General features: G+C 58.9%; 52 protein-coding genes and 2 tRNA genes (2 of these 54 cut by a window edge). 32 read left to right on the forward strand and 22 right to left on the reverse strand.

Features of this window, described 5'->3' with window-relative positions:
* On the reverse strand, positions 1-745 hold the start of the coding sequence (gene nifJ, locus HHJ06_RS00185) for a pyruvate:ferredoxin (flavodoxin) oxidoreductase (protein WP_215426794.1). Its footprint begins 2,834 nt before the window's first position; only the first 745 of its 3,579 coding nucleotides appear in the window; it begins with the start codon at positions 743-745; its stop codon lies off the left edge, out of view.
* A gap of 345 nt (positions 746-1,090) precedes the next feature.
* On the opposite strand from nifJ, the gene lysS reads away from it, so the two are divergent.
* The 10 genes from lysS to HHJ06_RS00235 all read left to right on the forward strand — a co-directional run bounded on the left by lysS (position 1,091) and on the right by HHJ06_RS00235 (position 11,546).
* The gene (gene lysS, locus HHJ06_RS00190; protein ID WP_215426795.1) at positions 1,091-2,572 is read left to right on the forward strand and encodes a lysine--tRNA ligase; all 1,482 of its coding nucleotides are present in this window, start codon (positions 1,091-1,093) and stop codon (positions 2,570-2,572) included.
* A gap of 16 nt (positions 2,573-2,588) precedes the next feature.
* Complete coding sequence (locus tag HHJ06_RS00195) at positions 2,589-3,374, forward strand: PP2C family protein-serine/threonine phosphatase (RefSeq protein ID WP_215426796.1); 786 nt, start codon at positions 2,589-2,591, stop codon at positions 3,372-3,374.
* Positions 3,375-3,528: 154 nt separating this feature from the next.
* Positions 3,529-4,185, forward strand: a complete 657-nt coding sequence (gene plsY / locus HHJ06_RS00200; RefSeq protein WP_215426797.1) for a glycerol-3-phosphate 1-O-acyltransferase PlsY — start codon at positions 3,529-3,531, stop codon at positions 4,183-4,185.
* Between the two features lies 1 nt (position 4,186).
* Positions 4,187-5,197: an NAD(P)H-dependent glycerol-3-phosphate dehydrogenase gene (locus tag HHJ06_RS00205; protein ID WP_215426798.1), complete on the forward strand. Its 1,011-nt coding sequence runs from the start codon at positions 4,187-4,189 to the stop codon at positions 5,195-5,197.
* A gap of 57 nt (positions 5,198-5,254) precedes the next feature.
* A complete protein-coding gene (locus HHJ06_RS00210) occupies positions 5,255-5,689 on the forward strand; it encodes an exosortase system-associated protein, TIGR04073 family (RefSeq protein WP_102712942.1) in 435 nt (144 codons plus the stop codon).
* 150 nt (positions 5,690-5,839) lie between these two features.
* The gene (locus tag HHJ06_RS00215; protein WP_215426799.1) at positions 5,840-6,658 is read left to right on the forward strand and encodes a hypothetical protein; all 819 of its coding nucleotides are present in this window, start codon (positions 5,840-5,842) and stop codon (positions 6,656-6,658) included.
* Positions 6,659-6,729: 71 nt separating this feature from the next.
* Positions 6,730-7,791 carry a radical SAM protein gene (locus HHJ06_RS00220; RefSeq protein ID WP_215426800.1) on the forward strand — a complete coding sequence of 354 codons (1,062 nt, stop codon included), beginning with the start codon at positions 6,730-6,732 and terminating at the stop codon, positions 7,789-7,791.
* Positions 7,784-9,031, forward strand: a complete 1,248-nt coding sequence (locus HHJ06_RS00225; RefSeq protein ID WP_215426801.1) for a radical SAM protein — start codon at positions 7,784-7,786, stop codon at positions 9,029-9,031. The genes HHJ06_RS00220 and HHJ06_RS00225 overlap by 8 nt, the downstream gene beginning before the upstream one ends.
* Positions 9,032-9,151: 120 nt before the next feature.
* Complete coding sequence (locus HHJ06_RS00230; RefSeq protein ID WP_215426802.1) at positions 9,152-10,441, forward strand: O-acetylhomoserine aminocarboxypropyltransferase/cysteine synthase family protein; 1,290 nt, start codon at positions 9,152-9,154, stop codon at positions 10,439-10,441.
* 406 nt (positions 10,442-10,847) lie between these two features.
* Positions 10,848-11,546 carry a PEP-CTERM sorting domain-containing protein gene (locus HHJ06_RS00235; RefSeq protein WP_215426803.1) on the forward strand — a complete coding sequence of 233 codons (699 nt, stop codon included), beginning with the start codon at positions 10,848-10,850 and terminating at the stop codon, positions 11,544-11,546.
* A gap of 123 nt (positions 11,547-11,669) precedes the next feature.
* Here the strand turns inward: HHJ06_RS00235 and HHJ06_RS00240 are convergent, their stop codons facing one another.
* The 4 genes from HHJ06_RS00240 to leuB form a co-directional block, all read right to left on the reverse strand.
* Positions 11,670-13,205, reverse strand: coding sequence for a YifB family Mg chelatase-like AAA ATPase (locus tag HHJ06_RS00240; protein WP_215426804.1), 1,536 nt, complete (start codon positions 13,203-13,205; stop codon positions 11,670-11,672).
* A gap of 73 nt (positions 13,206-13,278) precedes the next feature.
* Positions 13,279-14,157: a rhomboid family intramembrane serine protease gene (locus tag HHJ06_RS00245; protein WP_215426805.1), complete on the reverse strand. Its 879-nt coding sequence runs from the start codon at positions 14,155-14,157 to the stop codon at positions 13,279-13,281.
* Positions 14,158-14,242: 85 nt separating this feature from the next.
* Positions 14,243-15,283 carry an NAD(P)/FAD-dependent oxidoreductase gene (locus tag HHJ06_RS00250; protein WP_215426806.1) on the reverse strand — a complete coding sequence of 347 codons (1,041 nt, stop codon included), beginning with the start codon at positions 15,281-15,283 and terminating at the stop codon, positions 14,243-14,245.
* Between the two features lie 125 nt (positions 15,284-15,408).
* Positions 15,409-16,518, reverse strand: a complete 1,110-nt coding sequence (gene leuB, locus HHJ06_RS00255) for a 3-isopropylmalate dehydrogenase (RefSeq protein WP_215426807.1) — start codon at positions 16,516-16,518, stop codon at positions 15,409-15,411.
* A gap of 164 nt (positions 16,519-16,682) precedes the next feature.
* On the opposite strand from leuB, the gene HHJ06_RS00260 reads away from it, so the two are divergent.
* From HHJ06_RS00260 to feoB, 7 genes are all read left to right on the forward strand, one after another.
* Positions 16,683-16,757, forward strand: a tRNA-Asn gene (locus tag HHJ06_RS00260).
* A gap of 868 nt (positions 16,758-17,625) precedes the next feature.
* The gene (locus tag HHJ06_RS00265; RefSeq protein WP_215426808.1) at positions 17,626-18,921 is read left to right on the forward strand and encodes a phosphoadenosine phosphosulfate reductase; all 1,296 of its coding nucleotides are present in this window, start codon (positions 17,626-17,628) and stop codon (positions 18,919-18,921) included.
* A complete protein-coding gene (locus HHJ06_RS00270; RefSeq protein ID WP_215426809.1) occupies positions 18,918-19,433 on the forward strand; it encodes an IbrB-like domain-containing protein in 516 nt (171 codons plus the stop codon). The genes HHJ06_RS00265 and HHJ06_RS00270 overlap by 4 nt, the downstream gene beginning before the upstream one ends.
* A gap of 9 nt (positions 19,434-19,442) precedes the next feature.
* On the forward strand, positions 19,443-19,637 hold the full coding sequence (locus tag HHJ06_RS00275; protein WP_215426810.1) for a hypothetical protein: 195 nt from the start codon (positions 19,443-19,445) through the stop codon (positions 19,635-19,637).
* Between the two features lie 308 nt (positions 19,638-19,945).
* Positions 19,946-20,602, forward strand: coding sequence for a metal-dependent transcriptional regulator (locus tag HHJ06_RS00280; RefSeq protein WP_215426811.1), 657 nt, complete (start codon positions 19,946-19,948; stop codon positions 20,600-20,602).
* Between the two features lie 27 nt (positions 20,603-20,629).
* Positions 20,630-20,854, forward strand: coding sequence for a FeoA family protein (locus HHJ06_RS00285; protein WP_215426812.1), 225 nt, complete (start codon positions 20,630-20,632; stop codon positions 20,852-20,854).
* A gap of 23 nt (positions 20,855-20,877) precedes the next feature.
* On the forward strand, positions 20,878-23,001 hold the full coding sequence (feoB, locus tag HHJ06_RS00290) for a ferrous iron transport protein B (RefSeq protein ID WP_215426813.1): 2,124 nt from the start codon (positions 20,878-20,880) through the stop codon (positions 22,999-23,001).
* A gap of 167 nt (positions 23,002-23,168) precedes the next feature.
* Here the strand turns inward: feoB and HHJ06_RS00295 are convergent, their stop codons facing one another.
* The 4 genes from HHJ06_RS00295 to HHJ06_RS00310 form a co-directional block, all read right to left on the reverse strand.
* Positions 23,169-24,068, reverse strand: coding sequence for an SDR family oxidoreductase (locus HHJ06_RS00295; protein WP_251841344.1), 900 nt, complete (start codon positions 24,066-24,068; stop codon positions 23,169-23,171).
* Positions 24,069-24,382: 314 nt separating this feature from the next.
* A complete protein-coding gene (locus tag HHJ06_RS00300; RefSeq protein WP_343206584.1) occupies positions 24,383-24,946 on the reverse strand; it encodes a chromate transporter in 564 nt (187 codons plus the stop codon).
* Entirely contained in the window at positions 24,946-25,515 is a 570-nt protein-coding gene (locus HHJ06_RS00305) for a chromate transporter (protein ID WP_215426815.1), read from the reverse strand. The genes HHJ06_RS00300 and HHJ06_RS00305 overlap by 1 nt, the downstream gene beginning before the upstream one ends.
* 369 nt (positions 25,516-25,884) lie before the next feature.
* Positions 25,885-26,145 carry a hypothetical protein gene (locus HHJ06_RS00310; protein ID WP_215426816.1) on the reverse strand — a complete coding sequence of 87 codons (261 nt, stop codon included), beginning with the start codon at positions 26,143-26,145 and terminating at the stop codon, positions 25,885-25,887.
* A 272-nt stretch (positions 26,146-26,417) separates the two neighbouring features.
* On the opposite strand from HHJ06_RS00310, the gene HHJ06_RS00315 reads away from it, so the two are divergent.
* Positions 26,418-26,885 (forward strand): acyl-CoA thioesterase, encoded by a 468-nt coding sequence (locus HHJ06_RS00315; protein WP_215426817.1) that lies wholly within the window; start codon positions 26,418-26,420, stop codon positions 26,883-26,885.
* Between the two features lie 20 nt (positions 26,886-26,905).
* Here the strand turns inward: HHJ06_RS00315 and HHJ06_RS00320 are convergent, their stop codons facing one another.
* The 3 genes from HHJ06_RS00320 to HHJ06_RS00330 form a co-directional block, all read right to left on the reverse strand.
* Positions 26,906-28,315, reverse strand: a complete 1,410-nt coding sequence (locus HHJ06_RS00320; RefSeq protein WP_215426818.1) for a DHA2 family efflux MFS transporter permease subunit — start codon at positions 28,313-28,315, stop codon at positions 26,906-26,908.
* A 102-nt stretch (positions 28,316-28,417) separates the two neighbouring features.
* Positions 28,418-29,575 (reverse strand): acyltransferase family protein, encoded by a 1,158-nt coding sequence (locus HHJ06_RS00325; RefSeq protein WP_215426819.1) that lies wholly within the window; start codon positions 29,573-29,575, stop codon positions 28,418-28,420.
* Between the two features lie 271 nt (positions 29,576-29,846).
* Positions 29,847-30,737: a hypothetical protein gene (locus HHJ06_RS00330; protein WP_215426820.1), complete on the reverse strand. Its 891-nt coding sequence runs from the start codon at positions 30,735-30,737 to the stop codon at positions 29,847-29,849.
* A gap of 135 nt (positions 30,738-30,872) precedes the next feature.
* On the opposite strand from HHJ06_RS00330, the gene HHJ06_RS00335 reads away from it, so the two are divergent.
* Entirely contained in the window at positions 30,873-31,043 is a 171-nt protein-coding gene (locus HHJ06_RS00335) for a hypothetical protein (protein WP_215426821.1), read from the forward strand.
* The gene (locus HHJ06_RS00340; RefSeq protein WP_215426822.1) at positions 31,040-32,119 is read left to right on the forward strand and encodes a hypothetical protein; all 1,080 of its coding nucleotides are present in this window, start codon (positions 31,040-31,042) and stop codon (positions 32,117-32,119) included. Before HHJ06_RS00335 ends, HHJ06_RS00340 begins: the two co-directional genes overlap by 4 nt.
* Positions 32,120-32,151: 32 nt before the next feature.
* Here HHJ06_RS00340 and HHJ06_RS00345 read toward each other — a convergent pair whose 3' ends face one another.
* The gene (locus HHJ06_RS00345; protein WP_215426823.1) at positions 32,152-33,180 is read right to left on the reverse strand and encodes a 2-hydroxyacid dehydrogenase; all 1,029 of its coding nucleotides are present in this window, start codon (positions 33,178-33,180) and stop codon (positions 32,152-32,154) included.
* A gap of 25 nt (positions 33,181-33,205) precedes the next feature.
* Entirely contained in the window at positions 33,206-33,961 is a 756-nt protein-coding gene (gene gpmA, locus HHJ06_RS00350; RefSeq protein WP_215426824.1) for a 2,3-diphosphoglycerate-dependent phosphoglycerate mutase, read from the reverse strand.
* A 178-nt stretch (positions 33,962-34,139) separates the two neighbouring features.
* Here gpmA and HHJ06_RS00355 point away from each other — a divergent pair, with 178 nt between their 5' ends.
* A complete protein-coding gene (locus HHJ06_RS00355) occupies positions 34,140-36,071 on the forward strand; it encodes a beta-galactosidase (RefSeq protein ID WP_215426825.1) in 1,932 nt (643 codons plus the stop codon).
* Between the two features lie 81 nt (positions 36,072-36,152).
* Here HHJ06_RS00355 and HHJ06_RS00360 read toward each other — a convergent pair whose 3' ends face one another.
* Both HHJ06_RS00360 and HHJ06_RS00365 read right to left on the reverse strand, forming a co-directional pair.
* A complete protein-coding gene (locus HHJ06_RS00360; protein ID WP_215426826.1) occupies positions 36,153-36,725 on the reverse strand; it encodes a tyrosine-protein phosphatase in 573 nt (190 codons plus the stop codon).
* 8 nt (positions 36,726-36,733) lie between these two features.
* Positions 36,734-37,387, reverse strand: coding sequence for a nitroreductase family protein (locus HHJ06_RS00365; RefSeq protein ID WP_215426827.1), 654 nt, complete (start codon positions 37,385-37,387; stop codon positions 36,734-36,736).
* 357 nt (positions 37,388-37,744) lie between these two features.
* Between HHJ06_RS00365 and HHJ06_RS00370 the strand changes: the two genes are divergently transcribed.
* From HHJ06_RS00370 to HHJ06_RS00400, 7 genes are all read left to right on the forward strand, one after another.
* Entirely contained in the window at positions 37,745-39,904 is a 2,160-nt protein-coding gene (locus HHJ06_RS00370) for a transglutaminase-like domain-containing protein (RefSeq protein ID WP_215426828.1), read from the forward strand.
* Between the two features lie 123 nt (positions 39,905-40,027).
* Positions 40,028-40,564 (forward strand): gamma carbonic anhydrase family protein, encoded by a 537-nt coding sequence (locus HHJ06_RS00375; RefSeq protein ID WP_215426829.1) that lies wholly within the window; start codon positions 40,028-40,030, stop codon positions 40,562-40,564.
* 19 nt (positions 40,565-40,583) lie between these two features.
* Positions 40,584-41,069 (forward strand): bifunctional nuclease family protein, encoded by a 486-nt coding sequence (locus HHJ06_RS00380; protein WP_215426830.1) that lies wholly within the window; start codon positions 40,584-40,586, stop codon positions 41,067-41,069.
* Between the two features lie 154 nt (positions 41,070-41,223).
* Positions 41,224-41,309: transfer RNA gene (locus HHJ06_RS00385), tRNA-Tyr, on the forward strand.
* 230 nt (positions 41,310-41,539) lie between these two features.
* Positions 41,540-43,405: an SLC13 family permease gene (locus HHJ06_RS00390; protein WP_215426831.1), complete on the forward strand. Its 1,866-nt coding sequence runs from the start codon at positions 41,540-41,542 to the stop codon at positions 43,403-43,405.
* 126 nt (positions 43,406-43,531) lie between these two features.
* Positions 43,532-43,765, forward strand: coding sequence for a hypothetical protein (locus HHJ06_RS00395; RefSeq protein ID WP_215426832.1), 234 nt, complete (start codon positions 43,532-43,534; stop codon positions 43,763-43,765).
* A gap of 82 nt (positions 43,766-43,847) precedes the next feature.
* Positions 43,848-44,363, forward strand: coding sequence for a hypothetical protein (locus HHJ06_RS00400; RefSeq protein WP_215426833.1), 516 nt, complete (start codon positions 43,848-43,850; stop codon positions 44,361-44,363).
* 37 nt (positions 44,364-44,400) lie between these two features.
* On the opposite strand, the gene HHJ06_RS00405 is transcribed toward HHJ06_RS00400, so the two are convergent.
* The 6 genes from HHJ06_RS00405 to HHJ06_RS00430 form a co-directional block, all read right to left on the reverse strand.
* Positions 44,401-45,426: a glycosyltransferase family 10 domain-containing protein gene (locus HHJ06_RS00405; RefSeq protein ID WP_215426834.1), complete on the reverse strand. Its 1,026-nt coding sequence runs from the start codon at positions 45,424-45,426 to the stop codon at positions 44,401-44,403.
* 156 nt (positions 45,427-45,582) lie between these two features.
* Positions 45,583-47,664, reverse strand: coding sequence for an acyltransferase family protein (locus HHJ06_RS00410; protein WP_215426835.1), 2,082 nt, complete (start codon positions 47,662-47,664; stop codon positions 45,583-45,585).
* A 96-nt stretch (positions 47,665-47,760) separates the two neighbouring features.
* Positions 47,761-48,759: a glycosyltransferase family 10 domain-containing protein gene (locus HHJ06_RS00415; protein ID WP_215426836.1), complete on the reverse strand. Its 999-nt coding sequence runs from the start codon at positions 48,757-48,759 to the stop codon at positions 47,761-47,763.
* Positions 48,760-48,881: 122 nt separating this feature from the next.
* Positions 48,882-50,051 (reverse strand): glycosyltransferase, encoded by a 1,170-nt coding sequence (locus HHJ06_RS00420; protein WP_215426837.1) that lies wholly within the window; start codon positions 50,049-50,051, stop codon positions 48,882-48,884.
* A 280-nt stretch (positions 50,052-50,331) separates the two neighbouring features.
* Entirely contained in the window at positions 50,332-51,108 is a 777-nt protein-coding gene (locus HHJ06_RS00425; RefSeq protein WP_215426838.1) for a hypothetical protein, read from the reverse strand.
* Positions 51,109-51,168: 60 nt separating this feature from the next.
* Positions 51,169-52,323 carry a glycosyltransferase family 2 protein gene (locus HHJ06_RS00430; RefSeq protein WP_215426839.1) on the reverse strand — a complete coding sequence of 385 codons (1,155 nt, stop codon included), beginning with the start codon at positions 52,321-52,323 and terminating at the stop codon, positions 51,169-51,171.
* Between the two features lie 303 nt (positions 52,324-52,626).
* Between HHJ06_RS00430 and rfaD the strand changes: the two genes are divergently transcribed.
* The 4 genes in view from rfaD to HHJ06_RS00450 are tightly spaced (at most 21 nt apart) and all read left to right on the forward strand, a layout consistent with a single transcriptional unit that may run on beyond the window.
* On the forward strand, positions 52,627-53,613 hold the full coding sequence (gene rfaD, locus HHJ06_RS00435) for an ADP-glyceromanno-heptose 6-epimerase (protein WP_215426840.1): 987 nt from the start codon (positions 52,627-52,629) through the stop codon (positions 53,611-53,613).
* A 21-nt stretch (positions 53,614-53,634) separates the two neighbouring features.
* Complete coding sequence (locus tag HHJ06_RS00440) at positions 53,635-54,606, forward strand: glycosyltransferase family 9 protein (protein ID WP_215426841.1); 972 nt, start codon at positions 53,635-53,637, stop codon at positions 54,604-54,606.
* Positions 54,606-55,631 (forward strand): glycosyltransferase family 2 protein, encoded by a 1,026-nt coding sequence (locus HHJ06_RS00445; RefSeq protein ID WP_251841357.1) that lies wholly within the window; start codon positions 54,606-54,608, stop codon positions 55,629-55,631. The genes HHJ06_RS00440 and HHJ06_RS00445 overlap by 1 nt, the downstream gene beginning before the upstream one ends.
* 21 nt (positions 55,632-55,652) lie before the next feature.
* Positions 55,653-56,276, forward strand: the 5' portion of a protein-coding gene (locus HHJ06_RS00450) for a glycosyltransferase family 8 protein (RefSeq protein ID WP_215426843.1). The gene runs 360 nt beyond the window's last position; the window shows 624 of its 984 coding nt (coding positions 1-624); it begins with the start codon at positions 55,653-55,655; its stop codon lies beyond the right edge, outside the window.

Genomic DNA, 56,276 nt, shown 5'->3' on the forward strand with positions numbered 1-56,276 from the left:
TCTGCACGATGGCGGGGGTGGCTTCATAGAACTGGTTGACCGTTTCACGGCCCTGGAAGTAAACGTCCGGGTTCTGGGCGGTGCCGCGCAGCACGGGAGCGTCAGGCGTCAGGGCGCGCTCGCGGAAGGAGTCCACCCATTCCTGCTTGATCATGCCGTTCAGCGTGTCGTCCGTGATGTCTGCAATCTTGCCGATTTCATGGGACGTGCGGAAGCCGTCAAAGAAGTTCATGAACGGAACGCGGGATTCCAGCGTGGCGGCGTGGGAAATGGCGGCAAAGTCCGCAGCTTCCTGCGTGGAGGAGCCGCACAGCATGGCCCAGCCGCAGGAGCGGGCGCTCATCACGTCGCTGTGGTCGCCGAAGATGGAGAGGCCCTGGTAGGCCAGGGAACGGGCGGCCACATGGAACACGGCCGGAGTCAGTTCCCCTGCGATCTTGAACATGTTCGGGATCATCAGCAGAAGGCCCTGGGATGCGGTGAAGGTGGTTGCCATGGCTCCGGTCTGGAGAGCGCCGTGGACTGCGCCGGCGGCGCCGCCTTCACTCTGCATTTCCACAACGGAAGGAACGGTGCCCCACAGGTTCTTCCGGTTCACAGCGGACCAGCTTTCAGCTGATTCACCCATGGGAGAGGACGGTGTAATGGGGTAAATGGCAATGACTTCAGAAAAACGATAGGCTACGGAGGCTACGGCTTCGTTAGCGTCAATCGTGCTGTAAGTTACGGTTGTCTGATCACTCATAAGTCTGCACGGATAGTATATAATTGATAAATAAGGTGCGCCTTAACGGAGACAGTTATAACATGTCTGACGCCAAAGGTAAAAGCAATTATGCGTAAACGGGGTTTTGTTGGCTGTTTTTTAATAATAAGACCAGTTTCCCTTCAAATCCTTTGAATATTGGCTCTTGCGTGGTTCTCCGGGGCCGTCCGGAAGCGCCGCTGGCGGTCCTCCGCTCCTGCGGAAGCGTGGCGCCCCGGAAAGGAGGGGTGAACGCATCCCTCTTCAAGGCTCCCGCCCAAAAATGTTCCCCTGCCTGACAATGCACTAGCCAAAACGGAGGCAAGCCTTTAAAATCCCCGCACTATGTCCGAACAACAGCAGGCACATCCGAATACGACGGAATCCGAACTCATTGCCGTGCGCCGCGACAAGCTCGCCAAGATCCGCGAGCTGGGAATAGACCCCTACGGCGCAAGATTTGACGTGACCAACACCCCCGCCGGATTGAAAGCCGATTTCAAGGAAGACAAACAGGAGGCTGTGGCCGGCCGCCTGCTGGCCATTCGCGACATGGGGAAATCCCAGTTTTTCGTCATCGGGGACGTGCGCGGCAAAATCCAGGGGTTCCTGCACAAGAATGAAGTGGATGAAACTACCTGGAAGCTGTGGAAGCTCCTGGACCGCGGGGACTGGATCGGCATCAAGGGCACCACGTTCCTGACCCGCACCGGGGAACCCACCGTGAAGGTTTCCGGCCTGACCATTCTTTCCAAGAGCCTGCGCCCGCTGCCGGACAAGTGGCATGGCCTGGCTGACAAGGAAGTCACGTACCGCAAGCGCCATCTGGACCTCATTGCCAATGAGGAAAGTGCGGCCCTGTTCGTCACGCGCTCCCTCATGATTGCGGAGATGCGCCGCTTTCTCCAGGACCGCGGCTATTTGGAAGTGGAAACCCCCATGCTTCAGGACGTGGCTGGGGGCGCCGCCGCCAAGCCGTTTGAAACCTACCATAACGCGCTGGACATGCCGCTGACGCTCCGCATTGCTCCGGAACTCTTCCTCAAGCGCCTGATGGTGGGCGGCTTCACCAAGATTTTTGAACTCAACCGCAGCTTCCGCAATGAAGGCATCGACCGCCGCCACAACCCGGAATTCACCATGCTGGAAGCCTACTGCGCCTGCGGGGATTTTGAAACCATGGCCAACATGGTGGAAGAGCTCATCTGCCACCTGGCGGAAAAATTCTGCGGAGGCCTCCAGATTGACCACAAGGATGCGGAAGGCAACGTGCTTTACACGATTGACCTCTCCCGCCCCTGGAAGCGTGCCGACTATCAGGACCTGATCCGTGGTGTGGCCGGACAGGACTGGTTTGACATTTCTCCGGAGGAACGCCGGGCCCGCTGTGAAAAGCTGGACGTGGAAATCAGCCCGGATATGAAGGATGTGGACGTCTCCCAGCAGGTATATGAAAAGCTGGTGGAGGAAAAAACCATGAACCCCTGCTTTGTCACCCATGTGGCGAAGGACCTGGTACCCCTGGCCAAGCTGAACCGGGAAAACCCGGACGTGGTGGACGTGTATGAACTGGTAATCAACGGGCAGGAAATTTCCCCCGGTTACTCGGAACTGAACGATCCGGACGTGCAGAAGGAGCGCCTGGAACACCAGGCCGCCGGAGAAACCCAGCGCGTGGATTACGACTTCATTGAAACGCTGGAATACGGCATGCCTTCCGCAGGCGGCATCGGCATCGGCATTGACCGCGTCGTCATGATGCTGACGGGCGCTTCCTCCATCCGTGACGTCCTGCTGTTCCCGCAGCTGAAGCGCAAAGACAGTTAATTTACCCCCTGGCCGCATGGCTCCCCGCACCCCGGATACCCTGGACTGCGCTTCCGCCCAATGGATCGGCAAACGCCGTGAGCAGGAAGACGTGGTTAAAAGCCTTCCCGCCGCCGGCGGGATGCTGGGGATTGTGTGCGACGGCATGGGGGGCCATCTCCGCGGGGACTGCGCCTCCTGCGTGGTGGCGGAGGAATTTGCCGGAGCTTTTGCAGAAAGCGCGGTGGAGGATATTCCGGAACGGCTGACGGAAGCCCTGCATGCCGCCAACCGTGCGCTGGCCTCCATCCAGAAGGAACCGGAGGAATCCGGAACCACGCTGCTGGCCGTCTTCATCCGTGACCGCTCCCTGTGGTGGATCAGCGTGGGGGATTCCCCCCTCTACCTGTGGAGCGGAGCGGACAGCTTCCGCATGGACCGCCTAAATGAAGACCACTCCATGAGGCCGATTGCGGATTGTCTTTACCGGAAGGGGGAAATGTCCCTCCAGGGCGCCCTGCGCCAGCGCTGCGTGCTCCGTTCCGCCGTCATGGGCGGCCCCATGGAGCTGGTGGACATCAGCGCCGTTCCCCTGCTCCTGTACCCCGGGGATGCGGTGCTGGCCTGTTCGGACGGCCTGCAGGTCTGGTGCGAGCTGCTTAGGGAGCCTTCCTTCCTGGCCCTTCAGAAAGCCCGTGACTGTTCCAGCCGGAAGCTGGCGGAAACCATCATGGAGCAGGTCAAGGACATGCTGGAACCCCAGCAGGATAATGCCTCCGTCTGGGCCGCCGTGATGCGGAAGCCGGGGACTGAAGGCAAATAAAACGGTACCGCCGGAGCGTGCCGGGACCGGAAATTGGCGGGGGCCCTGAATATTCCGCGTTTCCGCTGGAACGGGGCGCCGGAAAGAACTGGAGGGGAGATGATTTCCCCATTGTCATTTGACTGGCGGGGGGGTAGAATACCCTCCGCACGACATGATTGCCTGGATAGTTCTCTATATTGCAGCCTCCTACCTGGTTGGAGCGATTCCGTTCGGCTACCTTGCCGGCAGGGTCAGGGGCCTTGACCTGAGGCAGCAGGGGTCCCGCAACATAGGGGCTACCAATGCATGGCGCGTGCTGGGCTGGAAGTGGGGCCTCTCCGTTTTCATCCTGGACTTTTTAAAGGGATTCGTGCCCGTGTTCGGCGCCTTGAACTGGCTGCCGTTTTTGACGGGGGATGCGGGCGGCTGGGATTTCAACGCTGTGGTGGTTCTCGTCTGTTTTGCCGTGGTGCTCGGCCATACCTATACCTGTTTCCTTGGGTTCAGGGGCGGAAAAGGCGTGGCGACAACCGCGGGCGTCTTATTTGCCCTCAATCCGGTGGTGGCCTGTGTGGCCCTGGGCGTGTGGCTGGTGCTCATGGTAATCTCCGGCATCGTGTCGCTGGCCAGCCTGGTCGCTGCCGCGGCGATGATCGCCGCGGGGTGGTGGTCCTACCCGCTTTGCCGGGATGGGGCCGTTTCTCCCCAGATACTTTACGTTGCCTTTTTCACCGTGGTGGGGGCGCTGGTCATTCTCAAGCACCGTTCCAATATCGTGAGGCTTCTCAACGGAACGGAGCACTCCTTCTATTCCAAAAAGTCCAAGTAAGATGATGAATCGGTTACATAAAATAGCAGTCATCGGCGCCGGTTCCTGGGGTACGGCCCTGTCCATGGTTCTGGCCACCCGCGAATGTGAAGTCGTCCTGTGGACGCCGGAAGAAGCGCAGGCCCGCCAGCTTGCGGAAACGAGGCGCAGCCCGGTCCTGTCCGAGACGGCCGCTCCCCTGGCTCCCAACATCCACCCCACATGTGACCTGGAGCAGGTGAGGGATGCGGAACTCATCGTAGTAGTGGTGCCTTCCGTAGCCATGCGTTCCGTGGCGCAGCGGCTGCGCGGCCTCCCGGTACGGCCGGACGCTGTAATCGTCTCCTGCACCAAGGGCATTGAACAGGGCACCCATAAAAGAATGACGGAGATCCTTCAGGAATATCTGCCCTCCAATCCCATAGGCGTGCTTTCCGGCCCCAACCATGCGGAAGACATCTGCCTGGGCCTTCCGTCCGCCTCCCTGATCGGTTTTGAAAACCCCAAGTATGCGGACTGGGTGCAGCAAATCTTCGTTTCCAAAACTTTCCGCGTTTACTCCGCCACGGACATCATCGGGATGCAGCTGGGAGGAACCATTAAGAACGTCTTCGCCATCGGCGCCGGACTGTGCGAGGGGCTGAAGCTGGGGGATAACGCCCAGGCCGCCCTGCTGACCCGCGGCCTGGCGGAAATGACGCGCATCGGCGTAGCCAGCGGAGGCCGCAGGGAAACCTTCATGGGCCTTTCCGGCGTGGGTGATCTCATTGTCACCTGCTATTCCCGCCACTCCCGCAACCAGACGGTGGGCCGGAGGCTGGCGGAAGGGAAAAGCCTCCAGGAAATCCTGGACACCCTGGGCATGGTGGCGGAAGGGGTGCCCAACACGCTCTCCGTCTATGAAATTGCGCGGAAGCTGGGAGTCAGGACGCCCCTGATTGACGCCGTGTATTCCGTTCTTTATGAATCCAAGCCGCCGATGGAAGCGCTTGTGGAGCTCATGACGCGTGACCCGCGGCCGGAATTAGATTGATTTTTTGTTTTTTTGAGTTGCTTTTCCTCGACAAATTGTACTATATAAACAATCAGTATGAAACGTGCCATCATCTCAGCTCTTTTTGCCGCCGGCGCCATCGGTGTCGCCAGTGCGGACATTCAGGCTCCTCCCGCTTCCGAATACACCCCCACCCGCAAGCTGGGCCGCGCCATTGCCAACCTCATTTATTCCGTTGAGGAAATTCCGCTTGGAGTGATCAACTGGACCAGCCGTGAAGGCGACTATGCCGGTTTTTCCGTGGGCATCGTTGATGGCACCGCTACCATGCTTGAACGCATGGGCTACGGCATCTATGAGCTGGTCACGTTCTGGGCCCCCACTTACAAGTGCACGTACAAGCCCCCCTATCAGGGACGTTGCGGCATGAGCGGCCTTAAGGAATACAACCCCAACGGCGGCTTGAGCGAATTCCCGGCGGAACTCAGCTTCCAGAGCTACTACAAGTACTCCCGCCAGCAGCGCGACTAAGGTCCGGCTGTCAAGAATTTCAAAAGGGCTGTCTGCAAGCAAGCGGACGGCCCTTTTTTATATGGTGGATTTGCGTGGCCTTGACAATAGCCGCCATTGACGGAAAAAGGGGGAAAACGTATTCTTCCGTACCGGAAAGGCTTCCATATCATGAATAAAACAGTTGTTTTCATCAGCCTGGGCGCTGCCGTCTGCATGACAGCCCCCGCATTTGCCCAGGACACCCATCTTTCCCTGACCAAACAGAGCGTTGCCAGCATGCATGAAATTACGGCGGCGCTGGACAAGGTGACGGATGAGCCCGGAGCGGCGGACGCCGTGAAAACGGTTAAAAAGGTGCGTGAAAAGCTGGTGGACCTGGGGAAAAGGCAGTTGGAGCTTCCCGGCGCCACGCCGCAGGAACAGGCGCAGATTGCCGCCCAGATGACGGAAGTGCAGAAGATTTCCGGTGAGTTGGTGAAATCCCTGGCCCGCTTGAAAAAAGAAGGCCTGCTCACGCCTGACTTGCAGAAGGCTTTGATGGATTTGCAGTCCGTCCAGACGGAACTGGCGCAGGCCTCCCAGGACAAAGCCGCGCAGGCGGAGCCGTTCCCGAAGGATGCGGAGGGCAACACGCATGAAACCCTGCTGGCTAAAACCGTGGATGAAGTCAAGAAGTTGGATGACTCCCTGTCCAGGGTGAAGGATGAGGAAACCAGCAAGGCCGCCGTAGACCAGATAGGGCATTACCGAACCGCCCTGCTGGACATTGCCAAAAAGCAGGCCGCCCTGCCTCCTCTCACCCGCAACCAGCAGGCCAAGCTGACGGGAGTGCAGCAGCAGCTTGTGGAAATGATGCAGCCCATCGTCAAGCATGTGACGGCCATCATGCTTTCTCCGGATGCCTCCAGGAACCTGAAGGAAGCCCTGAATTCCCTTTCCGAATTGCCCAGGGAAGTTCAGAAAATCCGTGAAGAGGCGGCCAAGTGAACTTTCTGGGGAATACCCCTCTTTTGGACTGGTCAAAAATTATAATTGTTCTAAAGTGGCTGTCCTGAGGAATGCGACCGATTTTTAGTGAAACAGATCTCAATGAACGCCCCTTCCTGGTTTTCTGGGAAGTGACGCGCGCCTGCGCGCTGGCGTGCAAACATTGCCGCGCCGTGGCCCAGCCGCGGCCTCATCCTGATGAATTGACCCATGAGGAAGCCCTGCGCCTGATTGACCAATTGGCGGAGCTGCGCCCTCCCATGCTGGTACTGACGGGCGGGGACCCCGTGATGAGGCCGGACATTCTGGAATTGATCCGCGCGGCGGCGGGAAAGGGGCTGCACGTGGCGTTGAGCCCCGCCGCTACCGCCCGGCTGCTGCATGCGGACTTCCATGCCTTGAAGGAGGCCGGGGTCCAAAGCATGTCCCTGAGCCTGGACGGTGCGCATGAGGCTACGCATGACGCCTTCCGCGGCGTTCGCCACACGTATGAACGGACCCTGCGCGCGGCGGAAATGGCGAAGGAGGCGGGCATGCACCTGCAAATCAACACCACCATCACCAGAAGCACCCTGGGTGAGTTTGACGACTTTGTGGAGCTGATGAAGAAGATGGAGCCGGGCATGTGGAGCGTGTTCCTGCTGGTGCCCACGGGCCGCGCCGCCATGGATGAAATGCCCACGGCGGAAGAAGTGGAGGCCGTCTGGGAAAAACTCAGCAAGGTGAGCCGTGAAGTCACTTTCGGCGTCAAGACCACGGAAGGGCACCATTACCGCCGTGTGGCCCTTCAGGAAGCCCGCGCGCAGGGGAGCAAGCCTGCGCGCCGCGCCATCCCTACCCGGGACGGCAAGGGAATCATGTTCATCTCCCATACCGGGGAAATCCAGCCCTCTGGCTTCCTTCCCGTTACGGCGGGAAACGTCCGGACGGACGACCCCGGAGAAATCTACCGCACGCACCCCCTTTTCCTCAAACTCCGGGACGACAACGCGCTGCAGGGCAAATGCGGCCGGTGCGAGTACCGCACCGTCTGCGGCGGCTCCCGTTCCCGCGCCTATGCCGTTTACGGAGACATGATGGCGGAAGACAACCTCTGCCCCTACCAGCCCAGGCTTTCACAACACCATGATTAATATTACCAGACTTTGGACAGGGGCGGAACAGCCCGCGGACCATTTGAGATACGGGCAGGGCCACGGGCACGGCCGCTCTGCGGGAGGCGCCGTGGAATCCTGCGCTCCGGCATCTTCCCGCGTCCGGAAGCCCATTGTGGTCTGGAATATCACGCGCACCTGCAACCTCAAGTGCGTGCATTGCTATGCGGACGCCTCCGCCAGGAAATTTGAAGGGGAGCTGGACTGGGACCAGTGCTGTGCGGTCATTGACGATCTGGCGGACTACAAGGTGAACGCCCTGCTGTTCTCCGGAGGGGAGCCGCTGGTGCATCCGCGCTTCATGGAGCTGCTGGAACGCGCTACCGGAAAAGGGCTGAAGGTGACCATCTCCACGAACGGAACCCGCATTACGCCGGAAGCCGCCGCGCGGTTCAAGGAACTGGGCGTGGCGTACGTAGGCATTTCCCTGGACGGCATCGGCGCCGTCCATGACAAGTTCCGCGGAGTGGAAGGCTCCTTTGAACAGGCGGTGCGCGGTTTCAAGCTCTGCAGTGAAGTGGGGCAGAAGACGGGCCTGCGCCTGACGCTGACCCGCAACAACGTGCAGTGCATGGAGCAGATTCTGGACTTCATTGACGCCAATGACATCCAGCGTGTCTGCTTTTACCATCTGGTTCCCACGGGCCGTGGCGTGGAGGTGCAGACCCTGACGCAGGAAGAGGCGCGCCATGCCATGGACACCCTGATCGCCCGCGTGGAGCAATGGAAGGCGGAGGGCAAGAACCGTGAAGTGCTGACCGTTACCCAGCCCGCGGACGGCATTTACCTGCTGCTGCGCCAGCTCCGGGAAGGTTCCCCGCTGGCCAAGGACACGCTGAACCTGCTCCAGTGGAACGGCGGCGGGGCGAACAGCTCCGGCCGCGGCATTGCCAACATTGACACCCAGGGCACCGTGCATCCGGACCAGTTCTGGCAGTCCGTCACGCTGGGCAATGTGAAGGCCAACCTGTTTTCCGACCTTTGGGACGCCAAGGCGGGCGCTGCGGCGGACATGCTGCCTGAACTGCGCGGGTCCGACGACCCCCTGGAACGGCAGAAAAAGATTGAAGGCCGCTGCGGCCGCTGCGTGCACTTTGCCCTGTGCGGGGGCGGCTTCCGCACCCGTGCCGCGTTCGCCAACGGGCACTGGTACGGGTCCGACCCCGGCTGCTACCTGACGGAAGAGGAAATTTCCACCCCTCTGCCGGAAGCCGACTGATTCCGCGCAAGGCTTTGCCCGGCACAGCCAGGGATGCCCCATGCTGCACTGCGTATAGGGAGAAAACCGCGCTTTTCCCTGCTTTACAAGGCACGCGGCATGGCATAGCATCCCTGCATCATGAGTCAGGAACTGAGACCGGAAACGCTGTGCGTGCAGGCGGGCTGGACCCCCAAAAAGGGAGAACCCCGCGTATTGCCCATTTACCAGAGCACCACGTTCAAGTATGAAACCAGCGAGCAAATGGCCAAATTGTTCGATCTGGAAGAAGCCGGATTCTTTTACACGCGCCTTCAGAATCCCACCAATGAAGCGGTTGCCAGAAAAATCGCGGAGTTGGAAGGCGGCGTGGCCGCCATCCTGACCTCCTCCGGACAGGCGGCTTCCTTCTTTGCCGTTTTCAACATCTGCGAGGCCGGAGACCACATCGTCAGCGCCGCTTCCATTTACGGGGGGACGTACAACCTTTTTGCCGTCACTTTCCGCAAGATGGGCATAGAAGTCACCTTTGTGGATCAGGACGCCCCGGCGGAGGAAATAGCCAAGGCCTTCCGCCCTAATACGAAAGCCCTGTTTGCGGAAACCATTTCCAATCCCACGCTCTGTGTGCTGGACATCCGCAAGATGGCGGACATCGCCCATGCGCACGGCGTTCCCCTGATCGTGGACAATACCTTCGCCACGCCTATCAACTGCCGTCCCTTTGAATGGGGCGCGGACATTATCACCCACTCCACCACCAAGTATATGGACGGCCATGCCACGGCAGTGGGCGGAGCCATTGTGGACAGCGGCAACTTTGACTGGGAAGCCCACAGGGACAAATTCCCGGGCCTGACGGAGCCGGACCCCTCCTATCACGGGCTTTCCTACAGCAAGAGCTTCGGCAAGGGCGCCTACATTACCAAGGCGACCGTCCAGCTCATGCGCGACCTGGGTTCCATCCAGTCCCCGCAGAACGCCTTCCTGCTCAACCTGGGCCTGGAAACCCTGCACCTGCGCGTGCCCCGTCACTGTGAAAACGCGCAAAAGGTGGCGGAATTCCTGGAAAGCCGGGAGGAAGTGGCCTGGATCAACTATCCGGGCCTGCCGTCCAACAAGTATCATGACCTGGCGCAGAAGCAATTCCGCTGCGGGCAATCCTGCGGGGTGGTCACCTTCGGTATCCGGGGCGGCCGTGACCGCGCCATCAAATTCATGGACAGCCTGAAACTGGCCGCCATCGTCACCCATGTGGCGGACTCCCGCACCTGCGTTCTCCATCCCGCCAGCCATACGCACCGCCAGTTGACGGATGAACAGCTCATGGAAGCGGGCGTCCGGCCCGACCTCATCCGTTTTTCCGTAGGGACGGAAGCCGCGGAAGACATTATTGCAGACCTTGGCCAGGCTCTGGAAGCCATCCGTTAAACCGGTCTTTCCTTTCTCGTACGAGCAGCCGTTCCGCGGGCATCTCCGCGGAACGGCTGCTCTGTGTGTGGTATGGGGAAGGCCGGGATGGCACGGAGTGTGGAATGCCTCCGGAAAAACCATTTCCCGGAGCAGGGGCCTCCCCTCCCTTGTAAAAACCTGCGGAAACTCCGCAGAAAAATAACTTCATTTCATTTTCCCCTTATTCCAAAGCTTAATTCCACGTAAAATAGGTATTTTAATAGGGTTATAAAGAAAAATCCAGCAAGGGCGCGTTCCGGGAAACGCTTCGGCCTTTCAACCTCAAGAAGATGCGCCAGATTTCAGAAAAAGCGGAAAATTCAAAGACTTTTCTTCTTAATTGTAAATTGACATAACATAATAAATTTATTATGGTGTGTAGCTTATGAAAAGTAGATATTGTGCTGTATTAATAAGCTGCGCCAGCGTGCTGGCCGCCAATGCCGCTACCATTACTGCTGAACTGCCTGAATCGGCCAATTTGCCACAAACGGCAACCATGGCGCCGCAGACGGGGAACCAGCTTCTGGATAAGGTAAGGACCCGCGGGTTTGGCGTCTATGCGGGAGGCAATAACAACAGCCTGGCCAACTGGCCCCAAAATGGAGAAGGAACCTGGATCAGCAACGAGAACGTCGGCTCCATCATCCTGTGCGGCAGGAGCGGCGTGGCCGGAGACTCCTTTGCCATGGTGCTGCGGGGCCCGGAGCAGGGAGACCTTGTCTCCTCCATCGTTTTTTCCTGTGATACGCCAGCCTCCGTCATCACCAGCTACGTCATGGTTCTGGCGGTTTATGACTCCGCCGGAACGCTTGTCCAGGACCTCTCCGCCATGGAAAGTTTTACCTTTAATTCCACCTCCGGGACGACGGCCGTCTCCCTGAACATGGCGGATGCCCCTCTGGCGTGGGGAGAGGGTTACAAGGTAGTTGCAGGAGTGCGCGGCGGTGCCGGGCCCGCCACCTCCCCTTACACGCTCTCCAACATCCAGGTGGCCTATGAGATTGTTCCGGAACCGGGTTCCGTCTCCCTGGGAATGTTGGGCCTGGGCGCGCTGGCCGTACGGAGGTACCGGAGCCGGTGAACAGCCATTCCGCCAACCGGGAGGGAAGCGGGATTTGTCCCCCGCCTCCTTTTCCCGTTACGTTTGAAAAGGGCGAACTTCCGGAATGTGGGAAAACACGGCTTTCCGCCAGCCGGAGCGGGGTTATTCCCGGAGGGAATGTTCAAAAGCCCGGTACTGCACGGCCTCATACAAATGGGAATCCTGGATTTCCGGGTTACCCTCCAGGTCCGCTATGGTGCGGGCCACTTTCAGGATGCGGTCATAGGCCCGGGCAGAAAGGGACAGTTCCTCCACGGCGCGGAGCAGAATGTCCCGGCCTTCCGGCCGCAGGCGGCAGTACCTTTGCAGGGCTTTTCCGGAAAGAGCGGCGTTGCTGCGGAATGGAGTGCCGGCATACCTGCTGCACTGGAGCCGCCGGGCCGCCATGACGCGCTCCCGGATGCTGGAGGAGCATTCCCCGGCTGGCGCGGAAGCCAGGATGGAAGGGTCCACGGCGGGAACTTCCATCAGCAGGTCAAACCGGTCCAGAAGCGGCCCTGAAATCTTCCGGCGGTAGCGGGCAATTTGCGCCGGGGGACACGTGCAGGTTCTCCTTCTGTCCCCCAGATACCCGCAGGGGCACGGATTCATGGCTGCCGCCAGCATAAAGCGGCAAGGAAACGTCATGGTGCCGGAGGCGCGGGAAATCACCACATGGCCGGATTCCAGCGGCTGCCGCAGGGTTTCCAGCGCAGCGCGGCGGAACTCCGGCAGTTCATCCAGAAACAGGACGCCGTTATGGGCCAGGGACACTTCCCCCGGAGTGATATTTGCCCCTCCGCCCATCAGCCCCGCATCCGATATGGTGTGGTGCGGTGCCCGGAACGGCCGACGGGCCACCAGCCCGTTTCCCCGTTTCAAGAGTCCGCATGCGGAATGGATTTTACTGGTTTCCAGGGCTTCTTCCCGGCTCAGCGGGGGCAGGATGGTCGGAAGCCGCTGGGCCAGCATGGATTTGCCGGATCCCGGAGAACCGCTGAGCAGGATGTTGTGGCCTCCCGCCGCGGCAATCTCCATGGCGCGGCGGGCGTAGGATTGCCCCTTGATCTCGTCAAAATCCACGGCAATTTCCTTTTCTCCATCACTTTGTTCTTCCGCCCCGGAATTGGTGAAAGGAGCGGGCAGGGCGGCGGAGGTGAGCAGCTGCCAGGCTTCCCGCAGGGAGGAGACGGGATAAATATCCACGCCCTGCACCGGCGCCCCCTCATGGGCATTGGCACAGGGCAACATGATGCGTTTCCGTCCCATGCGCCTCGCCTCCATAATCTGTGGCAGGGTGCCTTGTACGGGGCGTACGGCGCCATCCAGGGCCAGCTCTCCCATGATGCACCAGCTAGAAGCGTCAATCTCCGTTTCCGCCGCTCCGGCAATCATTCCCAGGGCAATGGGAAGATCAAAGGCCGGCCCCTGCTTCCTTAAATCCGCCGGGGCCAGGTTGACGACAAAAATGCCCTGCTGGAAAGGCAGCCCGCTGTTCTGGATGGCCGTATCCACGCGCTGGCCGCTCTCCTTGACGGCCGTATCCGGCAAGCCCACGATAAAGATGCGTTTTTCCGCCATGGGGCGGAAATCCACTTCCACCTCCACCTCTATGCCATCCACGCCCAATACGGTAGAAGAATACAGCCGCGTCATCATTTCCCCATGCTAGCGGGGAACACCAAAAAATAAAGAAAAATAGCAGAACAAATAAAAATATCTGCCGGATTATTCAGCGCCGGGAGGCCCTCCGGAGGATTTCCCGCTCCTCTTCTGTGAGGCTGGACACGCCGGACCGGGATATTTTTTCCATAATGTCATTCACCTCTTCTTCGGAAGGGAAGCGGTTATTGGCGGAATGGCGTGCTGGGCGTGCCGGAGACTGATGGGAGGAAGGAACGACCCGTGCCTTGGGGGAGGACAGTTTTTCCTTCCACAGGATCAGCAGGGTCAGGATAAATCCGGCAAACATGCCGCCCAGGTGGCCCGCTTCACCGCCTGCATTGTTCCACTGGAAGATAATGACGGCGCAGGCAATGCCCAGCACGGCCAGCGCGAACTGGCGGACGCTCAGATTGACCGGAGGGAACAGAAGCTGGACCCGCGCATGCGGGAAAAGCACCGCGCACGCGGCCATGATGCCGTAAATGGAGCCGGAAGCCCCCACCATGGGAATGAAGCGCCACTCCGGATCAAAAAATCCCATGTACCCCAGCAGGGAGGAGAACAGGGCCGCAGCCACCCCGCAGAACAGGTAATACAGCAGGAAGCGCAGGTGGCCGAAGCGTTCCTCCACCACCGGGCCGAAAAACCACAGGGCAATCATGTTGAACAGGATGTGGCCCAGGTTGGCGTGCAGGAACTGGTAGGTGAACAGGCGCCACAGCTCCCCTTCATGAAAGCACGTATATTCGCTGTAGGCCCCGTAAAGCTGAATCAGGTCCAGGCGGCCGGGAGGGTAAATATTCCGCGGAATCTCCACCTGGAAGAAGAACCCGAGCATGAAGACGACCACATTAACCAGGATCAGCCAGTGCACTATGACGGCGCCGCGCTGGTCAAACAAATGCTGCCGTACCGTATTTCCCCAGTTCTCGTTCTCCGCTCGCATATAAGGCCGAATGTAATCGTGTTCAGGGCGTTTTGACAAGGAAAATACCCGTCCCGTTCAAGGAAGGGGAGGGAACCGCGCCGCATTATTTCCACAGTGCGGCGGGCAGCAGGTCCGGCGGCAGTTCCGCGCCGTGCACAAGATGTTCCGCCAGTCGGGCCGCCGACCACGGGGAGGTGGTCACTCCCTTGCTGCCCAGCCCGGAAAAGACATACTGGCCGTTCAGGCCCGGAATGGGCCCGGCGATGGGCTGGCTGCGCCGGATGATGGGGCGCACGGCGGCGCGTGCGCGGATGACGTTCATCTCTCCGGAATAGCGCCTGACCAGGTCCAGCATCAATTCCTGGACGGCAGGCGCCTCCGGAATGCCGGGAGCTTCCCACGCCCACGCGTACGTAGCGCCGAAGCGCCAGAAAGAGCCGTTGTGAACCAGCCAGCGGCCGAAGTGCAGGATGCCCGCGTGCCAGTCCAGCTCCTTCAGGTCCAAGTCCAGAATCGTTCCCTTGGAAGGGCGTCCTTTCAGCGGGGCCATGTCCGGATGGCATCCGGCCTCCCAGCCGGTGCACCAGACCACATGGGTGAAAATCCGTCCGTTCCAGTGGAAAAGGCCGTCTTCATCCGGCTGGATGTCTGCGGGAGACACGTCCGCTTCCGCAAAACGGCCCTGTTCCGTGAAAAACCGCCGCATCGCGTTGACCATGTCCTCCACGTGAAGGACGGCGGAACCGCGCGTATAAGCGGCTTTTCCCTGTCCTTCCCAGTGTTCGGGCCACGGAAAAAGGGGACCGGCATAGGGGCTGGATTCCGGGGCCATCTGGCGCTCCTGCCAGATTTCAAGCTGGTCCTCCGTTTCCAGTTCCCGGAAAATCGGGGTCTTCTGCCACCAGGAGCCGCCCAGTTCCCGTTCCGTTTCCGGATAAAAATCTGCTGCTGCGGACAGGCACTCCTCCTGCCGCCAGCCGGGGCGGAAGGCGCGGCCCGTCAGGGGATTCACCAGCCCGGCCGCCACACGGGAAGCCGTTTCCGCAACAGGGCGGTCCGCAATGGTGAAATCCGTGCCGCGGCGTTTCAATTCCCATGCCAGGCAGCTTCCCGCGATTCCCTGGCCGATGATAAGAATGTTCATGATCGTTGAATGAAGAACCGGAAAAGCCCGGGAATAATGGAAAAATGGAGGCAAGGTCTCTCTCCTCCGGAAGCGGAATACCCCGCAGGCGCCGGAATGCGCCTGCGGGGCTGGAAAAAGGCGTCTTAAAGGGCCGCGATAATGGCGTCCCCCATTTCCGCGGTGTTCACGCGAATTTCTCCGGGGGCTCCCGTAGCCAGGTCTCTCGTGCGGTAGCCCTGTTCAATCACGCGGCGCACGGCGGCGTCAATGGCGTCTGCCGCGTCCTTTTCCCCGAGGGAATAGCGCAGCAACATGGAAAGGGAAAGAATCTGGGCGATCGGATTGGCAATGCCCTTGCCGGCGATGTCCGGGGCGGAACCGCCGGAAGGCTCGTAAAGGCCGAAAAACAGGCCGTTGTCCCGGCTGCCCTGGCACAGGCTGGCGCTGGGCAGCATCCCCAGGGAGCCGCAGATCATGGCCATCTCGTCGGAAAGAATGTCCCCGAACAGGTTCTCCGTCACCAGCACGTCAAACTGGCGGGGATTGCGCACCAGCTGCATGGCGGCATTGTCCACGTACATGTGGAGCAGCTCCACGTCCGGATAATCCCTGGAAACCTCAATCATCGTCTCGCGCCACAGCAGGGAATTGGTCAGCACGTTCGCCTTGTCCACGCTGGTGACGCGCTTGCGGCGCCCGCGGGCGGCTTCAAAGGCCACCCTGGCAATGCGCTCCATCTCGCTCTTGTGGTAGCGCATGGTATCCACCACCACCACGTCGTCCCCTTCCTGCTCGCGGAAACGCGGCTGGCCAAAGTACAGGCCGCCCGTCAGTTCCCGGACGCAAAGAATATCAAAACCGCCTTCAATCAGCTCATTCTTGATGGGGGAGGCATGGGTAAGCGCAGGCAGGCATACGCCGGGGCGCAGGTTGGCATACAGGCCGAAGTGCTTTCTCAGAGGCAGCAGGGCGCCGCGCTCCGGCTGTTCATTGGCGGGAAGGTGTTCCCACTTGGGGCCGCCCACGGAGCCGAACAGGACGGCGTCCGCCTCCTCACAGGCGCGGATGGTTTCCTCCGGAAGGGCCTTGCCGCAATGGTCGATGCCCGCACCCCCCACAAAAGCCTCCTTGCGGCTCACGGTAAAACCGAATTTGGCGCTTACGGCGTCCAGAACCTTCAGGGCCTCCTTCATGACCTCGGGGCCGATGCCGTCGCCGGCCAGAACAGCAATATAATGGTGATGTTCACTCATGTCGCTGAAAGTCTGGGCATTCTCCCCTCAAAGGTCAAGAAACACCGCTGGCATGTCCATTTCCCGGCGCCTTTTTGCGTCAAAAAGCATACAGGAACAAAAAAGTACTTGCCAAACGCCCGTGCCTCCATTAAAAATCCCTCCGCGCTCCATGGAACGCAAACTCCCCTGTAGCTCAGCGGTAGAGCGGGTGACTGTTAATCACTAGGTCGTTGGTTCGAGCCCAACCGGGGGAGCCATTCTTTTTCTAAAGCCCTGTAAGTTCAACAACTTACGGGGCTTCTTTTTTGCCTGTTCCGGGGCTGGAAATGTGAAAAATCGTGGGGGAACAGCCATAAATGCTGACTCAATATCATTTTTTGATTCCGTTCCGGCGTAAAACCGCGCTTACCGGATAGAGTCATGAAGCGCTGGAAAGTAAATCCGGCACAATATGCTCCAAGCGGGTGGTGACGGGGCCGTATTCCGCCAGGTTGTCCGGCTTCTGCAAAGAAAACCGGGTATTTTTTCTTCAAGGGAAGAATAACGGCTGTATCGCCATTTGAAAAATGAGCCCGCAGGAGGGCGTTTGAGAGAACCCTTAGTTAAAGAGGCCGGAGAGCGGCATCATCCTGTATCTTAACCGGGCCACCAGTAAAAAGGATGCCGAGCATTCTCCGCTGAAAGAATTAAAACAGCGGAATCCTCAACAGGTTCCATTCCATTTTGATTCCCGTTCCGGTGCATTGATTCTGAAATAATATGGCTCCCCGGGCAAAGAGAGGGGAACCGTGCCGCGATGGAAGCGGCGCTCCTTGAATGGCGTTACTCGTGAAAAAGCATGGGTATTTGACAAGAGGGCAAATCACAGTAAAATTACTGAAATAATTGCAGTAAAAACATTGACCTGCTCCAATAATTCAGTAGGTTGGCATTGTTGCAGGAAAACAACGGATCGTAATCTGCTGCGCATTTCAAAACATGGCGAGACACGATGTTATTTACCATTACGCGGGCATGAAGGCGCTACAGTCCTGTTTGGCAAAGGAGCCGCAGGCAGGAATAGATGATTGGCGCGCCTCCGGCAGGGTGCTTCAGGCGTGATGCAAGAAAGATTCTGGAAAAATTGTGAAAACCTACCTGGACAAAAACGTCTATGAAGCGGCGCTGGAACGCATCGCCTACTGCTTCCAGGAGTTTGACCATGTTCTGGTGTCCTTTTCAGGCGGCAAGGATAGCGGCGTCATGCTCAATCTCTGCTACAATTATGCGGATGAACAAGGCCTGCTGGACAAGCTGACCATGTACCACCTGGATTACGAGGCCCAATACCAGATGACGACCGAGTATGTAACCCGGACGTTTCTGGAACAATTCCCCGGCATCCGTAAAATGTGGTATTGCGTGCCGGTCAAGGCCCAGTCGGCCTGCGCGCTGGGGGAGCCCTACTGGACGCCGTGGGACGCCGCCCAAAAAAAACTGTGGGTGCGGCCCATGCCGGAAAACCCCTATGTGATTCATGAAGGGAATCTTGACGTTCCGTTCCGGCACGGCATGGTGGATTACGAGTTCCAGGACAAGCTTTCACGCCACTTTGCCAGGCAGCACGGAACCACTGCCGTCATGGTGGGGCTGCGGGCGGATGAGAGCCTGAACAGGTACGCAGCCGTTGCACGCGGCAATAAACGGAGATCCTATCAAGGCAGAAAGTGGATCACGCAGACGGATGCCGTAACCGTCAATGCCTATCCTCTTTACGACTGGCGCGTCAGCGATATTTGGACGGCCAACGCCCGGTTTGGTTTTGACTACAACCGCCTTTATGACCTCTTGTACCACGCGGGCCTCACTGCCGGGCAAATGCGGGTGGCCAGCCCCTTCAATGATTGTGCCCAGGAAAGCCTGAAACTTTACAAGGTCATTGATCCCGCCAACTGGGCGCGCATGATCGGGCGCGTCAACGGCGTCAACTTTACGGGCCTGTACGGAGGCACAACGGCCATGGGCTGGAAAACCATCAAGCTGCCTCCCGGCCATACATGGAAGTCCTATTATGAATTCCTGCTTTCCACGATGGACGCGAAAACGGCAGCCCATTACAACGGCATCCTTGAAAAATCCAAAAAATACTGGACAAAAGGGGGCACCGTTGATCCCGGAACCGCTGATGAAGTGCTGGCCGCCTACCCCCTGGCCACCGTGACGGGGAAGTCGAGGCGCTACGGCGGGCGCGACGTCGTTCAATTCATGGGATACCCCGACGACATGCCCGTCAGCAATTTCCGGCAGGTACCCTCCTACAAGCGCATGTGCATCTGCATCATGAAGAATGACTACTTTTGCAGATATGCCGGATTCAGCCCTACCAAGGGGGCGCTTGCCCGGCGCCGTGCCGCCGTCAACAAATACCGCAATATTTCATGAACACCTCTTCTCCATCCCCCGTCTACAGGATCCGGCGTGTTCCGCTGGACCAAATCCGCTCCAATGCCTACAACCCGAACAGTGTGGCTCCCCCCGAAATGAAGCTGCTTTACCAGAGCATCAAGGAAGACGGCTATACGATGCCGATTGTCTGTTATAAACTGGAGGACGGCACCTATGAAATCGTTGACGGGTTCCACCGCTGCCAGATCATGAAAATACACCGCGATATCTACGAGCGGGAGGAAGGCATGGTGCCGGTGGCCGTTATCGACAAGCCCCTTGGAAACCGCATGGCCTCCACCATCAGGCACAACCGTGCCCGTGGCTCTCATAATATCGAACTCATGACCAACATTATCCGGGAATTGACGGAAGCGGGCATGTCGGATGCGTGGATACTTAAAAACCTGGGCATGGACGCGGCGGAACTGCTGCGCCTCAAGCAGCTCAGCGGTATTGCCGCCCTGTTTCATGACAGCGAATTCAGCCGGGCGTGGGAATCAAAATGACGCCAGTCCATGAACAAAGATGTCACTCAATTGCTGGAAGCCATCCGGAAGAAAACGGGCTGTGACACGAGCGGCGCCGTGCGCTGGCTGGCGGAGCAGGCCGGAGTATCCGAGAGAACGGCGTGGTACTGGAAACAGCAGGACAAATTGAGGACGGCAACGGAAAAAAACCTCGGCAGAATTGCGGAGGAATTGAAAAGGTAAGCAGGGGACTGTGTTTATGCCGCCGGGGAGGGATTTTCCATCAACCGGGGATGGCTTTTAACGGGGCCCCTGTTCAGGAACGGTCCTGTTTTTCCTTCTCCGGAAGGGACGGTTCAAAGATGCCGGGCAGGGAAGTGCCGTTCAGGAACAGCCCGGCAATGACGCGTGCCGCCTTATTCCCGTCCGCCGGCTGCCCACAGTCATTTTCCGCATGGAAAATGGCCTTGCTGACACGGGAGAATCTTTTTTATTTGAGCGAAACGGCATTTTGTTAGGTATACCTTATAACGAAGGAAAGCATCAGCGCCATGACCAGCAGCCGTGAAGATTATTTAAAAGCGATTGCCAGACTCCAGCAGAATGCGGAGCGCGTCAGCAACAGGCATATTGCGGATGATCTGGGCGTTTCCGCCGCTTCCGTCAGTGAAATTATCCGGAAGATGGAAAAGGAAGGCCTGGTGGAAAGCGTGGAGAAACGCTCCATCCGCCTGACGCGGAAAGGGGAGGAAGCCGCCGTGCGGCTGGTGCGCATTCACCGGCTGTGGGAGGTTTTCCTGGTAGACCATCTGGGATATGCGTGGGGGGACGTGCATGAGGAAGCGGAAAAGCTGGAACATGCGGCTTCACCGCAGTTGATGGAAAAGCTGGACCGTTTTCTGGGTTACCCGGAGATGTGCCCCCACGGGAGAAAGATACCGGGCAGGAAGAAGCAGGGACCGCAGGAAGGGCCGCTTTCCCGGCTGTCTGACCTTCCGGCAGGGATTCCGGCGGTGGTCAGGCGTGTGCCGGAGTCAAAGGAACTGCTGGAGCTTCTCGCCTCCTGCGGCATTCGCCTTCATGAAAAAGTGGCTCTCCTGGAAGAAGGCGCGCATTGCGGCGCGTTTCTGGTGGAAGCCCAGGAAGGGCGCCGGCTGGAATTGCCGGTAGCCGCCGCTGATGCCATCCTTGTGGAAATTTCTGCATGAACAATTAATAGAAAGGATAAACTGACCATGACATTAAACCAGTTGCCTGAAGGAAAAGCCGCCAGGATTGAGTCTCTGGGAGTGGAAAGCCGCCTGAGAAGGCGGTTGATGGATATAGGCATGATTCCGGGAACCAGGGTGGAATGCCTGGAACGCGGGCCGTTCGGGGACCCCGTTGCCTTTCTTGTGCGCGGAACGGTGATGGCGTTCAGGTCTTCCGATCTGGAACTGATTACCGTCAAGTCCGCCTGAAACCAGCCAATGAAGGAGACCCGGTGAGTCCGAATAGTGAAGAGGAACGGGACGGCTCTTGCGGTCCGGCGGAAAAGCGCATGCCTGTTGTGGCGCTGGCGGGCGCTCCCAATGTGGGGAAAAGCACGGTGTTCAACGCGCTGACGGGGCTGCGCCAGCATACCGGGAACTGGCCCGGAAAGACGGTGGTCCGTGCGGAGGGTATTGTGGGGCGCGGTTCGCGGGAGTACCTGCTGGTGGATACGCCGGGCACGTATTCCCTGCTGGCCTGTTCTTCGGATGAGGAGGCGGCGCGGGATTTCATCTGTTTTGGCCATGCGGATGCCGTCATCGTGGTCTGTTCCGCCACTAATCTGGAGCGGGATTTGAATTTGGCCCTCCAGGTCATGGAAACGACGGGAAATGTGGTGGTCTGCGTCAATCTGATGGATGAGGCCCGGCGCAAGGGCATCCGCATCAACTGTCCTCTTCTGGAAGAGCGTCTTGGAGTGCCCGTGGTTCCGGCGGCAGCCGCCAGGGGGGAGGGGCTGAAGGTCCTGGCGGAGACGGTGCAGCGGATGGCGTGGTCCGGAGAAAGGCGCCCCTCCCGCCACCTGTCCTACGGGAAGGACCTGGAACCGTGGCTGGAGCGTTTGGACGCCGCCGTTTCCGGCTGTTCCCTGAACGGCCTGGAAGCACGCTGGGCGTCCGTCAAGCTGCTGGAGGGGGATGAAGGAACGCTCGGGCTTCTGGCGCAATATGCGGGAAATGATTTAAGGAAAGAGAAGGAGGTGGAGGACATCCTCCGTGAGGCGTCCGCGGCGGATCCCTCTTCCGGCGAATCTTTCGGCGACCGTGTGGCGGCCGCCTTTGTGGAACGGGCGGAGCGGCTGTGCCAGGGAGTGGTCATCCTGCCGGACGGCGGGGGCCTGGGGCGCGACAGGCGCATTGACAAGGTGCTGATGGGCCGGTGGACGGCCTATCCTCTCATGTTCGTCCTGCTGGTGCTCATTTTCTGGATTACCATTGTGGGGGCCAATTACCCCTCCCAGTGGCTGGCGAACCTGCTTGGGGAAGGCCAGGAGGCCCTGACGGCCCTGTTCCGCCTGGCGCATGCTCCGGAATGGCTGCACGGCGTGCTGGTACTGGGCGTTTACCGCGTGGTGGCATGGGTCGTTTCCGTGATGCTGCCCCCCATGGCCATCTTTTTCCCCCTGTTCACGCTGCTGGAGGATTCCGGCTATCTGCCCCGGGTGGCGTTTAATATGGACAAGGTGTTCCAGAAGTGCTGCGGCTGCGGCAAGCAGGCGCTGACCATGTGCATGGGGTTCGGGTGCAATGCGGCGGGAATCACGGGATGCCGGATTATTGATTCCCCGCGGGAAAGGCTCGTCGCCATTTTGACGAACAACTTTGTTCCCTGCAACGGCAGGTTCCCCACGCTGATCGCGCTCATGACCATGTTCTTTGCCGGGTCCGTAGCATCCGGGTTGCAGCCGCTGGCCTCCGTTGCGGGGCTGGTGCTTCTGATCGGCTTGGGCGTGGGGATGACGTTTGCCGTGACGGCCCTGCTGTCCCATACGATCCTGAAGGGGACTCCGTCCTCCTTTACCCTGGAACTGCCCCCCTACCGCAAGCCCCAGATCGGGAAGGTGATTGTCCGCTCCTTCATGGACAGGACGCTGACCGTCCTGTGGCGCGCGGTGATGGTGGCGGCTCCCGCCGGGATCGTTATCTGGCTGATGGCTAATATCCGTTTGGGAGACGCCAGCCTGCTGGTGCACGGCACGCAGTGGCTGGACCCCGCCGGGCGCCTCATGGGGCTGGACGGCGTGATCCTGATGGCGTTTATTCTGGGCATTCCGGCCAATGAAATCGTCTTTCCCCTGATCATCATGGGGTACCTGGCTTCCGACAACATGATGGACATGGATGACATGAACCAGTTGAAATCCCTCCTGACGGACAACGGCTGGACCTGGGTGACGGCGTTGTGCACCATGCTGTTTTCCCTGATGCACTGGCCGTGTTCCACCGCCGTTCTTACGGTCCGCAAGGAGACGGGCAAATGGAAGTGGGCCCTGCTTGCCTTTGCCATCCCGACGGTCTGCGGCGTTGCCATGTGCATTCTGGTGGCGGGAACGGCGCGCCTGATGGGATTCGCCTGATTTGAGAGGGAATTCATGCCGCCGGGGCTTGCTCCGGAACGGCGGGAGCGTCCCTCCCCGGAACCCGGGAAGGGAACAGAAGGCCAAGGGTCCAGCTCTGCCGGAAAGACAGGCGCCTGCGGGGGTAAAGCGGCTCCCATCCTTTCCCGGTTCCGCGGATGTCCGCCTCAGGACAGGTGCATTCCTCCCGTGACGCCGAAGACTTCCGCAGTGATGAAGCTGGATTCCTGGGACGCCAGGAAGACGTACAGTCCGGATAGTTCCACAGGCTGCCCGGCGCGCTTGAGAGGCGTTTTTTGGCCGAATTCCGGCAGGTCTTCCTGAAGCTGGCCTCCCGTCACCTGCAGGGGCGTCCAGACCGGGCCCGGCGCCACCACATTGACCCGGATTCCCTTGGAGGCCACCTGCTTGGCCAGGGCGCGGCTGAAGGCGATGATGGCCGCTTTCGTGGAGGCATAGTCAATCAGGTTTTTGCCCGGCTGATAGGCCTGGATGGAGGAACAGGTGATGATGCTCGCCCCGGGCTTGAGGTGGGGGAGGACGGCCTTGGCAATCCAGAACAGGGAGAAGACGTTCACTTCAAATGTCTTGGTCAACTGCTCCGTGGTAATGTCCTGAATGTCTTCCACGGCCACCTGCTTGCCGGCCACCAGCGCCAGGATGTCCAGGCCGCCCAGTTTTTCCAGGGCGTCCCTGATGAGTTGCTTGCAGAAGGATTCATCGCTGAGGTCTCCGGGCAGCAGAACGGCCTTTCTCCCTTCCTTCCTGACCAGTTCCGCCACTTCCTCCGCGTCGCTTTGTTCTTCCGGAAGATAATTCAGGACCACATCCGCTCCTTCACGGGCATAGGCAATGGCGGCCGCGCGGCCTATGCCCGAATCCCCGCCCGTGACCAGGGCCTTCCGGCCGCGGAGCTTGCCGGTACCCTGATAGCTTTCTTCCCCGGCGTCCGGCACGGGCTTCATTTCGGATTGCAGGCCGGGGGCTTCCTGCTGCTGTTTTTCATACCCTTCCCGGTGGAATTCATGGCGGGGGTCCTGCATCTTGCGAATATCTTTTGTGCTCATTTTTTCATTAATCGTGCTGTTGGCGCGGTACTGCCGGGAAGAATGAATATTCCTGCCTGGCGGCTGCATTTCTTCTCCGGTGTTCCGCTTCTCTTCTCCGTGATGACCGGAGCCCGCGTTATCCGTTCAGGGGAAGACGGGTTTTTATGATAACATGTCATTGATATTCATGGATATAATGTTATTCTGAATAATATTCCCCTTGATCAGGATAAAACTTTCCAATCCCGCTCTTCCTTGAATACTTTTAAATTTCTCCAATTTGTTATCAGGAAAAATTACCGGCCGGAAGGTCAACCGGCAGGGCGGTTGCTTCAGGACAATCCGTAAATAAAATATCCGGCCAATCCCGTCAGGCTCATCAGCAGGATGGGGTTCATCTTCCATTTCCGCAGGATGAACAGGGCCGCGCCGAAAAGGATGATGCTCGGAATATCCACCTCCGTGATGGCGTGCCAGTCAAAGGTGCCGCAGAAGGTCAGCATCAGGATGGTGCCCCCGGCGGACATGATCAGTCCCACGGAAGCTGCTTTCAAGCCTTCCAGAACCCCGGAGACGTAAGCGGACCTTTTGTGCCTCTGGAAAAAGAGGTGCAGCAGCAGCGCCGCGGCCACGCCGGGAATGATGCATCCCAGGGTGGCCGCCACGGCTCCGGGAATGCCGGCGATTTGCAGCCCCACGAAGGTGGAGGTGTTGATGGCCAGCGGCCCCGGCGTCATCTGGGAGATGGTGATAATATCCGTAAAGACCTTCTGCGTAATCCAGCCCTGGTGAATCACCACCTGGTCCCGGATCATGGGGATGACGGCATAGCCGCCCCCGATGCTGAACGCGCCGATCTGGAGAAAGACGCTGAAAAGCTGCCAGAGCGCCTGCATCATCCGGCCCTCCTTCCCAGCGTTCTCCAGACGTGCCAGAGGCTCAGGACGCAGCACACGGCCAGAATGGCGGCGATGTTGAGACGGAAGACGAAGCTGGCCAGGAACGCGCCCGGCACCAGGGCATTCAGCAGGGCGGATTTTCTGCGGAGAATCATCTGCCACATGTCCGCCACAATGTCCACAATGAGCGCCGCCACGCCCGCCTGCATGCCGCGCAGCACCGCTTCCACGGCGGTATTGGAGCTGAAGGCGTCATACCAGACGGATACGATGGAGAGGATGATCAGCGGCGGAATGACGGCTCCCAGGCAGCTGGATACTACGCCGGCCATGCCTGCGGTCCGGTGCCCCGCCAGCGCGGAGAGGTTGACGGCAATGGCCCCGGGCGCAGATTGCGCGATAGCGGCCATGGACAGAAGCTCCTCCTTGGAAAACAACCGTTTTTTCCGGACAAAGTACTTGCTGATCATGGGAACGACAATGTAGCCGCCCCCAAAGGTGAAAGCCCCGATGAACAGGTTGATCCAGAATAACCAGAGGCATCTTTTGACTTTTTCTCCTGTCATGCGGATTACGTTTAAGGGGAGGAAATGGCGCTGCGGGTTCCGGCTTTGCCGAAGAATGGACGCCGTTTTCAGGGGGAGAATGTCTTAATGCCCCGTGCTGCTTCCTTTTTCCAAGGATGATGGAACACGGAAATCCTACCACAGCCGCCGCTGGAATTCCATGCCATTACACCCGCAAAGGCAAAAAATATGGGAAGGAGGAGTTTCCTGGCCCTTGCAGCGCGGTGGTATCGTGAAATCTTTGCACGCCGGGAAACGGGCACAAAAAATCCGGCGGGTTTTACCCTGCCGGACGTAAAAAATAAAGGAAGTAAAAGGTGGAAAATTACTCGTCCCCTGCTGTGTTCCGGTTAAGGAAGAAAAGTGCAGTTACTTTTTTTCCCGTTCCAGTTCCGCTTTACGGGCCAGGATTTTGTCCATGACGGCCTGGCGGTCCTCTTCCGGGATTTCCACGGGATTGCCGCGGTAATCGCTGGTCATGGCGGCCAGGGCTCCTCCAACGTGGTGCATGTTGAAGATAGGCAGTTTCCAGGTGGAAGGCTTTTCAGGGTCCGGCACGTACGCGAAGTCGGAAGCAGGCCATTCTTCCCCGTCCACTTCTTTCGTTTTGGGTTCTCGATCACGGTCCATAAGGAATAGACAACCCTGTCCGCCGCCATGGTGAAAAATGGCGGGAATAAGACGCACAAATCCGCGTGTCCGGCAGAAGAATGCCTTTTTCTTTTTCTCATTTTGAATGGAACGGAAAGTTCCGGCGTCTGTTGTACCAGTCATGCAGGCCGGGATGATCCGCACAGGGAAGGAAACCGTGGGAGCGGCCTGCGCCGCTTCCGCTTTTTGCTCTTTACAAGAGGGCCGGGATGGATAAGCATAACTGCATTAATTTATAATTATTCTTATTTATGGAAAGTACCTATCAACATGCCCAGCTTCCGGAAGACCGCATTCCCGCCTTGCGCGTGGAGCCCATGCCCGCGGATACCAATCAGAGCGGGGAAGTGTTCGGCGGCTGGGTGATGAGCCAGGTGGACCTTGCGGGCGCCAATACGGCCATGCGTTATGCCCTGAGCCGCTATATTGTGACGCGTGCGGTCAGCAGCCTGACGTTTGAAGCTCCCGTGCTGGTGGGGGATATAGTTTCCTTTTATACGGAGATTCTCAAGGTGGGGCGCACTTCCGTCACGGTGAAGGTGGAGGTGTACGCGGAACGCCTGACGAAGCTCTGCAACAACATTGCCAAGATTACGGAAGCGGAGCTGGTTTACGTGGCCCTGGGGGCGGATAAGAAGCCGATCACCCTGGAAGAGTCCCGCGCCCAGTTTGCGCAGTGCTGCTCCATTGATACGGGAGAGAGCGTTTCCTGTTCCTGAACGGGCGCGCCTCTCCGGCATCAGGCCGCTTTTTTCCGTTTGCGGGTAATGCCCTTGTCCTTGTCCACCAGGGCAAAGATGAAGGAGCTGGCCGCCGCCGTGATGCCAATGGTGACGAAGGTGGCGTGGAAGGCGGCTTCCACGGCTGTTCCGGACGTGGCCGAGTGGCCGCCGAAGCTGTCCAGCAGCAGGGAAGCTGCGGCGATGCTGACGGCGATGGATAATTGCATGATGGTGGAGAGCAGGGAGTTGCCGCTGCTGGCGTCCGAGTTGGGAAGGTCGATCAGCGTCAGGGTGTTCATGCAGGTGAATTGAATGGAGTTGGCTCCCCCCAGCAGAGCCAGCATGCCCAGCAGGGTGAGTTCACTGGTGCCGGGGCCGACGAAGTAGAACGCCGCCAGCAGGGCTCCGATAGTAAAGGTGTTGACCACCATGATGTTCCGGTAGCCGAATTTGCCGAGCAGCCGCGGCGCGACCGTCTTTGCCAGCAGGTTGCTCAGCGCCAGGGGGATCAGGGACATGCCGGATTGAAGGGCTGAGTAGCCCAGCACCACCTGGAAGAAGAGCGGAATCAGGTAAGGCAGGCAGCTTCCGCCCAGCCGGCAGACGATGTTGCCCGCAATGCCGATGGCGAAGTTCCTGATGCGGAACAGGGCGGGGCTGAAGAGGGGCGCCTTTGACCGGAACGCCAGCACCCAGTACAGGAGCTGAAGGACGCCTCCGGCAGACATGAGCAGGATCATGCGTTCCCTGTCTTCCGTGCCTCCTGTGGCGGAGAGGCCCATGGTGACCAGCACGGCGGAGGAGGAGAAGAGGAGGAACCCGGGCCAGTCAAATCCCTGTTCCCGGACGGCTTTCAGGTCCGGCATGATTTTCCAGGTGGCCCACAGGCCCGCGAGGCCCACCGGAATGTTGATCAGGAAAATCCAGTGCCAGGAGGCGTACTGGACGATGATGCCGCCCAGCACCGGACCCAGGAGCGGCCCCAGCAGCGCCGGAATGGTCACGATGTTCAGGACGTTCACGAACATGGAGCGCGGGTAGGAGCGAAGAACCACGAGCCGCCCCACAGGCATCAGGAAGGCGCCCCCGATTCCCTGGATGACGCGGCAGGCGGTCATCATGGGAACGGAGGTGGAGAGGGCGCAGAGCAGGGACCCCGCGGAGAAGACGGAGATGGCGAAGAGGAAGGTGCGGCGGGAGCCCAGCTTGTCGGAAATCCACCCGGAGGCCGGGATCAGGACGCAGACGGTGAGCATGTAGGCCGTTACCAGGGAATGGAGCTGGAGCGGGTGGCTGTGGAAGCTCCGGGCGATGGTGGGAATGGCCGTGTTCAGGATAGTGGCGTCCAGCATCTGCATGAAGAATGCGGATGCCACCAGAAAGGGCAGGTAGCGCAGCGCTTTTGAGGATGTCTGCAATTTTTCCATGGACGGCCGCCGCCAGTATCCGGCTGGGCCGCGCCGGGGGCAAGGCAGATGTTTGTCCGGGATGCTCCCGTTTGTTTTTCCGGGAGTCTGCGGGGGCTCCGTTTACGCCTTGGGAGGTTCCGGAGCGCGGCGGCCGAGCACGCGCCTGGAGAGCCACGCACGCACGGGTTCGTCATAGAGCTTCAGGCACCCGTAGGCCACGGCAATGCAGAGGAAGAGGACGCCCACCGCCACGGGGAGAGCCCGGGAAAAGGGGACTTCCGCGTCGTGCACCCATGCCAGGTAGATGTAGACAATGGGATAGTGGGTGATGTAAAGGGGGTAGGAGATGTTTCCCAGGAAGCGGCTGGCCCGGGAGGAGATGTCTCCGGGGATGTCGCTGGCCCCCATGAAGACCACCGCCGGGAAGATGATGATGATGCAGAAGGCGTCATACAGGCCGTTCAGGTGGAAATTTTCCGCGCCGCCCACATGCGGCATGGCCAGGGCCGCCGCCAGAAGCAGGCTGCACCACCAGAAGCCGTGCCTGATCCGTCCCGGCTTGCACAGCCGGAACAGGAGCAGCCCGCCGAAGAAGGGGAACATGAGGCGCGTGAGGCCCACGCGGCATTGTTCCACGTCCAGCGTCCAGCCGCCGATGTTGTTGCCCTGCGTGTAGCATTGGTGGATGAGGGCGCATCCCGCCAGGAATACCAGGACCGCCAGCCATCTGCTGGTGAATTTCCTGATGAGCACGGCGTAAAGGATGTTGGCGATGTATTCGAAGAAGAGGGACCAGGCCGGACCGTTCAGGGGGTGCATTTCCGTCCATCCCCGGATGTCCAGGGAGACGGGCACGGGCAGCAGGGTGAACCCCACGGTCATGACCAGCAGCATTTTCCACACGGGAGTTTGCGCCAGGTTGGGAAAAATCTCGGAGCCCTGGAAGTAGAAGAGGATGCCTCCCAGCAGCATGCCCATGACTACCATGGGCTGCAGTCGCACCAGCCTTCGCTTGCAGAAGTTCCATAGGCTCATTTTTCCCCAGCGGTCGTCATAGGCGTATCCGATGACGAACCCGGAGAGCATGAAGAAAAAGTCCACAGCCAGGTAGCCGTGGTTGATGATCTGGTCCGTATGGAATTGGAAGTCCTTTGTGCTCCCTTCAAACATGTGGAACAGGACCACCATGACGGCCGCCACGCCGCGCAGGCCGTCCAGGGCGGCATAATGCGGTTTGGGAGCCAGGACGGATGGAGAGAGGGGAACCGGAGCGCTCATGGTATAAAGTACGGCAAAAAATGATCGTGCTTGCAGAAAGATGGATGATATTTGCGTGGCGCGCAGCCGCGGTGCCGGAAGGGCCCTTCCTGCGGAAAAGATCCCGGTGCGGGGCTGTGCTGTAGCGGCCCGCCCGGCAGGCGGGCAGACCGCCTCCTATATTCCACAGGGAGGAAGAGAGGTAAAGAAAAATGAAGAAATGGAGAGGGATTTTCGCAGTCCCCTTTTCCGGAGTGGGGAACAGGTTCCTGCAAAAACGGTCCGGGGGGACTTACGGAACGGGCGTGAGCACCACGGATTTCGTCTCCGCCCCGCTGGTGATTCCCTTGACGGTCAGAGTGCATTTTCCCGGCGGCAGCGTGATGGTGCCGGGGGAGTATTTGACGAACCGGGACCAGCCCCCGGTGCCCGGGAAGGTGAATTCCGTCAATTGGTCATTGACGGAATAACCCAGCTTGAACAGGGTGGAGGGAGCGTCCGCAATGGCGTAATCCGTCGTGACCGTGTAGGTGCCGCCTTTTTTGGTGTAAATGTCCCAGCTGACGGAATTGAAGTGGGACAGGACGGTGAATTTCCCCATGTCTTTTGCCAGGGCGCGGGTGACGAGGCAGTTTTCAGGCAGAAGCGTGATTTTGCCGCTCGCGGCGGCCCGGACTACCGGGAAAATGGCGGTGGGAATCAGCCGGATATAGCGGACGTAAATGCCGTCCCTTCCTTTTTTCTTCAGCGTGAAGGTTTGCTTGCCCTTGGCCAGGTTCATGCGGCCCAGGTGGTAGATGCCTCCGTCTGCCGTGCCGCCGCCGGAGGTGGGCACGTTCCACAGGAAGGGGGCGCTGCCGCCGCATTTCAACTCATACTGGGCGGTGGCGGAAGCTGTCCAAGGGAACGTGTACCAGACTTCAATGACGTATTCCCCGTCATTCGCCACGTTGACTTCCCAACTGGCGCCGGAGTCTTTTTCCGCCATGCCGGCAATGAATTTGCTGGACTGTATTTTTGCCAGCTTGCTTTTGGAAAGCTCCGCGTCTTCAGCCTTCATCAGGATGGCTTTCCCTTGGACAATGCCGGAGGATGCCGTTTTAACCAAACCGTCCGCCGGGAATTTGGCCTGGGCGGTCATGCAAAGAAGAAGGGAGGCATGGAGAAGGAAGAGCAGTTTCATGTTGGATATGGGTGTTGATAGTTGAGAAACAGAGATGAATCTTCTCAGGTCTTGTCCTTCAAGATACCGTTGCGGTCAATAAAAAAGTGGAAGATTTTTCCGTATTTTTCCCGGCTCCAAGGGTGGAACGGCTGCATGGCCATCCGCAGAATCCCCGTGGTGAAGGCTCCAGGAAAGGGATTTTTGGGCGGAAGGGAAGCGCCGTGGTCCGGCACGGAATTTTCTGGAGATTCCAAGCCGGAGGCAGAGGAGGAAAAAGATAAAAATCTGCTTGTCCTCAATGCATCAGAAGCCTTTAATCAATGATAGCCGGACAGTGGTCCGGCGTAACCCCAACTACGATGATGAAGAATTATTATTTGCTGATTTTCCTCCTGTCCGGGATGGGAGCGGGAGTGCTGAAGGCTGAAAAAACGCTGTCCGACTTTGACCGGGAGCCTTTTGAGCAGCCTCTGATCAGGCCCGGAAAAACGCTCCTGTCCCCTGCGGCGGCCCGTGTGGAAGCCTATATGGAAAGCCTGCCTCCCGGAGAACGGGAAAACGCGTCCGTTCCCTGTTTGGTGCAGGTGAAGGACGTGGCCGCAAACAGCTGGCCCGGTGTGAAGGGGAAAGCGGGAACGGACTGGATTGCTGCGGAGCTGTTTTTCCAGCTCAACGGCTGTTCCGTTTCCCTGGAGAGGCAATTATTTCAGAATGCCCGGAAACCCGTGGTTCCAGTCGGTTCGCGGCTGTTGTTTTCCGGCTCCCTGCCCGCTGGCGTGCTCCGGAACGCCCTGCTGCCGGGGGAGACGTATGAAAACCCGGAAAAGGCGGATAAAATTTGCCGGGCCGTTTTTAAAAATTTAAAGAGAGCGGAAGGCACGCCTCCCTCCATCCCGGATATGGCGCCTGCTTTGCAGGAGAAATACATGAAGAAAAATCCTGCCGCCGCTGTGGTTCCGGCCGCCCTGCTGAAGGAGATTGCCGGGGATGGGTACCGGATTCGTTCGGAATCGTTGCCGAATGGTATGAGAGCCGTGATTTTTTCCAGCGGGGCGGAAGAAAGCTGCCTGGCGGCCAACCGGCGCTGGATGGAGCTGGTTCCCCTGCCGGAGGAAGATTACTTCATCGTAATCAACCATCTGGACGGCCACACGGCGACCCTGCTGCTTTACCGGGTCGTTAGGCATGAGTATGAGGTTTCCAACACGGATGAAGGTACGGCGGAGGCCTCCCTTCCGGAGATTTCCGTGGAATGCGTGTACCGGGCCCCGGCCATTTACAACGTGGTGTGGTGGCTGGGGGGCTGGGATTATGAAGGGAACGTGATGCGCGTGGTACGCCGGGAGATGATGGAGAAGCAGGGGTATGAAACCGTTTTTTATGACGTTCCCATCCGGTAGAGTATCGGGAAACCGGGCTTTTCAGCCCGGCCTCATGCTTTTTCCTGGTGGAGGCTGACCCGGTTTTCCAAGGGTTTGCCTTCCAGAAAATCCCGGATGTTGTGCAGGGTGACTTCCGCAATATTGTGCAGGGCCTCCTTCGTGAAGAAGCCCTGGTGGGAGGTCAGGATGACGTTGTTGAAGGAGAGCAGCCGCGCCAGGGTATCATCATCAATGATTCTGTCTGACTTGTCTTCATAAAAATATTCCCCTTCCTCTTCGTACACGTCCAGGCCGGCGGAGCCCACTTTCTTTGATTTCAGGCCGTCAATCAGCATCTCCGTGTTGATCAGCTTGCCGCGCCCCGTGTTGATGATCATGACGCCGTCCTTCATTTTGCCGATGGAGTCCGCGTTGATCAGGTATTCCGTTTCCGGGGTGAGGGGGCAGTGCAGGGAGATGATGTCGGAGCGAGCGTAAAGGTTGTCCAGCGTGGTGTACGTGATGCCGGCTTCTTCCGCAAAGCGCTGGTCAGGGTACGGATCATAAGCCAGGATGTTCATGCCGAAGCCCTTGAGGATGCGGATGAGGATTCTGGCGATTTTACCCGTGCCGATGATTCCGGCCGTTTTTCCGTTCATGTCAAAGCCCATCAGGCCGTGCAGGGAGAAATTGCCGTCCCTGGTGCGCCAGTAGGCGCGGTGTATCTTGCGGTTCAGGGCCAGCATCAGCGCTACGGCATGTTCCGCCACCGCGTAAGGGGAGTACCAGGGAACCCGCACGACGGGCAAATCCTCATCTTCCGCCGCTTTCAGGTCCACGTTGTTGAATCCGGCGCAGCGCAGGGCCAGCAGCCTCACGCCGTTTTCCTTCAGGCTCCGGATTACTTCCCTGTCCGCCGTATCGTTGACGAAAATGCACGCCACGTCCATGCCGCGCGTCAGCGGAACGCTGTCCGGAGTGAGGTGCCCCTTGAAGTAGCGGATGTCATAATGGAAATCGCGCTCGTTGATCGGGTTGAAGGAGTCCCGGTCGTAGGGTTTGGCGTCAAAAAACGCAATGCGGCAGGATGGGTGGGTCATGTGGAAGGAAAAAGGGTTGAGTGGCCTATGGTTTTTTAGCTGCCTGCCCCTGGCTGGCGACGGCTTCCATGCGTTTACGTATTTCATCCGGATCCCCCAGGAAATAGTCTTTCTTGAGGTTCATGGAATCGTCAAATTCAAACACGCAGGGAATGGCGGTGGGCAGGTTCAGGGAAAGAAGCTGTTCATTGGGAATGTGTTTCAGGTACTTGATCATGCCGCGCAGGGTGTTGCCGTGGGCTACAATCAGGATGTTGTCCAGCGTCCGGAGGGAGGGCAGGATGGTTCCCTCCCAGTAGGGCATCATGCGGTCAATGGCTTCCTTCAGGGATTCCGTCCGCGGAAGCTCTCCGGCGGGCACGCCTTTGTAGCGGGGGTCCCATCTGGGGTTGGCGGGATCATCCTCCGCCAGGGGCGGCGGGGCCACGTCATAGCTGCGCCGCCAGACCAGCACCTGCTCGTCTCCGTATTTTTTAGCCGTTTCACTTTTGTTCAATCCCTGCAGCATGCCGTAATGCTTTTCATTGAGCCGCCAGCTTTTGGCGACGGGAAGCCAGTCCTGGTCCAGGCGGTCCAGCACGCAGTTGAGCGTCTTTACGGCACGCTTGAGATAGGAGGTATAGGACTGGTCAAAGGCCAGCCCCTTCTCTTTTAACAGGTCGCCCGCGTGGTACGCTTCCTCCACCCCCCGTTCCGTCAGGTCCACATCCGTCCATCCGGTAAATCTGTTTTCACGGTTCCACGTGCTTTCTCCATGGCGCAGAAGAACAATCGTTTTCATATCGCTGAATTTAGACACCCGGCTTCCGGCATCCGCGCAAAGGAAGGCGGGCGTATGACATGATTGCAAGCTCCGCCACGGGAGGAATTTGTCGTGAAAAGGGCCGCCGGCCCGCAGGTGCGGGAGCATATGTGAAATTGTGATTGGCAACCGTCTTCAAATGGATTAACAGTTCATCATGATGAAGCAATATGGGTTCAGGTGTGCCGCCGCCCTGATGGCCGCCGGAGTGGGAGCTCTCGCCTGGGCCGGGCCCGAGGCCGTCCAGAATGTGCAGAAGCCCGCTCCTTCCGGGGGTGCTCCCGCCGTGTTCAAGTTCGGCGGGGAAGGGAATCAGGAGTTCATGCTGAACGGGAAGCCGTTCCAGATCCGTGGCGCGGAGATGCACCCCCAGCGCATTCCCAGGGAATACTGGAGGCACCGCATCCGGACCGCGCGGGCCATGGGCCTGAACACCATTGCGTTTTACGTGTTCTGGAATGACCATGAGCAGCCGGACGGCAGCTTTGATTTCAAGACGGGCAACCGTGACCTGGGTGAGTTTCTCAAGATTTGCCAGGAGGAAGGCATGTGGGTTCTGTTCCGCCCGGGCCCCTATGTGTGCGGGGAGTGGGATATGGGAGGCCTGCCCCATTATCTGCTGAAGGATCCCAAAGCCAGGTTGAGAACCACGGAAGACTCCAAATTCATGAAGGCGCAGACGCGTTACCTGGAGGCGGTGGCGCGTGTGGCGGAGCCGTTTTTAGTGAAGAACGGCGGTCCCATCCTGATGACCCAGCTTGAAAACGAATACGGCAGCTACCAGCGGAAGGACCGCAAGTACATGGAATGGCTGAAGGCGTTCTGGACCAAAAAGGGGTTCGGCCCCTTTTACACGTCTGACGGCGCGGGAGAACATTACCTGAAGGGCGTTGTGTTGCCCGGCGTGGCCGTGGGGCTGGACCCGGGCCTGAACGACGGGCACTGGAACGTGGCCAACAAGTGCAATCCGGGCGTTCCCGTCTTTTCCTCGGAAACGTATCCGGGCTGGCTGCGGCACTGGGGGGAAGGGAACTGGGCGCCCACTCCGGAAATCGTCAACCACGTCCGCTGGTTTATGGACAAGGGACGTTCCTTCAGCCTGTTCGTGTTTCACGGAGGCACCAACTTCGGCTTCACGGCGGGGGCCAACAACGGTGGGCCGGGACAATACCAGCCGGATGTTACAAGTTACGATTACGGTTCTCCCGTGGATGAGCAGGGCCGGATGAATGAGTATTACACCCGGATGAGGGAAATTATCCTGGAAAAACTGCCCGCGGACACCGCCGTGCCTGAACCTCCCGCGGATATTCCGGCCATGGAGATTCCGGAGTTCACGCCCGTGGTGCATGCCGGGCTCTGGGAGAACCTGCCCAGGCCCTTCCGGTCCAAATTCCCGCAGCCCCCCTATTTTGAGCAGTGGAACCAGAACCAGGGGATGGCCATTTACAGCACTACGGTTCCCGCCGGTCCGGCTGAAAAGCTGGAATTGAGCAATGTGAATGATTATGCCCAGGTATACCTGAACGGGGAACTGGCAGGCACGCTGGACCGCCGCCTGGGGCAGAAGAGCCTGGAACTGCCGGAACGCAAGAAACCCGCAACGCTGGAAATCCTGGTGGAGGCCATGGGCCATATCAATTTCCACATCAGCATGGAGAGCGACCGCAAGGGGCTGCACGGAGACGTGAAGCTGGGAAAGCGTGAGCTGAAGAACTGGACGGTGAGGGCGCTTCCCCTGAAAGCCGCCTCCATTGTCCGGGCCCCCAGGGGAAAAGGCCCTTCCGCAAAACGGGAAGGCGCGCATTTCCGGGCCGTGGTGAATATTGATGAGCCGCAGGATACGTTCCTGGATATGTCCCGCTATGCCAAGGGGTATGTTTGGGTGAACGGCATTAACGTGGGGCGGTACTGGAACGTAGGGCCCCAGTTAAGGCTGTATGTTCCGGCGCCCTTCCTGAAAAAGGGAGAGAACGTGATTGATATTCTGGACCTTCATGAGAAGGAGCCCAAGCCCATCCGCGGCATGAAGGAGCGCAACAAGGAGCCTGGAAAGATAGATACCAAAAATCTGGACAACCAGTGGTAAAGCCGCCGGGCTTCCCGCCCGCGGTCCGGAAGAGGCTTTTTCTCCATGAAACCGCCCCACGGGGGAAAACGCGGCCTGGGGTCAGACGCCCTGAGCCTGCCGTTTTTTCCGGAATTCCTCTTTGAATGCCTTCCAGTCCGTGGTCCTGACCAGCTCCGCGAGATTGGAGTAGTAGGACCGGTGGTGCCCGAAGCGCTCGTCCATCAATTCCTCAAGGGCTTTTTCCGGCGTCCAGCCCTGCATGACGATGCGGTACGCGGCGCAGACAATGCCGGTTCTGTCGGAGCCGTGCCAGCAGTGTACCAGGATGGGCTTGGGTGCGCTGCTGATGACCAGCAGGCAGTCCATGAGTTCCTCCCGGGACATTTTTCCGGCCGCCAGCTTCCTGCGGTACAGACGCAGTCCGGTGTGTTCCGCTTCATCGGCGTCGCTGTGGTATTCCCGCAAGTTCAGGACGGATTTGAGCCCCAGTTTTTCGAGGGCCTTGAATCCGCGGCTGCCGGGCTGCCCGGAACGGTACAGGTCAGCACTGAGGCGGTAGCAGTTTTTGGCGTCTTTGATCTCAACAGGGCTCGGAACTTCCGTCATGGTTTCTGCACAGGCAAGGGAAAACGAGGCCGCCAGGACGGCAAGCACCATGAATTTCCGGTTCATGGCCCTTTTCAGGAATTGGAAGGATAGCCGACGCTCTGGGCGTACAGGACTTTTTTGAAGACAGGGAGCCGGAGACGGCGCTGAAGGTATTCGGCATCCAGCATGGCCCGGAAAACGGTGCCCAGCCCCGCCGAGGTGCAGAAGAGGTAGACGTTTTCGCCAATGAATCCCACATCCGCGGCGGCGGTGACCTGTTTTCTTTTCGCGTCAAAGTCTCCGGGCTGTTTGGACTGGTCCACCACATAGACGAGGTTCAGGGGCGCAGTGCCCACGAAGTCCTGTGTTCCCGTTGCGGCCCTTATGTCACCCTGGACGACTTGATGCAATTTGTGGGTTTCCGGCTTGTAAAGATAGGCTCCTTCCGGAAGAACGACGTAGATTTCTATTTCATTGGAATTCCGTGAGGACGGTGCCGTGCGGTAGTCCGGGTCATCCCGGGTGACGCCTTGCGCCGCCCAGAGCAGGGAAGACAGGACTTCCACCGGAATGGGCTTGTCTGTAAAGGACCGGGTGGAATGCCGTTCATTCAGAACCTGCATGAGGGGCTTGCCGCCCTTTTTGTCCGGCGCGGGCAGCATGATGTCATCGCTGAGGGCTGTTCCGGAGAGGAGGCCTCCGGAGAGAACGGCAAGAGAGGAACAGAGGGCATGAGAAATATTCATAGGCGGGAAAAAACGTACAATGGTTATGGGATAATCAGCGTGATACTTGTATTTTTTTCATGTTTTTGGAAGCGCATGAAAACTTAATCCTATAAAATGGCTATGAAAACACAAGGAAAAAGCGCCAGGACTGGTTCTTAACAGGTTCCGCAGGATGGGGGATATGAAAAAGACCAGCGTTTCAGGTTGACCTGGGAAAGGTAATGCGCTTTTATGTCAGGCGGAATGAGGTTGAAAAACCTTTTTCTTCCTTGTCTAGGCTGCTCCAACCCTCTCAACCCGTATCCGATGAATCCTGCCAATCCTTTGCGTCCCGGTTCCCCCAAGCGTAAAAAATCTTCCTCCGGGGGAATAATCATGACCATCATTCTGGTGCTGGCGCTTGCCGGCGGCGGTGTGGTTTACCACCGCATTTCAGTTCAACGGGCGGCGGAGGCCGCAGAACTGGCGGCCAGAAAGGAGGCGGAGGCGAAAGCGGCCCGCGCACGGAAGGCCGCGGAGCTGGAGGCGGCGCGCAGGGCGGCGGAGGAACGGGCGCGTGCGGAGGCGGCTGAGAAAGCCCGGCTGGAAGCGGAACGCCTGGCCGCGGAAGAAGCCGCCAGAAAAAGGCAGCAAAAGAAGCCGGAGGAGGTGAAGCCCGCGCCTGCGGAACCGAAGGAAGAGCCCGTGGTTCAGGAGAAAGACCCGCGGCTGGAGATTTTCAAGAAGCCCGTTCTACTGGTCAGCCTGAAGGCCAGTAACGCCGCCAATAGAAAGCTGTTTACGGACGCCTTCAATCTGGCCCTGGAAACGGGCCGCTATGACCTGTACGCTGATTTTCTGCGGTCTAATCTGGAACGGGACGCCGTGAAGGTCATTAAATTCGGCAAATTCGACGTGTCCATGTATGACCAGAGCCCGTATCTCATGCGCGCCAATGAGTTATACCAGCTCATCAGCAAGGTGGGAGCGGAAACCATTCAGGAGCAGCTCAAGGAGAGTTCTCCCAGATATTTTTACCCATGGCTTTTTTCAGACCCCTCCGATCCCCTGAGGCTTTTCCTGCGCACGATGGCGCGGGAACAGACGCCGAAGGAGCAGTGGGGAGGCATTCTGCGGAAGTGGGCGGAGTTCTGGATGAAAACCTCCGCCATGCCCCGGAGCAAGTATTCCTCCCTGGCGCTGGCCTGCGCCATGCTGGATCCCCGCATAGCCGCCAGTCCGTCCAGGCTGCGGGCCTCTTCCTCCACCAGTGTTTCCACCACTCCCCTGACGCTGGAACAGGTGTTCGAGTACTTTGTGGAGATGGATGAAGCCCATGAGCTTCTTACAGATATTACCAAATTAAGCCCTTCCGAGCTGCTCTTTGTGGTGGACGTGCGCCTGCCGAGGTCGGAGATGGACTGGGCGCGCAAAAAGGTGCGTCTTACCCGGAAGGGCTGGGGCGGGGCCTATTCCATGATCCGCTACCGGATGGACCGCGCCGCCCTGGGCAAGGACCCGTACACGAACTATACCTTCCAGGAGATTCTGGATGAAGGCGGCATCTGCATGGACCAAGCTTATTTTGCCGTAAATACCGCCAAATGCAACGGCATCCCCTCCGCCTACGTTACCGGGGACGGCAACCGCGGCCCGCACGCCTGGATCAATCTGCTGACGACGGATGAAACCTGGCAGTCCTATGGCGGGTACGGATATAATACGGGGCATTTCTCCCATCCGCACAACCGCAAATCAAAGCATGAATCCACCCTTTTGCAGGGCATGGACAAAAAGGTGAACGGGGCCCGGCTGGACAGCTCCCTGGATTATCTTTCCCTGGCGGACCTGTTTGAAGAAATGCAGAAGCCGGATTGCGTCCGGGTGATGCTGGAGGCCGCCACGCAGGCCACTCCTGGAAGCCCCCTGGGCTGGGAACGCCTGATTGCGCTGATGAGCCGCCCGGAAAGCGGCACGAAGCTGGAGGAATGGGATGCGCTGGTTACGATGATCAAGCGCAAGTTCCGCTCCCGTCCGGACTACCTGGCCATGGCCGCCCGCGTGGAGGATGAATACATTTTCCCCATGCGGGACGCCTCCACCAACAAGCGCAACGTGGCCCGCGACCTGAAAAAGCTGGAAAAGGAGACGGACGAGGGCCGCAGCGACCTGACTTCCGCCGCCATCAAGCGGCAGGCGGATATTCTGATGGAGAACGGGGACAAGGCCGGGGTGGCTTCCCTGTACCGGAAATCCATGAAGGACTACGCGCGCCGGGCGGAAGTGTTTGAGGCGCTGATGGGGCAGTATTACCGGTATGTTTCCCAGGACCAGGAGGCCGTGCTTCAGTTGGCCAAGGAGGCGGAATCTTCGTACAACCGTTATATCCGGACCAAGTCGGACGACTATTTCAAGGTGAAAAAGGAGGTCGCCATCCAGAAGAAGATTGCCGGGTATTATGAGAAGGGCGGCAATGAAAAGAAGGCCGCCTCCCTGCGCAAGGATGCGGAAAAGCGGGAGAAGAACAGCAAGAAGGGCATCAGGGAAGAGAATTAGTCCGGCAACGCCTCCCGCGGCCCCTGCATTTCCGCGAAGGGCGGCCGTGCCTCTTTCCGGCTGCGGCATACCCGTGGAATGAACGTTTTTAGGCTGGAATGCTGTCTTATCTTCAACTAATAAATGACCTGTATGTCAAGAGAACCTTACGCGAACTTCTGGCCCAAAGTGGCGGATACCGCTTTTGTGGCGGACAGCGCCGACCTGATCGGAGATGTCACCATTGGAGAACACGCCAGCATCTGGTACCATACCACGCTGCGCGCGGATATCAACAAGATCGTTATTGGGGACTACTCCAATATCCAGGACAACAGCTGCATCCACCTGGCGGACGACTTCGGCTGCTACGTGGGTAATTACGTGACCGTGGGCCACGGAGTGATCCTGCATGCCTGCACCGTGCAGGATAATTGCCTGATCGGCATGGGTTCCATCATTCTGGACGGCGCGGTCATCGGTGAAGGCTCCGTGGTGGGCGCGGGTGCGCTAATCACCAAGGGCACCGTCATTCCTCCCAATTCCCTGGTGCTGGGCTCCCCCGCCAAGGTGGTGAAAGACCTGGGTCCGGAATCTGCGGACAACAACCGCAAATGGGCTGAAAAATACGTGAAGGTGGCTGCCCGCTACACAGAACGCGTTATCAATCCCGGTTTTTAACATCTGATTTCCTCCCTCAATGCCGGATGAAAAGCTGATCACCCTGGAACTGTACGCCCTGCTCTATACCCGGGCCGGGGCCGGGGTATGCCTGCGTGATCCGCTGTCCGGCAAGGTGGGCGTTATCTTCATGGAGCTGGCGGACGGCATGGCGCTGGAGCGCATCCTGAACGGGGAACGCCCGGTGCGGCCGGATACGTCCTCCCTGCTGGGGCATTTCCTGTCCGCCATGGAATGCCGGGTAAGGCTGGTGCTCATCAACGGGCGCAAGGATGAAGTCTTTTACGCGCGCGTGGCTGTGGAGGCCGCCAATGAAGTCATGGACAAGCTGGTGGAGCTGGACGCCCGCCCGTCAGACGCCCTGATGATTGCCGCCCGGTCCGGAACCGGCATTAAAATCGTTCCCGCCGTCTGGGAAAGCATGGAGAACATCCTGCCCCAGCTGGAGCAGCTTGACTCGGATTCCCCGGACAGCCGCGCTCCGGTGTATGTGGGAGAGCCGTAGGGCGGCGTTCCGTGCTTCGGCACCGTGCCATTTCCTGCCCGGCGGCATGAATTGCGGCATAAGGATTTCCTGCCGATGGACGTACCCATTTTTTATAAAAAAAACTTGCTAAGGCGCGGGAATCCCTATACATTCGCCGCACATCACTTCAAGTGGGTAGATTCCCGAGCGGTCAAAGGGGGCAGACTGTAAATCTGTTAGCATTCGCTTTCGAAGGTTCGAATCCTTCTCTACCCACCACTTTTCTTTTTAAAACGCGTTCTTTCCGGGAGCGCGTTTTTTATTGCGCGCGCCGTTGCGGATTCATGACGCCGGGGGACAGTACGGCCTGCGCGCGGCGCATGGCCCGTTCCCTGGCCGGATATGGGAAGCGGAAGATGCTGCGCGGATGACTTGTTCAGCCTATCGACAAGGTGTACGGGACATGTTAGAAACTTCCTTCCCTATTTTCACCTCTACCGCTTATTGACATGTTGACCACGCTTCTCATCCTGGGAGTATCCGCCGTTTTGTTCGTTCAGGGGAGAATCCGTTCGGATATTGTCGCGCTCTGTTCCCTGCTGTGCCTGATCGTGTTCGGGATTTTAAGCCCGGACCAGGCGCTTTCCGGGTTTTCCAATTCCATCGTGGTCATGATGGTGGGGCTTTTTGTGGTGGGGGGAGCCATTTTCCGGACGGGGCTGGCCAAGATGCTGGGCGGCAGGATCATGAAGCTGGCAGGCAAGAGCGAGCTGCGGCTGCTGGTGCTGACCATGCTTGTTACGGCGGGCATAGGCGCGTTTGTCAGCAATACGGGAACGGTAGCCCTGATGCTGCCCATTCTGGTGAGCCTGGCTGCGGACGGCGGCATCCAGACCAGCCGCCTGCTTATGCCCATGGCGTTTGCGAGCAGCATGGGCGGCATGCTGACGCTGATCGGCACTCCCCCGAACCTGGTCATCAATAACCAGCTTCAGGAGGCCGGCATGGAGGGGCTGGGCTTTTTCTCCTTCACTCCCATCGGCCTCGTCTGCATCGTGACGGGCGTTCTGGTGCTGATTCCCCTCAGCAGGAAGTTTCTGGGCCATCATGACGACAAGACGGAACATGAGGCCAAAGGGAAGTCTCTCAGCCAGTTGATTGACGAGTACCAGATTATCAACAATCTTTACCGTCTCCGGGTGGTGGAGGATTCCGCCCTGACGGAGAATCCCCTGCATGACCTTCATATTCCGGACCGCTACCACGTGAACATCGTGGAAGTGCGCCGCAGGCATTCCAGCCGCCATTCCTTCCTTCAGACGGTCAGCCAGACCATGGCGGGCTCGGACACGCGGGTGGCCAGGGGGGACGTCATTTACGTGATGGGGGAGTTTGAGGACGTGGACCGGTTCGCGCGGGAATGCGGGGCGGAGATGATCAACCGGAGGACATCGGAAGACACGGACTCCATGCTGAAAAGCAAATTGAAGTTTGACGAGATAGGCATTGCGGAAATGCTGCTGATGCGCAACTCGGACCTCATCAACATGCCCGTGAAGTCTTCCGGACTGCGCGCCAAGTACGGGGTCAACATTCTGGCTATCCAGCGGGACAATCATTACATTTTCCACAATTTGAAGGACGTCAAGCTCCAGTACGGGGATACGCTGCTGGTTCAGGGAACCTGGGCGGATATTGCGCGCCTGAGTGAAAAGACCTTTGAATGGGTGGTGGTGGGGCAGCCTCTGGCGGAGGCGTCCAAGGTGACCCTGACGCACAAGGCCCCGCTGGCCGCCGGCATCATGGTGCTGATGATTGCGGCCATGGTGTTTAACTGGGTTCCCGCGGTGGCGGCGGTGCTGATTGCCGCCGTGCTGATGGTGCTGTGCGGCTGCCTGCGCAACGTGGAGGAGGCGTACCGGACGATCAACTGGGAAAGCATTGTGCTGATTGCCGCCATGCTTCCCATGTCCGTGGCGCTGGAGAAGACCGGCACCTCGGAGGTTATCTCCCACGGGCTGGTGGCCGGGCTGGGCGGCTTCGGCCCGCTGGCCCTGATGGCGGGCATTTACTTTACGGCGTCCCTGCTGACCATGTTTATCAGCAATACGGCCACGGCGGTGCTTCTGGCCCCCATTGCCCTGCAATCCGCGGTGAGCATGGGCATCAGCCCCTATCCGCTGCTGCTGGCGGTTTCCGTGGGCACCAGCATGTGCTTTGCCTCTCCCTTCTCCACGCCGCCGAACGCGCTGGTCATGCCCGCCGGCAAGTATACGTTTATGGATTACGTGAAGGTGGGCGTGCCGCTCCAGGTGATCATGGGCCTGGTCATGGTGGTGGTGATTCCGCTGTTTTTCCCCTTCGCAAAGGCCTAGGCCGGAGAGCCGTTCACGCAGCGGAAAGGGCGTATGGCAGGGTAATTTACATGCATTACCAGAAAAAGAGAGACAAGAGGAACGTGCGGGGGTAGAAGAGGATTGTTTAAGAACCCCCATTTTATTATGAAGTATTTGCTTATTGTTCTGGCCGCTGCGTTCGCCATGCCGTCCATGGCGGAGGAAGACGCTCCCAAGAGAATGACTTCCGCGGAAAAGAAGGCCGCCCTCCTTGAAAAATATGATACCAACAAGGATGGCAAGCTGGATGCCGAAGAGAAGGCCAAGATGAAGGAAGACCTGAAGAAGCAGAAGGAGGAGGAACGGGCCAGGAAGCACGCCTCCCGCAAATCCGACTAAGGGTTTATTCCTTGGCGGGTCATCTGCTTTTCGAACGGCTTGAACCGGGTTCAGGCCGGAAGGGAAACTTGTGCCTGTTCATATGATGAATTACAGAATTTGGACCAGATGGGCCGCGGCGGCCGTGTTTGCCGGGCTGGCTGCCTGCACGGCGGAGGAGTGGGCGCAGTTTAACCGGGAACTGGAACAGAATCAGCGGGCCGCCGCCGAACGCCGGGTCAAGTACCGCAAAGTCAGGCTCCAGTGCTCCGACTGGGAGATGGCGGATACGGCGGCGGCCTCCCTGTCGTCCAAGGGGTTCCAGGTCATGTACCCCGGAGAGGATGGCTACGGGGCCGTGGCGACCGTCAGCAAGACGGCGCAGGAGCATGTGCTGATTCGCAACGGGAATTATTTTACCACGCTGCACGGGCCCAATACCCGGCCCGGCTACAGGACGAAGGTTACCGTGACCGTGCATAATTTGACGGGCAGGAAGCTGGCTGAATACCAGGGGGAAAGTGTTCCTTCCGAATCCTTTCACCGTTCGGAAGCGGCCCGTTCCGCCTGCCGCAAGGCTATCGGCAGAATGCCGTCCAGCAGCTCCATTTACTGGTAGGTAATGCCGGAAGGCGTGTCCGGAACCGGAATCCGGGTTACGCCCCGGTTCCGCGCTTGCCGCGTGACCTGATTTTATAGGCCAGGGTGTCCGCCAGTTCCCGGATGGCGTTGAGCGGGTTTTTCCGCAGAACATGGCGCCCTTTCAGCGTGGCGCCGGGGCGGACGGTTCCGGTTCCCCGGTGGTTGCGGATGACCGCCGCCGTCTGGGCGAACATGTTATATTTTTCCAGCACCAGGCGGCGCGCCTCCCGGATGGCGGGGAGGCGTTTTTCATATTCCCCGCCGTCCATGGCCTTGCGGATGATTTCAAAGGCTTTCTGCGGGTTGTCCAGCGGGATGGGGATGAAGCTTTCCGGCGGGAAGCATTCCGTTGCCAGCGGGTCTCCGGCGTAAAAGGGAAGGGTCATGGCGACAAAGGCGTCAGACAGTTTTTCCGTCCAGTGGTGGGGCTCCAGGTGGTTTTCCACGCACAGATGGTATTTGTAGTCATCCATGGCGACGGTTTTGTTTTCTATTTCCTGAATGCCGTGCCCGAACCAGTCCAGTTCCGGCAGATGGTCCGCCAGGTAGCGCGTGAGGTCATAACGCATTTTATGCATGGTATGCGTGTGCTGCTTGGCGGAGCAGATGGTGGAAAGCATTTTTGTCTTAGGGAATTCCGTCTGGTCCAGAATTTCCTGCATGGGCTTGATGTACAGCCATTCCAGGCAGCCGCGGCCCAAGGTGTGGTTGGGATGCGGCAGGTCCCGGGAGGAGTGGGTGGTCAGGACGGTGCCGAACTGGCCGGTGTACGCCCGGCTGTAGATCTTGATGGACGGGGGTTCCACCGTGATCAGGATGGTCTGGTCCGGCGGGCAGAGCAGGGGTTCCGTTTCATCCTTGATGGTGCCTACGGAGCGCCTTGGAAATTCATCATACACCAGCACCCAGTCGTAATCCGTCATGGCGGCATCCGTGCAGAACAGGCAGTCGCCCCACAGCAGGGATTCCGTTTTTTCCGGGGAGGCCTTTGTGGATTTTCTGATGACCTTGATGCGTGTGGGGCGGGGGGAGTCCGTCATGAAAGTATAGGCGTTGAAAAGGTGCACGGGCCTGCCGCCGGATTCTGGAATTTTCTCCGGAAGCGCTGCGGCAACGCTGCCTGCATGGCGCCAGTGTATGGGGCCTTCCTGCCTTGTCAATGTCAAAGGATTGGAGCTTCCGGCAGGAAAGCTCCGTCAGTTGGACGCCGTGCTTTCCAGGGCGGGCTCCGGAAAAAGCTGGTCAATGATGCAGGAGACCATTTTTCTGGAGCCGTAGGGGGAAAGGTGGTTGTCATCACAGTACATCAAGTTGCCCATGTCTTCCTCCAGCCATTGCCCGTCTTGATGGAAGGCGCCGTGAAGGGGGATAAAGCGGCACAGGCCTGTAGATTCCATGTGTTTCAGAAGGGCGAATACGGGGCGCTGCCGCGTGGTGAAGTCCCCGCCCAGCAGGCGGTCCGCCCGGTTGGCGTTCAGCAGGACGTTGCGCCGCATGAGTTTGCGCGGGCCGAAGGTCCATTCCGGCACGGGGCCCAGCAGCACGATTTGCTTGCCGGCCTTGTGGAGGCGGGCGCAGGTGTGGCGCAGGCCGTCCGCCACCAGTTGTTTCAGGCGCGCGTCCCGGTGGCTGTTGACCAGTTCAATCCACCGGTTGTGGATGAATACGGTGTGAATCCGGGGAGTGCTTTCCAGCCAATCCAGAATCAGGTCCATATTGTGTTCCCAGTGAGGGTACATCATGCGCAGGAGCGTGAGGGAATCAGTGTCTCCAGAGTCCGAGATGCCACTTAATGGGCACAGCCGCGCCCGGTAGAAGAGGCCTGAGCGGTGCAGAAGCCGCGCGGCGTCATCAAAGCCGGGGGAGCTGGCCATGGCATGGCTGTCCCCCATGAGCAGGAAGGAAGGCGGCTCCCCGGTTTTCCCCAGCAGGACGAAGGGGTAGTCCGTCACGTCCCCGAGTTCAGGATGATGGGGCTGGATGGCGTTCCCCTTTTCCACCACTGCCCGGTCAGGGGGGACAATGCCGAAGGAGGGAGGGAAGGCCGGGCCTTTCCAGTATTCCGGGAATGATATGTTGTTGGCGGTTACATGCCAGTAGTCCCGTGCGCCGTCCGTCCATTTGAGCCATTCTCCCGCAAAGCCCAGCATCAGGCAGCCGGAGGCCGTGAGAAGAAAGGCTTTCCCGGGTTTCCACCATGCGGTCCCGGTCCGGAAAGGCGTTTCCACGAATTTCCAGGAGAGGAACCCCAGGAGGAGGGAGAGCGCAAACATGCCCGCATAGTCCCACGGGCTGCATTCATTGAAGCAGATGTAGGTCCAGTACACGATGACGGGCCAGTGCCACAGGTACAGGGAGTAGGAGATTTTGCCGATGCCTGTGCTGAGCGGGTGTTTGAGGATGCGTCCGGACCAGCCATGGCTTCCGTAGCGGATCAGGAGGGCCGCCCCCGCGACGGAGGGTATGGCCGCATACCCCGGAAAAGGCGTGGAAGCGGTGTAACAGGCAAAGGGAAGCAGGATGCCTGACCACCCCGCCAGGCGCAGCCAGCTTCTTCCGCGGCCCTGTTCCTCCGCGGCCGGAGCCAGGGCCAGCAGGCAGCCGGCCAGGAGTTCCCAGGCGCGGCAGTAGAGCAGGTAGAAGGCTTTGTTGTGCTCCAGATGCCCCATGTGATGGACGGCGGCAAACAGGGAGAGCGCCAAAGCTCCGCAGAGGACGGGCGCGACGGCGTTTTTCCTGAATTTCCAGAGCAGCCACAGGGTGAGCGGGATGGCCAGGTAGAATTGTTCTTCCACGCTCAGGGACCACAGGTTCAGCAGGGGGTTTTCTTCTGCGGCGGGGCTGAAATAATCCCCTGCGGTCCTGCTGAAGTAAGTATTGGTGATGAAAAGCGCGCTGGATCTCACCGTTCTGCCCAGGGTGCGCAGGTCGTCGCAGTCCAGCACCACGCAGCCGAAGGCCAGCACTACCGCGATCAGGCAGAAGTAGGCGGGCATGATGCGCCTGATCCTGCGGCAGTAGAAGGAGGGCAGGGAGAAGGAGTTCTCTTTCAGGCTGCGGACCAGGCCGCCGCCGATCAGGTAGCCGGAGATGACGAAGAAGATGTCCACGCCCGTGTACCCTCCGGGGCACGCCCATTCCAGCAGATGGTACAGGACGACGGCCAGTACGGCAAAGGTACGCAGGCCGTCAATGTGCGGAAGGTAGGTGCCATGGACGGTGTTTCCGGCCTGATGGAGGGAAGGCGAACAAAAGTTTTCAGAAAGGCATTTGCTCATGAGGCGGAAAGGAGGCACATACGGGAGTGGGAAATAAGGCGGGAATGCGGGAAGGGAGAAAAAACGGAGTGGGATTGCGGGGTCGGGGAGCTTCTGTTATTTGCGCAGGCGTTTTTTCAGCCGCCGCCACGCCAGGCGCAGCCTGTGGCCGCGTTTTAAAAAGCGCTGGTAGTAGGAAATCCAGGTTCCGTCTCCCTTGCGGCGCGCTTCTTCCGGAGACTGGTCGAATATCCGGTAAAGTTTGGCTGTTTCACGTTCCGTTTCTTCCAGGAAGAGGGCTTCCTGTTCCGGGGTTTTCCAGGGGCGGGACATGATTTCACACCACAGGCCGTCGTCTTCATCCACTTTTTTTACATAGGCTACGGCATCGTCCAGGGTGGGGAAGTCATGGCAGTTGATGAATGCGGCGGAGTTGAATTCCCTGCCGATGTCCGGGTTGCCCCAGTAAATGGGGATGGTGCCCGCCAGCATGCTGGTGACGATTTTCTCGCTGGTGTAGCCGGGGTACCACGCGTTTTCAAAGGCAATGGAGAATTTGTACGGCTTTTTCATCCGGATGGAGGAAGAGTACCAGTCTTCCGACTGGTGGCCGTCGCCCGGCGTGTTGTTGAGGTGGGGCCCCAGGGAGTTGACGAACCGGAAGGCGGAGAGCTTGTGGAAAATGGCGTCCCGGTTGGGATGGGATTTGCGGTTGGAGTAGATGAAGTTGCAGAAGCCCGTTTTGGAGGCCAGGAGGGCGCGGGCGTCCAGGCCTTCCTTGCCGCCGTGCACTTCCTGCAAATGGTGGCGCAGGAAGGGGAGTTTGACGGTGCGGCCGCTCCCGGGCACGGTATCCAGCCCGATGTAGTAGTCAAACAGCATGAAGTCCGGGGCAATGGCTTCATGGCAGGCGTACATGACGGTGATATGCCCCGGCGCCCGTTCCAGAAAATCGTAGAATGCCTCCCGGTTGACGTAAAACCAGGGGGTGGCGATCAGGTAATCGAAGTCGGTATTGTCTTCCACCACATGGTACCGGTCTTTCAGGAGCTGAAGAATGCCTTCCCTGCCGAAATCCGGAGTGGACTGTAAAAAGGAGATTTTAAGCGTTTTCATGGGAGGAGGCGGGTCGGAGTGGTTCAGAGTGTATGGGGCGGCTCTTTCTTGTCAATGACAAAGGAAGAGGCTGTCCGGGCATGTTGGAGGAAGGTTGCCCGGCAGTTAAACGTCAGTCATTTTCACCCTTCGCGACGGTATTCCCGGAGCGTTTCTTCATAGAGGGCGGCATGTTTTGCCGCAATGACGGGATAGGAGAATGTCTGTTCCGCGTGTTTCCGCCCTTCCTCCGCCAGGGACAGCCGGAGTGCCCGGTCATGGATGAGGCGTTCACAGTGGCCTGCCAATTGATGCAGGTCTCCCTGGGGAGCCACCAGCCCCGTTTTGCCGTCCAGGACCACTTCCGGAACCCCGCCCGTCCGGAAAGTGACGGAAGGGGTCTTGCAGGCCATGGATTCCAGAGCTACATTGGAAAGAACGTCCTGCAGCGTGGGATTCAGGAACATATCCGCCGCGCTGTAAAGCCCGGCCAGTTCCTTCATGTCCGTAATGAATCCGGCGTTTGTGCTGGGGAAGGGGAATTCCACGCTTTTTTCCTGATTGCCGAAGAGCAGCAGATGGAGGTTCCGGTGCCCGCGCCGGTACAGTTCTTCCAGCGCCAGGGGGATGAAATGGCCTCCCTTGACCGGATTGAACAGGCCGGTTGCGCCGCAGGCAATGACAAAGGCTCCGGACGGGATGCCCAGGGCCGCACGGATGGCCTCCCGGTCTTCCGCCGGGCGGAAGAGGTCCGTATCCACAGGGTTGTAAATCTGGACAATCCTTCTTCCGGGGAACATGCAGCTTTTTTCCACTTCCTTTTTCAGCCAGAGGGAGGGGGTGACGAGCGTGAGGGAAGGGATGCTGCCGAAGGCCCTGCGTTTACGGGAGAAGAGCCATGCAGGCAGGTTATGGAACAGGCGGGGCGTGCCAAGCTGGGGGCAGAGGCCCCGGCATCCGTCCCGGAACAGGCCGCAGTCCATGGTGCAGTGGCACCCCGCGGTGCAGGCAAACATATCGTGAAGCGTATGGACCAGCGGGCGGCGGATGTGGCGCAGCCGCGTGAAATCCACCGTTCTGCCGCCTATCCAGTGCAGGTGCACCAGGTCCGCCTCCTCCATCTGGGCGGTATCAAAGCCCATGCCCAGCACATTCAGGGAAAAAGGAAGGTCCCTTCTTCTTTCCGGCAGCAGAACGTTAAAGCCGTGCGCCAGATGGCGGCGCAGGGCGTCTGTAGCTCTTCTGGCGGCGGACCTTTTGATTTCAAGGCCGTTTATTCCCTTGCGCCTCCTGAGTAAAAGAACGGATTCCATGCCGGAAATGTTCCGGTTCAGAGCATCATTCAGCCGGTAGGGAGCGGAGCTGGCCGATACGCTGTGGGAGACTTGGAATACTGTTCTGCATTGAGGAGAAGCCACATAGGAAAGTATGGGGATTTGAAATCCGAAGTCAATACAAACGGCTGAACGGGAATAGGAATGAAATGAAAGTGTCCCGGAAAGATACGGCTGGCGGGCTGGGCGGCTTAGAATTTATCTATGTCGCAACCTGTTGGTGGACCTGTATTAAACGGGGATGGTCCGCGGGAGTCCGCTATCTTCGGATTTCAAATCCGCCTTTTTTGGAGGGAAGGAGGAGCTGCCTGCATTTTTGGAGCCAACCTTTCTTTGCGGTCCGCGGGATTCCCATGTCGCGCCTGTCCTGGAACGGGAAGGAGGAAAGCTCCTTCCAGTCTTCCGCATAAGTTTCCGCACTGTCCAGAGAGGTAATGCCCCGCAGTTTGCACAGGATGGAGAAAATGCTCTGATCATACCGGTTTTCCACAAATCCCGGCAGGTTCGGAGAAGTAGAGGGAGAATTATCCACCAGGTTCAGATGGCCGTAAAAGGTATGGAGCCATTCGCGGATCAGGTTTTCCGTGAGCGGATTCTTTTTCAGAAAGACGTGGCCTCCCGCAATTTGCTGGGTGTGCGTGATCCAGGTGTCCGCTCCGGAAATGCCAAAGTGGCGGAAAATGTCTCCCTTGGTCCACTTGTATTCCGGCTGTCCACTGTTGAAAACCAGCATGCCGAGGTTGTCCCGGTCCAGCATGTCCACGTATTCCCGGAAGCGCGCCGCTCCATTGATGTTGATATGGCAGCCGGCATCCAGGTACAGGAGGCGGTCTCCTTCCTGCATGTCCTGCAGGATGTGGTGGATGGACCAGGGTTTCCAGGACCAGTACCCGAATCCCCGGCAGGACGGCGTCAGGTATTTGCCCATGCGGCTGGTGAATTCCGCGGAAAGGTCACGTTCCGTGAACAGCGTGATCTCATCAAAAAAATCCAGCGCTTCCGCCTGCCTGCCCAGCCGTTCCAAGGCGGCGGACATGCGGGAGTCTGCGAATGAGAGAAAGCGGTTCATTAGTTCGGAAGACGGGGATAAGGCAATTTACAGGGAAGGCGGCGATGTGTCAAACGGCTCTTCCGGCGAGGCGTTTTTCCCTTGGGAACCGCTGGAATGCGTTTGGGAAAAGTGTTCCGCGAGCATTCTTTTGCAAGAGTAATAGCGTCCCTTCTGTCCGGGAAGCAGGGAACAGGCCGCCAGAAGGATGCGGCCCCAGCCGTTGGCCGGCAGTTGCGCCGAGTTCAGCAGGTCCACCAGCTGCCTGTCCCGGCCCGGCAGGACGGAGAGAAACCGCGCCCCGTCCGCGTTCTGATAGAACAGGTGCCACCAGTCCAGCAGGGATTGCTGCTGAACGGCGGTCATCTGGTGGAAAAGGGGATGTTTGGAGACGAAGAAAGGCCTGATTTTCCGCACGCCGTAGGTGAACAGGCCTTCATTCTGCCACCCATGTTCCTTCCAGTAGTCCACAATGTACAGCAGCCGCTGGAATTCCTGCACACATTTGAAGTAGGTGGGGTCATTGCAGCGGCGGGAAAGGGAACCGTTCCGCATGAGGCGGTAGTAGTACAGGCAGTCCGGGATGAACAGGAGACGGGAGGCATGGGGAACGGCCATCAGCCGGAAGGTTTCATCCTCCGCGCCGGATTTCAGGTTCACATTGAAGCGGAGGCGGTGGGCATCCAGCATGCTTTTCCGGAACAGCTTGCTCCACACGCAGATGTCCATTTTACCCCAGATGGAGTCCCGGAAGAAGCTGGCGGGGGAGGCGTTTTCTTCGAAATGCCAGGAGGGCGACCTTCTTCTGGCCTCAATGAGCCGGTCCGAGGAGTCTTCAAAGACGTGGTTGCCGCACTCCACGATGTCCGCATCATGTTCCAGCGCCGCGGAAAAAAGGCGGCAGTACATTTCCGGGTCCACGTAGTCGTCCGGGTCCGCAAAGCCTACATAAAGGCCGCGGGCCGCATCCAGCCCGGCATTCCTTGCGGCGGAAACGCCCGCGTTCTGCTGGTTCAGGAGGATGATTCTGCCGTCTTTTTCCTTCCAGCGGAGCAGGTGCGCCCAGGTATCGTCCATGGAGCCGTCATTGATGCAGATGATTTCAATGTTCCGGAGGGTCTGCCGTACCAGGCTGTCCAGACAGTTGTCCACATAAGCGGCTACATTGTAGCAGGGAACGATGATGGAAACGTCGGGCCGCATAGAGTTTGTAATGTATGTAACGGATTTACAATCCGTGGTCAATGATAATTTTTGCAAGATAAATATTACCGCAGGTTTTTGATGTTGTCAGCATGAAAAGGAGGGTATGGAGACCGGGGCTTCCGCAGGGTGCGGGGGGGTTGCGCTCCAATGGTTTTCCGCATGGGGCGGTCAGGGCTTGGAGTGTCCGGATTGTAAATTCGTTGAGAATTTGGAGTCCGGGAACGCCTCAAATGGCAGTTGCCTAGGGCCGGGTGGATGTGGTACAAGAGGCCGTACAACTTCTTCATTTATTCTTCTTTTATGATTATTGTCACGGGTGGGGCCGGCTTCATCGGCTCAAACATTGTCGCCGCTCTGGAAAAATCCGGTAAAAAGGATCTTGTGGTGGTGGATGAACTGGGTTCTTCCGAGAAATGGAAGAACATTGCCAAGAGGGAGCTGTGCGCGGTGGTTCCTCCGGAAGATATGCTTGACTACATGGAGGCGCATGCGGAGGAGATTGAGGCCGTCATTCACATGGGGGCCATTTCCGCCACCACGGAGACGGACGCCGATCTGATTATCCGGACGAATTTCACGCTGAGCTGGTATCTGTGGGAGTTTTGCGCCCTGTACGGCAAGCAGTTTATTTACGCCTCCTCCGCAGCCACGTACGGAGACGGTTCCATGGGGTTTGACGATGACGCCTCCCTGGAGCACGTCAATGCGCTGCGCCCCCTGAACGCGTATGGATGGAGCAAGGCCCTGTTTGACCGCAAGGTGGCGCGCGAGGTCAGGGAAGAAAGGGCTGTTCCGCTCCAATACGCGGGCCTCAAATTTTTCAATGTGTACGGCCCCAATGAATACCACAAGGGAGGCCAGAAGAGCGTGGTGGCCCACATCTTCCCGCAGGTGAAGGCAAATGAAACGGTGAAGCTGTTCAAGTCCTACCATCCGGATTACCGGGACGGCTGGCAGCTCCGGGACTTTGTATGGGTGGGGGATTGTGTGAATGTGGTGCTGTGGCTGCTGGACCATCCGGAGGTGAGCGGGCTGTTCAACGTGGGGTCCGGAGAGGCCCGTTCCTTCCACGATCTGGCCAAGGCGGCGTTCAACGCGCTGGGGCTTCAGGAAAAGATAGCCTACCGGGAGATGCCGGAAGAGCTCAAGGGCAAGTACCAGTATTATACGCAGGCGGACCTTTCCAGGCTGCGCGCCGCCGGCTATGCGGCCCCCATGACTTCCCTGGAGGACGGCGTGCGCCAGTACGTGCAGAAGTACCTGGACCGGGAGGACAGCTACGTTTAACCCGCATTTCTTTTTCCGCCCATGCCTGCGCAGCGCATTCTGATCATCAAGCACGGAGCCCTTGGCGACGTGGTGCTAGCCATGGGGACGATGAAGCGTCTCCGGGAGCTTCATCCGGAGGCGCACATTACCCTGATGACCATGGGGATGTTTGTTCCCATGGCGGAGCAGCTCGGGGTGTTTGACGATTTCATTGTGGACAACCGTCTGCCCTACCGGAAACTGGGCGCCACGCGGGACGCTATCCGTTCCATCGTGAAAGGGAATTTTGACGTGGTGTACGATCTCCAGGAGTCTTCCCGTACCAGAAAACGTTATTATCCCGCCGTGCGCTTCCTGCTGGACCATGACATGGACTGGGTGGCCTGCAATTCCGGGGAGCGGCGCAGGCTGCTGAAGAAAGGAGCCTTCCGGTTTGGCCGGGTGGAGAGGGAGCCGTTCCATCTGGAACGGGTTTTGACGGACCTTTCCTTCATGCACGGGGAAGGGCGGCATTTTGACGAGCTTCCGGAACGCTACGTGCTGATGATTCCGGGCTGTTCCCCCAGCCATCCCTACAAGCGCTGGCCCGTGGAGAATTTCTGTGCCCTGGCCCGGCGCCTGGCGGAACGGGGCATTTCCTCCGTCGTGATCGGCACCCGTGCGGAGGCAGCGGAGGTGGAGGCCATTGCGGCCAGTTCCCCCCTGGCCGTCAGCTTTCTGGGCAAGTCCACCCTGATGGATATTCCCCAGATGGCGCTGCGTTCCCTGGCCTGTGTGGGCAATGATACGGGGCCTACGCACATGTGCGCCTATGCCGGGGTTCCGGTGACCGCCATTTTCTGCCACAGGACGCGCAAGTCCGCCATTACGGCCCGGCGCATTTCCAACCTGATTTCCCCGGGAGCCATTGAGGAAATTACGGTGGACCAGGCATGGTCCACGCTGGAGCCCTTCCTGCCCCCGCGGGAAGAACCTGAATTTGCGAAAATGGAGGATACTCCGCAGGCGTGATGACGGCTCCCGTGAAAATTTCCGTGCTGGTTCCGGTGTACAATGTGGAACCGTATCTGGCCCAGTGCCTGGAAAGCATCTGCGCGCAGACGCTCCGGGAGCTGGAAGTGGTTTGCGTGGACGACGCTTCCACGGACGGTTCCCTGTCCATCCTGCGGGAGTTTGCAGAGCGGGACCCGCGGGTGAAGGTGGTGCAGGTTCCGGAAAACGGCGGCCTTTCCCGCACCCGGAACCTGGCGATGAGCCATGCGCAGGGAGAATACCTGGTGCTGGTGGATTCAGACGACTGGCTGGAAACGGATTTGCTGGAGGAAATGTACAATCGCGCGAAGGCGCTGGACGCGGACAAGCTGGTGTGCGGGTTCCGGTATTATTACGAGTCCGACCCCGGCCGGGAGGACCAGTTCCTGCCGGAGGACGTGGCGCCCCCGGAAAAGGGGTGGATTCCCTGTACGCCGGAAACCATCGGAAAAATACACCATGGAGCGGGCGGCATGATGATACGCCGTTCCGTTGTGGAGGAGCACGGCATCCGGTTCCCCGAGGGCGTTGCGTGCGAGGACCTGTATTTCCACTATGCCTCCTTTCCGCGGTGCAGAAGAGCCTGCGTCGTCAGCAGGGCGGCGTATGTCTACCGCAAGCGCGCCGGGTCCATCACCAGCGGCTTTGCGTCCGGCAGTTCCCTTCAGTCACTGGATTACCTGACGGTGGCGGAGCTGGTGCTGGAAGAGTGGAAGCAAGCCGGAATCTTGGAGGAGTACAGGACGGCTTTCCTGAAAATGCTGGTGATGGGCGTGCGGAATATCCGCAAGTACGCCCCCCATGCCGTCCAGAAGGAGGTCACCCGGAAGGTGTCCCGGATGCTCCGTGAAGAAAACCTGTACCGCCCCGGAGAGGATGATTCCAGCCTGTCCCGCCGGGAAGGAAAACTGCTGAAAACCTGGCTGGACGGAAAATCCGGCTTGGACTTTTCCTATTACTGGAAGAGAATGCGCAAAGCGGGCGCCCGGCTGCTGCGCCGCTGACCCCACCCGAACGATCGACTGATGAAGAAGAATGAATTTGCCGTCGTCCTGGCCAGTGACAACCGGGGCATCCTGCCTTTGAGCGTTACCGTTTTTTCCCTGCTGAATACCGCCGTGCCGGAGACTTTTTACAAGATTTACGTGCTTTCCGACGGCATTGACGGGGAAAACCGGAACAGCATCGAGCGCCTGGCGGCTCCGTTTGAGTGCCGGTTGGAGTTCATAGACGTTTCCGGCATTCTGGAAGAGCACGATTTCCCCCATACGGAACAGTGGCCCGTTCCCGCCTGGGGCCGCGTGTTCATTCCGGAATTATTGAAGGAGGAGCGGGGCAACATCCTGTATCTGGATATTGACGTTCTGGTTTGCCGTGATTTGACGGAGCTGTTCAGGACGGATATGTCCGGGAAGGCGGTGGGGGTGGTGTTTGAGAATTTTTCCAAGCCAGGTTCCCATTTCAACGAACGCCTGGAAATGCCGCTGACCTGCACGGGGTATTTCAATTCCGGCGTGCTGCTGATGAATGTGGACGTGTTCCGGGAAAAGAACCTGGTCAGGGCCGTGCTGGATTATGCCGTCAGCCACCGGGACAGGCTGACCTGCCCGGACCAGGACGCGCTGAACGGCGCCCTGTGCGAGCTGACC

The sequence above is a fragment of the Akkermansia muciniphila genome (assembly GCF_018709685.1).
Lineage (GTDB): Bacteria > Verrucomicrobiota > Verrucomicrobiia > Verrucomicrobiales > Akkermansiaceae > Akkermansia > Akkermansia muciniphila_E.

Excerpts from the sequence above, each read along its gene's own strand:
- HHJ06_RS00430 (WP_215426839.1), bottom strand. The coding sequence starts at position 52,323 with ATGCGGCCCGACGTTTCCATCATCGTTCCCTGCTACAATGTAGCCGCT.
- HHJ06_RS00310 (WP_215426816.1), bottom strand. The coding sequence starts at position 26,145 with ATGGACCGTGATCGAGAACCCAAAACGAAAGAAGTGGACGGGGAAGAA.
- HHJ06_RS00245 (WP_215426805.1), bottom strand. The coding sequence starts at position 14,157 with ATGCGAGCGGAGAACGAGAACTGGGGAAATACGGTACGGCAGCATTTG.
- HHJ06_RS00280 (WP_215426811.1), top strand. The coding sequence starts at position 19,946 with ATGACCAGCAGCCGTGAAGATTATTTAAAAGCGATTGCCAGACTCCAG.
- plsY (WP_215426797.1), top strand. The coding sequence starts at position 3,529 with ATGATTGCCTGGATAGTTCTCTATATTGCAGCCTCCTACCTGGTTGGA.
- HHJ06_RS00370 (WP_215426828.1), top strand. The coding sequence starts at position 37,745 with ATGACCATCATTCTGGTGCTGGCGCTTGCCGGCGGCGGTGTGGTTTAC.
- HHJ06_RS00275 (WP_215426810.1), top strand. The coding sequence starts at position 19,443 with ATGAACAAAGATGTCACTCAATTGCTGGAAGCCATCCGGAAGAAAACG.
- leuB (WP_215426807.1), bottom strand. The coding sequence starts at position 16,518 with ATGAGTGAACATCACCATTATATTGCTGTTCTGGCCGGCGACGGCATC.
- HHJ06_RS00425 (WP_215426838.1), bottom strand. The coding sequence starts at position 51,108 with ATGTCCGCCGCCTTGGAACGGCTGGGCAGGCAGGCGGAAGCGCTGGAT.
- HHJ06_RS00205 (WP_215426798.1), top strand. The coding sequence starts at position 4,187 with ATGATGAATCGGTTACATAAAATAGCAGTCATCGGCGCCGGTTCCTGG.
- HHJ06_RS00250 (WP_215426806.1), bottom strand. The coding sequence starts at position 15,283 with ATGAACATTCTTATCATCGGCCAGGGAATCGCGGGAAGCTGCCTGGCA.
- HHJ06_RS00270 (WP_215426809.1), top strand. The coding sequence starts at position 18,918 with ATGAACACCTCTTCTCCATCCCCCGTCTACAGGATCCGGCGTGTTCCG.
- HHJ06_RS00360 (WP_215426826.1), bottom strand. The coding sequence starts at position 36,725 with ATGAACCGGAAATTCATGGTGCTTGCCGTCCTGGCGGCCTCGTTTTCC.
- HHJ06_RS00445 (WP_251841357.1), top strand. The coding sequence starts at position 54,606 with ATGACGGCTCCCGTGAAAATTTCCGTGCTGGTTCCGGTGTACAATGTG.
- HHJ06_RS00225 (WP_215426801.1), top strand. The coding sequence starts at position 7,784 with ATGATTAATATTACCAGACTTTGGACAGGGGCGGAACAGCCCGCGGAC.
- HHJ06_RS00220 (WP_215426800.1), top strand. The coding sequence starts at position 6,730 with ATGCGACCGATTTTTAGTGAAACAGATCTCAATGAACGCCCCTTCCTG.
- HHJ06_RS00365 (WP_215426827.1), bottom strand. The coding sequence starts at position 37,387 with ATGAATATTTCTCATGCCCTCTGTTCCTCTCTTGCCGTTCTCTCCGGA.
- HHJ06_RS00215 (WP_215426799.1), top strand. The coding sequence starts at position 5,840 with ATGAATAAAACAGTTGTTTTCATCAGCCTGGGCGCTGCCGTCTGCATG.
- HHJ06_RS00305 (WP_215426815.1), bottom strand. The coding sequence starts at position 25,515 with ATGACAGGAGAAAAAGTCAAAAGATGCCTCTGGTTATTCTGGATCAAC.
- HHJ06_RS00295 (WP_251841344.1), bottom strand. The coding sequence starts at position 24,068 with ATGAGCACAAAAGATATTCGCAAGATGCAGGACCCCCGCCATGAATTC.
- HHJ06_RS00400 (WP_215426833.1), top strand. The coding sequence starts at position 43,848 with ATGATGAATTACAGAATTTGGACCAGATGGGCCGCGGCGGCCGTGTTT.
- HHJ06_RS00285 (WP_215426812.1), top strand. The coding sequence starts at position 20,630 with ATGACATTAAACCAGTTGCCTGAAGGAAAAGCCGCCAGGATTGAGTCT.
- HHJ06_RS00240 (WP_215426804.1), bottom strand. The coding sequence starts at position 13,205 with ATGATGACGCGGCTGTATTCTTCTACCGTATTGGGCGTGGATGGCATA.
- HHJ06_RS00235 (WP_215426803.1), top strand. The coding sequence starts at position 10,848 with ATGAAAAGTAGATATTGTGCTGTATTAATAAGCTGCGCCAGCGTGCTG.
- HHJ06_RS00395 (WP_215426832.1), top strand. The coding sequence starts at position 43,532 with ATGAAGTATTTGCTTATTGTTCTGGCCGCTGCGTTCGCCATGCCGTCC.
- HHJ06_RS00340 (WP_215426822.1), top strand. The coding sequence starts at position 31,040 with ATGATAGCCGGACAGTGGTCCGGCGTAACCCCAACTACGATGATGAAG.
- gpmA (WP_215426824.1), bottom strand. The coding sequence starts at position 33,961 with ATGAAAACGATTGTTCTTCTGCGCCATGGAGAAAGCACGTGGAACCGT.
- HHJ06_RS00325 (WP_215426819.1), bottom strand. The coding sequence starts at position 29,575 with ATGAGCGCTCCGGTTCCCCTCTCTCCATCCGTCCTGGCTCCCAAACCG.
- HHJ06_RS00195 (WP_215426796.1), top strand. The coding sequence starts at position 2,589 with ATGGCTCCCCGCACCCCGGATACCCTGGACTGCGCTTCCGCCCAATGG.
- HHJ06_RS00320 (WP_215426818.1), bottom strand. The coding sequence starts at position 28,315 with ATGGAAAAATTGCAGACATCCTCAAAAGCGCTGCGCTACCTGCCCTTT.
- HHJ06_RS00330 (WP_215426820.1), bottom strand. The coding sequence starts at position 30,737 with ATGAAACTGCTCTTCCTTCTCCATGCCTCCCTTCTTCTTTGCATGACC.
- HHJ06_RS00380 (WP_215426830.1), top strand. The coding sequence starts at position 40,584 with ATGCCGGATGAAAAGCTGATCACCCTGGAACTGTACGCCCTGCTCTAT.
- HHJ06_RS00405 (WP_215426834.1), bottom strand. The coding sequence starts at position 45,426 with ATGACGGACTCCCCCCGCCCCACACGCATCAAGGTCATCAGAAAATCC.
- lysS (WP_215426795.1), top strand. The coding sequence starts at position 1,091 with ATGTCCGAACAACAGCAGGCACATCCGAATACGACGGAATCCGAACTC.
- HHJ06_RS00345 (WP_215426823.1), bottom strand. The coding sequence starts at position 33,180 with ATGACCCACCCATCCTGCCGCATTGCGTTTTTTGACGCCAAACCCTAC.
- HHJ06_RS00440 (WP_215426841.1), top strand. The coding sequence starts at position 53,635 with ATGCCTGCGCAGCGCATTCTGATCATCAAGCACGGAGCCCTTGGCGAC.
- HHJ06_RS00415 (WP_215426836.1), bottom strand. The coding sequence starts at position 48,759 with ATGAAAACGCTTAAAATCTCCTTTTTACAGTCCACTCCGGATTTCGGC.
- HHJ06_RS00210 (WP_102712942.1), top strand. The coding sequence starts at position 5,255 with ATGAAACGTGCCATCATCTCAGCTCTTTTTGCCGCCGGCGCCATCGGT.
- rfaD (WP_215426840.1), top strand. The coding sequence starts at position 52,627 with ATGATTATTGTCACGGGTGGGGCCGGCTTCATCGGCTCAAACATTGTC.
- HHJ06_RS00420 (WP_215426837.1), bottom strand. The coding sequence starts at position 50,051 with ATGGAATCCGTTCTTTTACTCAGGAGGCGCAAGGGAATAAACGGCCTT.
- HHJ06_RS00315 (WP_215426817.1), top strand. The coding sequence starts at position 26,418 with ATGGAAAGTACCTATCAACATGCCCAGCTTCCGGAAGACCGCATTCCC.
- HHJ06_RS00390 (WP_215426831.1), top strand. The coding sequence starts at position 41,540 with ATGTTGACCACGCTTCTCATCCTGGGAGTATCCGCCGTTTTGTTCGTT.
- HHJ06_RS00410 (WP_215426835.1), bottom strand. The coding sequence starts at position 47,664 with ATGAGCAAATGCCTTTCTGAAAACTTTTGTTCGCCTTCCCTCCATCAG.
- HHJ06_RS00230 (WP_215426802.1), top strand. The coding sequence starts at position 9,152 with ATGAGTCAGGAACTGAGACCGGAAACGCTGTGCGTGCAGGCGGGCTGG.
- HHJ06_RS00335 (WP_215426821.1), top strand. The coding sequence starts at position 30,873 with ATGGCCATCCGCAGAATCCCCGTGGTGAAGGCTCCAGGAAAGGGATTT.
- HHJ06_RS00375 (WP_215426829.1), top strand. The coding sequence starts at position 40,028 with ATGACCTGTATGTCAAGAGAACCTTACGCGAACTTCTGGCCCAAAGTG.
- HHJ06_RS00300 (WP_343206584.1), bottom strand. The coding sequence starts at position 24,946 with ATGCAGGCGCTCTGGCAGCTTTTCAGCGTCTTTCTCCAGATCGGCGCG.
- HHJ06_RS00355 (WP_215426825.1), top strand. The coding sequence starts at position 34,140 with ATGATGAAGCAATATGGGTTCAGGTGTGCCGCCGCCCTGATGGCCGCC.